The following is a 57,671-nucleotide window of genomic DNA, read 5'->3' on the forward strand; positions in this document are numbered from 1 at the left end:
GATCATGACCGCCGCCGCGGACGACCCGGGTGCGATGGCCGCCGTCCGCGCCCCCGCCGACACGGTCGCCCTGCTGCTCGACGAGTGGGACCTCGCCGACGACGTGGTCCTGGCCAACCACAACGCGCCCGAGCAGATCGTCCTGTCCGGACCGACCGCGCCGTTGACCGACGCCGTCGAGCGGTTGCGCGCGGAAGGCTTGTCCGCCAAGCAGATCCCGGTCGCGTGCGCGTTCCACAGCTCCGTGGTCGCCCCCGCCGCCGAGCTGTTCGCCACCGCGTTGGCCGCCGAGGACGTCCGCCCGCCCGCGCTCCCGGTGTACGCCAACCGGACCGCAGCCGCCTACGAGTCCACTTCGGACGTTCGGGCGGAGCTGGCCGAGCAGGTGGCCAACCCGGTTCGGTTCGTCGAGCAGGTGCGCGCCATGTACGACGCGGGCGCCCGCACCTTCGTCGAGGTCGGCCCCGGCTCGGTGCTCACCGGGCTGGTCGGCGCGATCCTCGGCGACACCCCGCACACCGCGATCGCCTGCGACCCCGGGGCCGCCGGGCTGCGCGGCTTCCTCACCGCCCTGGCCCGGCTCGCCGCCGCCGGGGTCGCCATCGACACCGACTGGCTGGTGCGCGGCCGCGCCAGGCAGTCGGCTCCCCCCGCGCCGTGGACGGTCGACGGCCAACTGGTCCGCCGCGCCGACGGCGGCATCCCGCGCGGGGCGCTGGTCCCCGCCCGACGAATCACGAGGTCCCCGATGTCATCGGACAGCCCGTCCACCGAGAACGGCTTCCACAGCGAGCGAGACGAACGCGACAGCGTTGTCGCCGCTTTCCTGCGCACCAACCGGGAAATGGTCACCGCCCAGCGCGATGTGCTATTGGGCTACCTCGGGCATTCCGCCGGAGCCGTGTTCGCCGCGCCCGCCGCCCCGGTGCTGGTGGCCGCCCCGGTCGCGCAGGCGCCGGTGGTGCAGGCGGTGCCGACCGAGTCCGTCGCCGCGCCGGTCGCCACGGCCGTCCCGACGCTCGTCGAGGAACCGGTGACCGCGCCTGAGCCCGCCGAGGAACCCGGTGGCCTGCGGCCGGAGGACGTGCTGGCCGCCGTGGTCGAGGTGATCAGCGCCCGCACCGGCTACCCACCGGAGATGATCGACGGCGACCTCGACCTTGAGGCCGACCTGTCCATCGACTCGATCAAGCGGACCGAGATCGCGGGCACGCTGATCGCCAAGCTCGGGGTCAGCGCCGAGGGCACCGTGCACGACGAGCTGCACCGCAGGCGCAGCGCGCAGGCCATGGCGTTCTGGCTGGAGGAGCGCCTCGGCATCGCCGAGGAGGCGGCGCCGGACACCGCCCGCGCCATCGTCGGCGTCCGGCCGCGCCGCTTCCTGCCCTGCTCGGTCCCCGCCGCCGCCGTGGGCGCCACCCCGGACCTCGCGGGCCGCAAGGTCCACTTGCGACACGACCAGGCCCGCGCCGAGCACGCCGCCGCCGTCGCGGCCATGGTCACCGGGCACGGCGCGACGACCGTCGAGAGCGGCAACGACACGCTCATCGTGCTCACCCCGCTCACCCCCGCCGACGAACCCGTTGCCCCGCAGGTGTTCTCCGCGCTGCGCGACGCCGTCGGCGCCGGGGTGAGCACCCTGCTGGTGGTGTCCCCGCACGACAACGGCCAGGCACCCCTGCACGCCGTGGGTCTGCGCGGCATGGTCCGCTCGGTGCACGTGGAGCACCCGACCCTGTCGGTCCGGCTCGTCGAGGTCGACTCCGGCACCGACCCGGCCACGCTGGCGGACGTGCTGGCGGTCGAGCTGGCCGACCGGAGCGACCTGTCGGTGGTCCGGCACACCGGCGCCGACCGGGTGTCCTTCGAGGTCGTCGACGCCGAACTGGCCGCGGCCGACCTCGGCTCGCTCGGCCTGGACCGCGACTCGGTCGTCCTGGTCCTCGGCGGCGCCCGCGGCATCACCGCCCGGTGCAGCGCCGCGCTGGCCGCCGCGGCCGGGTGCCACCTGGAACTGGCAGGCCGGACGCCATGGCCGCCGGAGTCGGCGCTGCCGCCGGAGCTGACCAACGCCGACGAGAACGCGCTGCGCGCCGCGCTGGCCGCCGAGGGCCGCCCGCTGCCCGAGGTGGAGCGCGCGGTCCGGCAGATCATCACCCAGCGCGAGGTGTCCTCGACCATCGCCCAGGTCCGCGCCGCGGGTGGGCAGGTCGACTACCGGCAGATCGACGTGCGCGACGCCACCGCCGTCCGCCAGCTCGTGAAGGACGTGCACGCCCGGCACGGCAGGCTCGACGGCGTCATCTACGCCTCCGGTGTCCTCGACGACCGGCTGATGCTGGAGAAGGGCGACGACTCCTTCCACCGGGTGTTCTCCACCAAGGTCGACGGCGCCCGCGCCCTGCTCGACGGGCTCGCCGAGGCCGGTGTGCGGCCCGGCTTCACCACCCTGTTCGGCAGCGTCTCGGCCGTGTTCGGCAACCGCGGCCAGGTCGACTACGCGGCGGGCAACGACGCCCTGGAGACCCTGGGCAACGCCTTCGGCGACCGCACCGGCTGCCGGGTGGTCACCATCCACTGGGGACCGTGGGCGCCGACCGGTGAGCACGGCGGCATGGTGTCCGAGGAGCTGGCCCGCGACCTGGACCGGCGCGGCATCGGCCTCATCGACCCGGACGCGGGCACCGAGTGCCTGCTGCGCGAGCTGGCGCACGGCGAGGCGGACACCCGCGCGGTCGTCTACACGGCGTGGGTGTGAGCCAGGTGTCCAGACCACCGCAGGCGCGGGAACCGGTGGCGATCGTCGGGATGGCGGTGATGCTGCCCGGCGCGCCGGACCTGGAGACCTACTGGCACAACCTGCGCGCCGGGGTGGACGCCATCACCGACGTCCCCGCCGACCGCAGGGACCCGCACTTCCACGCGGGAGTCGCGGACCCCACCAAGCCGGTCCCGCCGGACCGCACCTACTGCCACCGCGGCGGGTTCCTGGCGCCGTTCGACATCGACGCCGCCGGGCTGGGCATCATGCCCAACTCGGTGGACACCATCGAACCGGACCAACTGCTCTCGCTGCGGGTCGCGTCGATGGCGGTCGCCGACGCGGGCGGGCTGTCCACGCTCGGCGACCCGACGAGGATCGGCGTGATCCTCGGCCGCGGCGGCTACATCGGTCCGCGCATGGTCGGCCTGGAGCAGCGGGTCCGCACCGTCCGCACGGTGATGCGGGTGCTGGCCGAGCTGAACCCCGGCATGAGCCCCGAGGAGTCGGAGCGGGTGCGGTCGGCGCTGCTCGACCCGTTCGGTCCGGCGCAGCCCGAGGCGGCGATCAACCTGGTGCCGAACCTGGCCGCGTCCCGGGTCGCCAACCGGCTGGACCTGCGCGGTCCCGCCTACACGGTGGACGCGGCGTGCGCGTCGTCGCTGCTCGCGGTGGACCAGGCGGTCGGCGAGCTCGACTCCGGCCGCTGCGACGCCGTCCTCGCCGGCGGGGTCTACCACGGCCACGACGACACCTTCTGGGCCGTGTTCAGCCAGTTGCGGGCGCTGTCGCCGACGCAGGGCAGCAGGCCGCTGTCCCGCGACGCCGACGGGCTGCTCATCGGTGAGGGCGCCGGTTTCGTGGTGCTGCGCAGGCTCTCCGACGCGCACCGCGACGGCGACCGGGTCTACGCGGTGATCCGCGGGGTCGGGTCGGCCAGCGACGGCCGCACGCAGAGCCTGTTCAACCCGGACACCGCGGGCCAGCAGGCCGCGCTGCGCCGGGCCTGGTCGGCGGCCGGGCTGGACCCGGCCGCGCCGGACTCGGTCGGCATGGTGGAGGCGCACAGCACGGCGACGCCGGTGGGTGACGCGTCCGAGTTGACCGCGCTGGCCGAGGTGTTCGGTGCCCCGCCCGGCTCGTCGGCGGTGATCGGGTCGGTCAAGTCGATGATCGGGCACACGATGCCTGCCGCCGGGGTCGCCGGTCTGGTCAAGGCCGCTTTGGCGGTGTACCACGGGGTTCTGCTGCCGACGCTGCACTGCTCGGAGCCCAACCCGCTGCTGGCCAAGACCCGGTTCCGGGTGCTCGACGAGCCCCGCCCGTGGGAGGGCGCGGGTCCGCGTCGGGCCGCGGTCAACGCGTTCGGGTTCGGCGGGATCAACGCGCACGTCGTGATCGAGCAGGACGTCACACCGGCGTCGTCGGGCGCGGTGAGTGTCGACGAGCCGGAACGGGTGCTGCGCCTGGCGGCGGACGATCCGACCGAGTTGTCCCGACTGCTCGACGCGCACGCCGACAACCCCACCGGGGAACCGGTCGGCACGGGTCGGTACCGGCTGGGCATCGTCGGTCCCAACGCGAAGCGGCTCTCGGTGGCCCGCCGCGTGCTGGCCAGAGCGGGGCAGCCCGGGTGGAAGTGGTCCTCCGGTGACGTGTGGTTCACCGGCGAGCCGCTGCTGCACGAGTCGGGCGCCAAGACCGCGTTCGTGTTCCCCGGCTTGGAGGCCGAGTTCGCGCCGCGGGTCGAGGACGTGGCCGCGCTGCTCGGCGAGACACCGCCCACCATCGGCACCGAGACCGTGCCGGAGCACGTCGCGGCGGTCGCCGATGTCGGCATGCTGCTGCACCGCGCCCTGGGCCGGATGGGAGTGCGTCCGGACGGCTTCGCCGGGCACAGCATCGGCGAGTGGACCGCGGCCGTGCTCGCGGGCATGTTCACCGGCGACCGCCCGGGGATCGGGCTCGACGGGTTCCCGATGCCCGAGGTCGACTACCTCGCCCTGGGCTGCTCGGTCGAAGAGGCCGCAGCGGGCATCGTCGGCGAGTCGGATGTTGTTGTCTCCCATGACAACGCGCCGAGGCAGACCGTCGTGTGTGGACCTCCGGCGGCGGTCGAGCGGCTGGGGGTCAAGTTCCGGGCCGCCGGGGTGTTCGCCCGGTCGCTGCCGTTCCAGACCGGGTTCCACACCCCGATGATGCGGCCGTTCGTCGAGACCTACCTGAGCGCGATGGACGCGACCGGGGTGCGGCCGGGCACCGTCCCGATGTGGTCGGCCACCACCGCCGACCGGTACCCCGCCGACGTCGCCGCGCTGCGCAGGCTCTCCGCCGACCACCTGCTGCTCCCGGTCCGCTTCCGCGAGCTGGTCGACCGGATGTACGCCGAGGGCTACCGGGTGTTCCTGCACATGGGCCCCGGTCAGCTCGGCTCGTTCGTGGCCGACACCCTGGCCGACCGGCCGCACCTGGTGATCAACGCCGCCTCCGGGCTGCGCACCGGCCTTGCCCAGTTGCGCCGGTTGGGTACGGCGCTGTGGGTCGATGGCGGGGAGCCCGACCTCGGGGCACTGGACCGCCGGACCCGGGAACCAGGTAAGTCCGAAGTGGACAAACCGGTGCGGCCGGGCATCACGGTTCGGGTCACCACGCCGACGCTCGCGGTCCAGGCGGTGCGCGGGCTGCTCGACCGGCGGGTCCCGCTCGGCGCGCGGCCGGACCTGCCCGCCGACCTGCCGGAGACCGTCGCCGCTGAACTGGCCGCCCTGCTCGCCGAGACCGACGACACGGTCCGCTCGGTGGTGGCCGCCGTCGCCGAGAGGCCGAAGCGGTCCAACGGACACCGGGCGCACACCCCGGCCCCGCGGGTCGTGCCGTCCCCGCCGTCTGGCGCGGTGATCACCAAGGCGCCGACCGCCCCGGCCACGGTGCGGACCAGCGTGTTGCGGATCTCCGTCGAGACCATGCCGTACCTGCGTGGGCACCGGTTCTTCCGGCAGCGCGCGGACTGGCCGGACGAGACCGACTACCGCCCGGTGGTGCCCGCGACGACGTTGGTGGAGTGGGCGCAGCGGGCGGCGGAGCAGGCGTGGCCCGGCGAGGTCGCGGTGGCCGTGCGGGACATCCGGTTCACCCGGTGGGTGATCGCCGCCCCCGCGCAGGACATGGAGATCCGGGTCGACCGGCCGGTGCCCGGCGGGCCAGTAATTGTCCACATGGGACAGTCAGCGGTGATGGCGGTCGACCTGGCGGCGGACTACCCGCCCGCCCCGGCGCCCCGCCCGCACCCCGGCCCGCTCGACGGCCCGGTGCTGACGCACAAGGAGATCTACGGCGAGCGGCAGATGTTCCACGGCCCGCAGTACCAGGGGCTGACCGAGGTCACCGCGCACGTCGGCGACCAGCTCTGCTGCCAGGTCGCCGTGCTGCCCGCGCCGGGTTCGGTGCTCGACAACGTCGGCCAGGCGCTGGGCTGCTGGCTGCAGGTGAAGGCGGAGCGCCGGATACTCGCCTTCCCGGTGCGGGTCGACTCGATCACCTTCCACGGCCCGCCGCCGCCGATGGGGGTGCGGGTCGACTGCGTCGCCGACGCGCGGCTGCCCGACGACTCGGCGGTGGAGATGGACGCCGAGGTGACCTACCACGGCAAGGTCTGGGCCAGGATCACCGGCTGGCACGACATCCGGCTGGACTGCGACCAGGCCGACCACGGCGTGTACGCCTTCCCCCGGGACAACTCGCTGTCCACGCCGCTGGCCGACGGCTGGTGGCGGGCGGTGGACCGGTGGACGACGCTGGCCTCGCGCGACGTGTTCGTCGGGGTCTACCTGAACGCGCCCGAACGGGCGGAGTACGCGGCGGTCCCGCCGCGCGAGCAGCGCGGATGGCTGCTCGGGCGGGTGGCCGCCAAGGACGCCGTGCGCGGCTGGCTGGCCGAGCACGGCGGGGAGCGGGCCTTCCCCGCGGAAATCCTGGTGACCGGGGACGGCGACCGTCTCCGGGTGCGCGGACACCACGGCCGGTCGCTGCCCGGGTTGCGGGTCATCCTCGCGCCCGGCGGCCCGACCGCCGTGTCCGCCCGAGTGGAGAGGACCACCGGAGATGGCTGAAACGACCACCGTGTTCGACGCGGTCGTCGAGTTGATCGGCGGACTGGTCGGCGACGATCTGGACATCCTCGGGGTCGAGGTGCGCCACGACACGGCCTTCCACGAGGACCTCGGCCTGGAGAGCATCGACCTGGTCACCCTGGCGGGCCTGCTCACCGAGCGCTTCGGCCCCCGGGTCAACCTCGCCGAACACCTGGCCGAGTTCGACCTGGACGACGTGATCGGCCTGACCGTCGGCCAGATCGCCGACTACGTCGCGGCCTGCCTGCGCGACTCGGACGGCCTGCCCGAGGGGGGATGAGGTGCCGGAACCGAAGGTCAACGGTCCGCGTACCGACTACCGGTGGCGGTCCGGCACCCGAAACCCGTCCGGGGCGGTACCGGGTGCCGACGGCCGAGCGAGGTCCGCGGCCGCGCACCGGTGGCCCGGCTTCGTTGTCCGCGCCTGCCACCACTCGGCGAACCACGGGCGTTGCCCGCTTGGCCGCCCCGCGCCCGGAGGAGACATGCCTGGAATCGAAGGTGGCAGCCGCATACCGGTGGCTGGGTGCCGTCCTGTTGCCTGGAACCGTGCGCGCTGTTCGCTCGGTCGCGCCGGGTGTGGAGGAGGGGTGGCATGCCTGAGCTGAAGGTCAATGGGCTGCGCACGAACTACCAGGTGCTCCCCGGGACGGGCAGTCCGTCCGAGACGGTGGTGTTCATCCACGGTATGGGCACCGACAGCCTGGCCAGCTTCTACCTGACGCTGGCGCCGCCGGTGGCGGCGGCTGGGATCGACGTGATCAGTTATGACCTGCGTGGGCACGGCAAGTCCGAGCGCCCGGTGAGCGGGTACACGCTGGCCGATTTCGTCGCGGACCTGGACGAGTTGTTGCGGTCGCTGGTCGGTGACCGGCCCGCGCACCTGGTGGGCAACAGCTTCGGCGGCACGATCGCGTACGCCTTCGCCGCCACCCACCCGGACCGGGTCCGGTCGGTGGTGTCGATCGAGTCCGAGCCGCCGACGGAGTTCTGGGCGGCGAAGATGACCGGCATCCTGGCGGCCACCACCGAGATGCTCGGCGTGGAGGAGAACTACGAGTGGATCGAGGCGACCTTCGGCGCGCACCACCGGCGGCTGGCCCGGTTGGCGGCCAAGCGGTTCACCTCGACCACGATGGCCGAGGAGGTGCCGACCGGGACGATGATGACCATGGACGACGTGGCCGCCATCGAGGTGCCGGTGCTGTCCATCCTGGGCCGGTTCGGCTACCAGTCCGACGACCTGGACGCGTTGACCTCGCTGATGCCGCGCGGTGAGCTGTTCGTCTTCGACGACCAGGGCCACTCGGTGTTGGTCGAGCAGCACCGGGCGGTGCGCGGGCTGCTGGTCGACTGGGTTCGGAGGCACAGCGGATGAGCAGGCTGCTGTTCGTCGTCCCGCCGCTGGCGGGCCACGTCAACCCCCTGGTTGGCGTGGCCGCCGCGGCCGTCGCCCGCGGCCACGAGGTGGCCTGGGTCGGCCCGTGCCCGGTGGTGCGGGACCTGGTCGGGGAGCGGGTGTACCCGGCCGGGTCCTATGTGGAGCGTCGGCCCGCCGGGCTGCGCGCGTTCGCCGCGCTGCGGTTCCTGTGGGCGGAGTTCCTGGTGCCGCTGGCCGACGCCATGGTGCCCGGGGTGCTGGCCGCGGTGGCGGACTTTGACCCGGACCTGCTGGTGGTCGACCAGCAGGCGTTCGCCGGGGCGCTGGTCGCCGAGCGGCTGGGGCTGCCCTGGGTCACCTCGGCCAGCACCTCCACCGAGCTGGCCGACCCGCTGGGGTCGATGCCGCGCATCGCCGAGTGGGTGCGCGACCAGCAGCGCGGCCTGCGCGACCGGCACGGCGTGCCCGGCGACGACGACCTGCGGTTCTCGCCGCACTCGGTCGTCGTGTTCAGCACCGCCGAGCTCGCCGGTGACCCGATGGTGTCGGTGGCGGGCCCACACTACGTCGGCCCGTCGCTGGCCCGGCGCAGGCCGGTGGAGTTCCCGTGGGCCCGGCTGCGGCCGGGCGCCCGGCTGGTGCTGGTCACCCTGGGCACCACGAACTCCGAGGCGGGCGGCCGGTTCCTGGCCGAGTGCGCGCTGGCGCTCGCCGAGCTGCGGGACCGGGACCTGCAGGGCGTCGTGATCGACCCGGGCGGCTTCCTCGCCCCGGCCGGGGACGTGGTCGTGGTCCCGTCGGCGCCGCTGCTGGACCTGATCCCGCGCGCGGCCGCGGTGGTCTGCCACGGCGGGCACAACACCGTGTGCGAGACCCTGGCGCACGGTGTCCCGCTGGTCGTCGCGCCGATCCGGGACGACCAGCCGGTGGTGGCCGACCAGGTCGTCGCGTCCGGTTCCGGTGTGCGGCTGCGGTTCGACCACGCCCGCGCACCGGACATCGCCAAAGCGGTGCGCGCGGTCACCGCCGAACCGGGTTACGTCGAGGCGGCCTGCCGGGTGCGGGCGTCGTTCGACCGGGCGGGTGGCGCCCAGGCCGTGGTGTCCCGGGTGGAGGACCTAGTGCTCAGCTCGCGGATCGCGCGCAGGTAGAGCGGATCGATCCGGTAGCGGGTGTCGCCGTCCGCCCGGGTGCGGCCCTGCGGTGCCGGGTCGGCCAGCCGGATCCAGGTGAGCCGGTCGAGCAGGTCGGTCGCGTCGTCGGGGGAGAGGTCGACGCTGCGGGCCACCCAGTCCGCGGACACCGCGTCCGGCCGGTCGTCGCGGTGCGCCAACCGCACCAGCGCCGCCCAGTCGGTGGCGTCGAGCCCGTCGGCGCTGCGCGCCACGCTGGCCGCCAGGTCCAGCTTGCCCGCGGTCAGCGGCGGGTCGGCCAGCCGCTGCGCCAGCCTGCCCAGTGACCAATGTGGACGGTAGCGGGCGAGCTCGGCGAGCACGGCGGCGGCCATCGGCAGCCCGCGGCAGCGGGTGACCAGCGACCAGGCGGCCAGCGGTTCGCGTTCCACGCGGGCCTGCCCGACCCGGGAGGTGAACAGGGTCAACAGGTCCTCGGGCGCCATCCGCGGCAGTTCGACCGACACCACCGGGGCGGACAGCCGCGACGCGCACCCCAGCACCAGCGCGCTGTCCGGGGAACCCGGTGCCAGCGCGGAGAACTCGGTGCCGTCGGTCACGTTGTCCAGCACCACCAGCAGCCGGGAGTCCCTGGTGTGCTTGCGGAACGAGAGCACCCGGGCCGCGAGTCCTTCCGGGATCGCGGTGCCCGGCCGCAGCGCGCGCAGGAAGTTGCCGAGGATTTCGGTGGGGGAGTGCTCGGCGACGTCGGCCAGCAGCCTGCCGTCCGGGTAGGCCGCCCGCGCCTGCTCGGCCACGCGCGCGCAGAACGTGCTCGTCCCGACACCAGGCGCCCCGACGACGGCGAGCACCGCCGGACCCGATCGCGGTGTCCTGGTCAGCTCCGCCAACGCGAACTCCGCCTGCGGCCCGTGCCCGACGACCTCACCGGTCGGGAACACCTGTTCCGGGCGGCCGTAACGGGGAACCCGCAACGGGCGCACGGTCGACACCGGCGGCGCGGACTCCGGCGGCTCGTCGCGCAGGGCGCGTTCGAACGCCGACCGCAGTGCCTGACCGGGTTCCAGTCCGGACTCCCGCGCCAACCGGGCCCGCACGTCGTGGAACAGGTCCGTGGCGCGGGCGCGCTGACCGACGCAGGCGAACCCGAGCAGCAGCGACGCGTAGAGCTGTTCGTGCCGGGGGTCTTCGCGCACCACCCGGTCGACCTGCGCCAGCACCGCCTCCGGTCGACCGAGGTCGAGCTGCACCCGCAGGTACCGCTCCAGCACGCCGACCCGCACCAGGTCCAGCCGCGCCTTCTCCCGGCGCAGCACCGGGCCCAGCGACACGTCCGAGAGCACCTCGCCCCGGCACAGGTCCACCGCGGCGCCCAGCACGTCGGCTGCGGCGGCCGGGTCGCGGCCGCGCAGGTGCGACTCGGCGGTGTCGCGCAGCCGGAGCAGGTGCTCGGCGTCGAGGTAGTCGGCGGGCGCGAGCTCCAGCCGGTAGCCGACCTTGGGGGTGTGCAGGCACACCTCGGCGGTGCCGAACAGCTTGCGCAACTGCGAGACGTAGGTCTGCACGATCCGGGCCAGCTTCGCCGACGGCGGCCCGGACCACAGCTCGTCGGTGATCGTCTCGTGCCGCACCACCGTGCCCGGGTTGGCCGCCAGCAGCGCCAGCAGCCTGCGCAGCTTGGGCTGCGTCGGGGTGACCGGCGCGCCGTCCAGGCTGCCGCGCAGCGCCCCCACGATCTCGATCCGAATGGTCATGGCGATCCTCGTTCAGGCCGACCGGCGGAAGTTCCGGGCGGCGATGGCGCCCCCGCCGAGCGCGGCGACCGCGGCCAGGCCGACCGCCATCGGCAGCGACCAGCCGGGCACCCGGCCCAGCGCGAGCGCGCGGGCGGCGTCGATCGCGTAGGTCAGCGGGTTGACCGTGGCCACCGCCCGCACCCACGCGGGCATGCTCTGCAGCGGCATGTACGCGCTGCTGGAGAACATCAGCGGGTAGGTGGCGATGAAGGACACCGCCTGCATCAGCTCGATGCTGCGCTGCCAGGTCGCGATGGCGACGAACAGCCAGCTCAGCCCCCAGCCGACGAACAGCGTCAGCAGCACCGCCGCCGCGAGTCCCAGCGGACCCCCGTACGGGGCGAAGTCCAGGAACAGCACGGCAGCCACCACGATCGCCACCAACTGCACGGCCAGCCGCGCGGTGTCGGCGAACGTGCGGGCCAGCAGCACCGAGCCGGTGGCGATCGGCAGGCTGCGGAACCGGCCGATCACCCCGCTGTAGGTCTCGGCGACCAGCCCGGCGCCGGCGCCCATCGCGGTGATCATCGCGATGTTCACCAGCGTCGCGGGCATCAGGTAGTTGATGTACCCCTGGTACTGGGCCACCCCGGGCAGCGACCCGACCCCGGAGAACACCTGGCTGAACAGCAGCAGCAGCACGACCGGCTGCAGCAGCCCGAAGAACACCAGCCGCGGGTCGCCGAACGCGGCCCGCAGCGACCGGGTGGTCAGCACCCACACCTGGGTGCGCAGCGAGCTCCCGGTCCACTCGGTCCGGTCGCCGACCACGTCCTCGTCGCCGGGCTCGGCGTTGGTCGAACCCGCCTTGCTCGAACTGGTCTTGCTCGAACCCGTCTTGCTCGCACCCGAGCGCAGGTGCCGGGGCTTGCTCATGGCGCCTCCCAGGTCGCGGTGTCCCACGCGGCGCGGTGCAGGGCGAGGTACACCTCGTCCAGCGTCGGTTCGGTGACGGTCAGGTCGACCACGGTCACCCCGTACTGGTCCAGGGCGCGCACCAGCGGCACGATCTGGCCCGCGGCGGGGATGGCCGCGGTGACCACGTACGCGTCCGGGTCCAGCACCGGTTTGAGACCGAGCCGGGTGAACTCCTCCAGCGCCCAACGGGCCGACCAGGCGTCCGGGAAGGTCACCGCGGCGGTCCGGGCGCCGACCTTCGCCTTCAGCTCGGTGGGCGTGCCGCTGGCGACCACGGCGCCCGCGGCCAGCACGACCAGGTCGTCGGCGAGCCGGTCGGCCTCCTCCAGGTACTGGGTGGTCAGCACGACCGTGGTGCCCTCGCGGGCCAGCAGCCGCACGGTGGTCCACAACCCGGTGCGGCTCACCGGGTCCAGCCCGGTCGTCGGCTCGTCCAGGAACAGCACCTTGGGCGAGCCGACCAGGCAGGCGGCCAGGTCCAGCCTGCGCCGCATGCCGCCGGAGAAGGTCATCGAGACCCGGTCGGCGGCCTCCACCAGGCCGAACAGCTCGATCAGCTCGTCCGCCCGCGCCCGCGCCGCCTTGGCCGGGGCGCCCATCAGCCTGGCCACCAGCACCAGGTTCCCGCGCGCGGTCAGCGTTTCGTCGATCGAGGCGAACTGCCCGGTGAGCGCGATCCGCCTGCGCACCTGGTGCCCGTCGCGGGTCACGTCGAAGCCGCACACGGTGGCCGAGCCGGTGCTCGGCCTGGTTCGGGTGGCCAGGATGTCGACCAGGGTCGTCTTCCCGGCCCCGTTGTGCCCGAGCACGGCGAGCACGCTGCCCGCGGCGACCGACAGGGTGACCCCGGTCAGCGCGGTCACCGGACCGTAGCTCTTGCCGAGGTCGACCACCTCGATACGCGGCAGCCCGGTCGCCCCGGTCCGACTCGAAGAAAGGGGACCCAGTGCGTTCGTCCGATTTTCGGGCACCGGATCGTCCTTTCTGACAAATCGGGCCACTGTGGCCGCGAATCCCACCTGTGAATTGTTGATTGTGAATCACTGACCGGGGTAATCCCATCCACTTATAAGGTCGTCCGGTTGGTCGACCGCCGGAACGGGTCGAATTGCGGTGATCGCCGCGGGTGGCCGGTCGTGCGCTCGCGGGCGATCGGTGTTCCAGGTGCCGGTGTCCGATGTGTTCGCGTTCACTGTCGGCGTGGTACTCGGGGCGGGTTCGGTGGTGTCCTGGTCGGCTGTCTGCGCGGTACTTGTGCTGTCCGGTCTGGTGTTCCCGGTGTCGGACGGGTCCAGGTGGCGGGCGAGGGCCGCCGGGGTGGGGTGGTCGAACACCAGGGTCGGTGGCAGCGCCCGTCCGGTCGCCGCGCTGAGTCGGTTGCGGAGTTCCACCGCGGACAACGAGTCGAAACCCAGTTCCCGGAACGGTCTCGTGGGATCGACCGCGGCCGGGTCCCGGTGGCCCAGCACCACGGCCACTTCCCGCCGCACCACCGTGAGCATGTCGGAGACCGGTTGCGCCGCAACGGGTTCCGGTGCCGGTTCGGCTGGTGTCAGCTCGCTGCGGCGCAGCGGGACGAGCACCGGCGCCGAGGTGGCGACCGCTCGGTCGAACAGCGCCAGTGCGTCCTCAGTGGACAGTGGGGCGACCCCGGCCCTGGCGATCCTGGCCAGGTCGGCCGCGGTGAGGTCGGCCGTCATCGCGCCGCGGTGTGCCCACACCCCCCAGGCCAGCGCCATGGCGGGCAGCCCGATCGAGCGGCGGTGCCGGGCCAGCGCGTCCAGGTAGGCGTTGGCGGCGGCGTAGTTGCCCTGCCCCGCCGCGCCGATGGTGCCCGCCGCCGACGAGAACAGCAGGAAGAAGTCCAGGTCCGCGCCGGTCGTCAACGTGTGTAGATGCCGCGCGCCGGACACCTTGGGCAGCAGCACCCGCTCCACCTGGTCCGGGGTCAGCGCGTCCACGGTGCCATCGACCCGCTCGCCCGCCGCGTGCACCACCCCGACCAGCGGGCGGTCCACCTCGATCTTGGCCAGCACGGCGGCCAGCGCGACCCGGTCGGTGACGTCGCACGGGCGGATCACCACCGATTCCGCGCCCGCCGCGCACAACTGGCCGACCAGCGGGTCGTCCGGGGCGGCGGACCGGCTCAGCAGCACCAGGTGCCGCGCGCCGTGCGCGACCACCAGGTGCCGGGCGATGATCCGGCCCAGGGCGCCGGTGCCGCCGGTGACCAGCACGGTCCCGGTGGCCATCCGGTTGCTGGGCACGGTGAGCACCAGTTTGCCGGTGTGGGTTCCGGCCCGCATCCGGCGCAGGGGTTCGGCGATCTCCCGGATGTCCCAGGCCCGCGGCGGCGGCGGCGCCAGGTCGCCCGACGCGGCCAGCGCGACCACCCCGGCGAGGAGTTCGCCGATCCGCTCCGGTCCGGCGGAGTCGACCAGGTCGAACGCCCGGTAGTCGACGTGGTGTTCGCGCGCCACCCGCCCGGGGTCGCGCACGTCCAGCTTGCCCATGTCGACCAACCGGCCACCGGGGCGCAGCAACCGCAGCGAGGCGTCCAGCAGCGGGCCGGTGAGCGAGTTGAGCACCAGGTCCGCGCCGTGGAACCGGTCGGCGAACGCGGCGTCCCGCGAGGAGGCGACCTCTTCCACTCCCAGCGATCGCACCAGCGCCTGCTTGCCCGGTGACGCCGTGGCCAGAACCCGCGCGCCGTTGAGCCGCGCCAACGCCACCGCGGCCATCCCGACCCCGCCCGCCGCCGCGTGCACGACCACGGTCTCACCGGGTCGCAACCCGCCGAGGTCGAACAACCCGTGCCAGGCGGTCAGGTAGGCAACCGGGACGGACGCGGCCACCGCGAACGACCACCCGGTCGGCATCCGGGCCAGGAACCGCTGGTCGGTCGTCGCGCGCGCCGAGAACGCGCCGGGCACCAACCCGAACACCCGGTCGCCCGGCGCGAACGCGGACACGCCAACGCCGACGCGGCGGACGACGCCGGCGGCCTCGGCCCCCATCTGCCCCAGGCCGGGGTAGTTGCCCAGCGCCAGCAGGACATCGCGGAAGTTCAGCCCGGCGGCCCGGATGTCGATCTCCACCTCGCCCGGTCCCGGCGCGGCCTCGTCTACCGGTGTAGGCGATACCTCGTCCAGTGAGTGCCCAGCGCCCGGGGCGAGCCGCCAGCCGTCGGCGGGCAAGGTCAGCCCGTGCGGCCGGTGCGGGGCGAGCGTGGGTACGAGCACTTCTGTGTCGACCGAGAGGGCCGCGCCGACCGAGGCGGCGGCCAGCACGGGTACCACCAGGTCGCCGACCCGGTCCACCACCGCGAACCGGCCGGGGTGTTCCGCGCACGCGGACCGCATCAGGCCCCACACGGCCGCCCCGGGCAGGTCGGTGGGCGGCTCGTCCCCGGCCGATCCCCGGGTGACCACGGCGAGCGTCGACCGTTGCCACCGCTCGTCACCCAGCCAGGCGCGCAGGGTCTCCAGCGTCCACGAGACGGCCTCCAGCGGTGTGGTCCCGCCGCGCTCGACCAACACCAGGTCCGGTGTCTGCGCACCCGCGTCGACCGCGCCCGCCAGTTCCGTGAGATCCCGGTACCGCGCGCCCGCGTCGACCCAGGCCGAGTCGCCCAACACGGCGACCTCGTTGTGCCGCGCCGGTTCGGTGGGAACCCAGTCGACCGAGTACAGGCCGCCCCGCGCCGTTCGCAGGCCAAGGGACCCGATGACCAGCACCGGCTTGCCGTCGGTGCCCGCGGCGGCGACCTCCACGATCGAGCCGTCCCGCACACCGATCCGCACCCGCAGCGCGCGGGCGCCCGCCAGGCGGGACCGGACGTCGGTGAAGGTGTGCGGGAGCCCTTCAACTGTGTCGGTGTCGCCGAGGACGTGCAGGGCACCGTCCAGCAGCGCGGGGTGCACCTCGAACCCGCGGACCACGTCCGGGTCGACGACGGTGTCGGCGTAGAGGTGGCCGTCGTCGCCGTGCCAGGCACGGCGCAACACGCGGAACGCGGGACCGTAGTGGTACCCGCGCGCGTCGAGGTCGGTGTAGAGCCGGTCGATGTCCACCGGCCGACCCGGCGGTGGCCAGGTCGTCGCCCAGGGCTGTTCTCGCAGCGGTTCATCGTCTGCGCGCAGCACGCCGGTCGCCCGAAGTGTCCACTGTGTACTGGAAGTCCGTGCCTCGACGCGCAGCGCGCGGGTTCCGTCGACCGGGGCTTGCGCGGTCAACCGGACCTCACCGCCGTCGACCTGGATCGGCGCGTGCAGCACGAGTTCACCGACGACCGGGTGGCGGGTGCGTCTACCGACGTGCAACGCGCACTCCAGCAGCGCGGCGGCGGGCAGGATCGGCGTGCCCGCGACAACGTGGTCACCGAGCCAGGTCGCGGCGCCCAGCGCGCCGGTGAACACGATCTCGCCCTCGGCGCCCGCCGCGCCGTGGTCCAGGAACGGGTGCACGGCGACGGGTGTGCCGGACTCCAGTGGCAGGTAGTCGGGCAGCCAGTAGCGGACCCGGTTCCCGTCGCCGGGCTCCGGTTCGGTGGGCCAGGCCGCGTCGCCCTGCTCCAGCAGCACGTGGGCGTTGGTGCCGCTGATCCCGAAGCCGGACACACCGGCCCGGCGCGGTCGGCCGAGGTCGGGCCACGGCCGGTTGTCCCGCAACACCTCGATCCGCCCGGCGGCCCAGTCCACCTGGTCGGAGAGCTCGTCGACGTACAGGGTGCGCGGCAGCACCCCGTGCGCGAGCGCGGCGACCGCCTTGATCATCCCGGCCGCGCCCGCCGCCGCGGCCGAATGCCCGATGTTCGACTTCACCGAGCCCAGCCACAGCGGCGCTGTCCGCTCCCCGTACGCGGCCACCAGCGCGGTTCCCTCGATCTTGTCGCCGACCGGGGTGCCGGTGCCGTGCGCCTCGACCAGGTCGACCTGGTCCGCGGTCAGGCCAGCGTTGCGCAGCGCGCTCGTGATCACCCGTTCCTGGGCGGCGCCGCTCGGGGTGCGCAGGCCCTCGGTGGCGCCGTCGGAGTTCACCGCGCTGCCGCGCACCAGCGCCAGCACGCGGTGCCCGTTGCGGCGGGCGTCGGCGAGCCGTTCGAGGACAACGATCCCGGCGCCCTCCGCCCACACCGTGCCGTCCGCGCCCGCGCCGAACGCCTTGCAGCGCCCGTCCGGGGCCAGACCGCGCACCTGGGCGAAGTCGACGATGCCACCGGGCGTGCACATCGCGGTCACCCCGCCCGCCAGCGCGAAGTCGGTTTCCCCGGCGCGCAACGACTGGCACGCCAGGTGCACCGCCACCAAGGAGGACGAGCACGCCGTATCGATGGTCAGCGCGGGCCCGTGCAGACCGAGCGCGTAGGCCACCCGGCCGGAGACGACACTGCTGACGCTGCCGGTGAGCCGCTTGCCGGACACCAATGCGGGACTCAAGTGCAGCGGCATCCCGTAGTCGGAGTACGCGACCCCGGCGAACACGCCGGTCGCGCTCCCGTACATCGATTCGGGTGGCAACCCGGCGTGCGTCAATGCCGCCCAGCACACATCCAGCAGCAGGCGTTGCTGTGGATCCATCGCCAACGCCTCGCGCGGGCTGATCCCGAACCGCTCGGCGTCGAATAGCGGCAGGTCGTAAAGGAATCCGGCCTCCCGCGTGTAGGTGCGACCGGGGCGGCGCGGGCGGCGGTCGTAAAGCGCGTCCAGGTCCCAACCGCGGTCCCCGGGGAAGGGGCCGATGCCGTCGCCGCCGGTGACCACCAGGTGCCACAACCCGGTCGGCGAGGTGGCTCCACCGGGAAAGCGGCAGCCGAGTCCGATTACCGCGATTGGCTCGGTCGGGCGGGGTTCGGTGTCCACTGGCCGAACATAAGCCGGGGTCACCCGTAATCGCTACCCCCGGGCCTGTCGCGGGTTATAAGAAACAGCTATAACATCAGTTGGTAATAATTCCGGTAATGTCCCGACCTTGGCTGAGCAGCGGGCTTGTGCCATGCTGGCCGAACTTCCGGATCACGGCGGTTCGGATCCGGCATCCGCCCCTCGGCCATATGGAAGTCAGAATGCCTCAATCGACGAAATGTGCCCCCGGACATGCGCGTTCGATGTTTATCGGCAGCATTACGGCGGTTATTGCAGTCGTTTTCTCCGGTTTACCCGGATCGGCGTCCGCGGCCGGGCTGCCGCCGTCGCCGATCGGCCCGCTCGGCGTGTTCGCCGCCCCGAGCGCCGCGGCGGCGCCACCGGTCGTCAAGCCCTACCTGTCCCGCCAGGACCTGGTGCCGCCGGTGATCAAGGTGGACACGAACACCGCGCCCACCTCGCCGGGCCTGATCCTGCTGACCCCCAAGGCGACCACCAACGAGCAGATGGGCCCGATGTTGGTCGACGACTCGGGCAACCCGCTGTGGTTCGACCAGCGCGGCGACAAGATCCGCCTGGTGATGAACGCGCAGAAGCAGACCTACCGGGGCAAGCCGGTGCTGATGTGGTGGGAGGGCGCGTTCATCCCGCTCGGCTGGGGCATGGGCACCGTCACCATCGTCGACGACCACTACCGCACCGTCGCCCAGGTGGGCGTGGACAACAGCATCGACCTGCACGCCATCAAGATCACCCCGCAGAACACGCTGATCGCGGTGTCCTACCGGACGACGAACACGGTGCCTGGCGGCGTCTCGCTGCGGCCGATCGTGGAGAACGTCATCCGCGAGATCGACATCGCCACCGGCAAGGTGCTCTGGACCTGGTCGAGCCTGGACCACATCCCCACCAACGAGTCCTACCTGCGCTCCAACGAACTGGTGGCGTGGGACTACCTGCACTTCAACGCGGTCGACCTCAACGCCGACGGCAACATCGTCATCTCCGGCCGCAACACGCACACCGTGTACACCATCGAGCGCGGCACCGGGAAGATCCTCTCCCGGATGGGCGGCAAGTTCTCCGACTACACCGTCGCCCCGGACGCGCAGTTCGCCTGGCAGCACAACGTGCAGGTGACGGCCAACGGCGACATCAGCATGTTCGACAACGAGCAGGGCGCCACCTTCCCGCCGACCTCGCCGACGCTGCCGTACTCGCGGGCGATCGTCGTGCACGTGGACCCGGCCACCAAGACCGTGTCGCTGGTCCGGTCGGTGCACACGCCGGACAACCTGGGCACCGGCGCGCAGGGCAGCAACCAGCCGATGCCGGACGGGCACGACTTCGTCAGTTGGGGCGACACCGGCCGCTACAGCGAGTTCGACCAGAACAACCAGATGATCTACGACGCGCACTTCACCGGCGCCACGGTCAACACCTTCGTCGGCAACCGGGTCGACTGGCACGGCTACCCGACCGAGCCGCCCGCGATCGCGGCCACCAAGACCGCCACCGGCGGGGTCACCGCGTACGCGAGCTGGAACGGCTCCACCGAGCTGCGCCGCTGGCAGTTGCTCACCGGCAACGACCCCAAGCACCTCAAGGTCGTCAGCGAGGTGCCGCGCGGCGGGTTCGAGACGTCGCTGACCGACGCCGGTGCCGCCACCTACGCCGCGGTCCGCGCGCTGGACGCGAACGGCAAGGTGCTGGCGACCTCACCGGTTGCGCAGGTGCAGGCCGGATGAGCAGCCGGGGCGCCGTTGTCTGGCTCACCGGCTTGTCCGGGTCGGGCAAGTCGACCATCGCCAGGGCGCTGGCGGTCGAGCTGGCGGGCGCGGGCACTCCGACCGAGGTGCTCGACGGGGACGTGGTGCGCTCCGCGCTGTCCGCCGAACTGGGCTTCAGCAGACGCGATCGGGGCATCCAGGTGCAGCGGGTCGGCTACCTGGCCGACCTGCTGTCCCGGCACGGGGTGACCGTGGTGGTCGCGCTGATCTCGCCGTACCGGGAGAACCGGGACGCGGTGCGGGCCGCCCTCGAGGCGGCCGGGTCGTCCTTTGTGGAGGTTCATGTCCGCGCGCCGCTGCAGGAGCTGATCCGCCGCGACACCAAGGGCCTCTACCGCAAGGCGCTGGCCGGGGAGATCAACGCCTTCACCGGCATCAGCGATCCCTACGAGCCACCCGGCCAACCGGAACTGGTGGTGGACACCGACGAGTGCGACCCGGCCGACGCGGTCGCCGAGATCATGTCCGCGCTGCGCCGGGCGCAGGCGGCCGACTCCGGTGACCACGCGCTGGCCGGTGACCTCGCCGTCGCCGCCGGGCGGCGGCTGCTGGCGTTGCGCGCCGAACTGGGTTTCGCCGATCCCGGCGCGCTGCGCGACGCGGGCGACCAGGGCTCGCACGCGCTGCTGGCGGCCAAGATCGCCGAGCACCGGCCGCACGACCGGCTGCGCTCGGAGGAGGCGTCCGGCGACGGCAGCGGCGAGCGGCTGTGGATCGTCGACCCGCTCGACGGCACCCGCGAGTTCGGTGAGGCCGACCGCACCGACTGGGCCGTGCACGTGGCCCTGTGGTCCGGCGGCGCGCTCACCGCGGGCGCCGTCGCGCTGCCCGCCCGCGACCTGCTGCTGACCACCGCCGCCGCGGTCGCCCGGCCGCGCGCGCCGGGCCGGTTCCGGATCGCGGTCAGCCGCACCCGGCCGCCCGCGCTGGCCAAGGCGCTGGCCGAGGAGTTGGACGCCGACCTGGTCCCGATGGGCTCGGCCGGGGTGAAGATCGCCTCGGTGCTGCTCGGCGAGACCGACCTGTACGTGCACGGCGGCGGCCAGTACGAGTGGGACTCCGCCGCCCCGGTCGCGGTGGCGCTCGCCGCCGGGCTGCACGCGTCCCGGTTGGACGGTTCCCCGCTGGTCTACGGCCGCCCCGACGCGTGGCTGCCGGACCTGGTGGTGTGCCGGGCCGACGACGCCGACCGGGTGCTCGCCGCCGTGAAGACCGTTGAGCAGGCCGCTGAGCACGGTGTTGGGCACAGTGCCGCGCCGGGCGCCCCGGCCACCCGAGTTGAGGAGAAGGCATGAAGGTCATCGGCGTCGGTCTCGGCCGCACCGGCACGGCCTCGGTGAAGGCGGCGCTGGAGCAGTTGGGCTTCGGCCCCTGCTACCACATGTTCGAGGTCACCGCGCACCCCGAGCACGGCGAGCAGTGGCTCTCCGGGTACGCGGGCGGCCCGGTCGACTGGGCCGCGGTGTTCGCGGGCTACAAGTCCACAATGGACTGGCCGGGCTGTTCGTTCTGGACCGAGCTCGTCGACCGCTACCCGGACGCGAAGGTCCTGCTGACCGTCCGCGACCCGCTGAGCTGGTACGGCAGCATGGCCCGCACCCTGTTGCCGGTGTGGAAGATGTCCACCGACCCGGCGCGCGATGTCCCCGGTTTCGAGTGGTACGGCCAACTCGTCAAAGCGATCTCCGACCACACCTTCGGCGGCGACCTCGACGACCGGGACCACCTGATCGGCGCGTTCACCGCGCACAACGACGCCGTGCGGGCCGCTGTCCCGGCCGACCGGCTGCTCAGCTACGAGGTCGGCCAGGGCTGGGCGCCGCTGTGCGAGTTCCTTGGTGTCGCGGTCCCCGACGGCGACTTCCCCCACCTGAACGACACCGCGTCGTTCCAGTCCATGGTCGAGCGGCTGCTGACCGCCTGACCGCGTGACCATCTGACCGTCTGACCGCGGACGTCCCGCCGGAGGCACCACCGATGGAAGAGTTGCGCGCCGAACTGCGCCGGTTGCGCGCCCGGGTCGCCGGGCTGACCGAGCCGATCGCCGTGGTCGGCACCGGCTGCCGGTTCGCGGGCGGGGTCGCCTCGGCGGACGACCTGTGGGACGTGGTCGCGGCGGGCCGGGACGTCGTGTCCGGCCCGCCGACCGACCGCGGCTGGGACCAGCGCGGCCTGACCGGCGGCGGGTTCCTCGACCACGCCCTCGACTTCGACGCCGACCTGTTCGGCGTCAGCCCGCGCGCCGCGCTCGGCATGGACCCGCAGCAGCGGGTCCTGCTGGAGGTGTGCTGGTCGGCGTTCGAGGACGCCGGGTTCACCCCGGGCGCGGACGAGTTGACCGGCGTGTTCGTCGGCGTCGCCCACCACGACCACGCCGCCCGGCTGCGCTCGGTGCCTGCCGAGGTCGCCGGGCACCTGGGGTTGGGCAGCGCGACCAGCGTCGTGTCCGGGCGGATCGCGCACACCTTCGGGCTCACCGGGCCCGCGCTGACCATCGACACGGCGTGCTCGTCGTCGCTGGTGGCGTTGCACTTGGCCGTCCAGTCGCTGCGGCGGGGCGAGGCCGAGGTCGCGCTGGCGGGCGGTGTGACGGTCATGTCGACGGCCACCACCTTCACCGAGTTCGCCCGGATGGGCGCCATCTCCCCGGACGGCCGGTGCCGCGCGTTCGCCGAGGGGGCGGCCGGGTTCGGGCCGTCCGAGGGCGCCGGGGTACTCGTGCTGGAACGGCTGTCCCGCGCGCGGGAACTGGGCCACCGGGTGCTCGCCGTGGTGCGCGGGTCCGCGGTCAACTCCGACGGCGCCGCGGGCTGGCTGACCGCTCCCGACGCGGACGCCCAGGCCAGGGTGATCGCCGCCGCGCTCGCCGACGCCGGGCTCCGACCGTCCGATGTGGACGCGGTGGAGGCGCACGGGACCGGCACCCAGCTTGGTGATCCGGTGGAGGCGCGGGCGCTGGCGGCCACCTTCGGACCGGGCCGGGACCGGCCGCTGTACCTGGGGTCGGTCAAGTCGAACATCGGGCACACCCAGGCCGCCGCCGGGGTCGCCGGCGTGATCAAGACGATCGCCGGGCTGCGCCGCGGTGTGCTCGCCAAGTCCCTGCACATCGAACAGCCGTGCTCCGGCGTCGAGTGGGGGCCGATCTCGCTGCTGCGCGACCAAGTGGCCTGGCCCGACCACGGACAGCCGCGCCGCGCGGGCGTGTCCGCGTTCGGCATCAGCGGGACCAACGCGCACGTGGTCCTCGAACAGGCACCCGAGCAGGTCGCCCCGGAACGTCCTTCGCGCCCCGACCCCGGTCTCGGCCTGATCAGCCCGACCGTGCCGCTGCTGCTCTCCGCAGCTTCCGCCGCCGCGCTGCGGGCGCAGGCGAACCTGCTCAAGGAGTCCTTACCCGGCGGCAGCACCGGCGGAGTCGGCGTGTCGTTGACGCGCAGGCCGGTGCTGGGCCACCGCGCCGTCGTGCTCGCCCACTCGGACCAGACCGCGGTGGCCGGGCTCGGTGCGCTGGTCGACGGGGACCCGGGCGCGGGTGAGCTCGTCGTCGGTCCCGGCGACGTCGGCCGGGGCGGTTCCGGGGCGGTCCTGGTGTTCGGCGGCCAGGGCTCGGAGTGGGTCGGCATGGGGGAGGACCTGCTCGCCTCCTGCGGGGTGTTCGCCGATCGGATGGCCGAGTGCGCCAAAGAGCTTTCCCACCTGGTCGACTGGGACGTCCGCGCGGTGCTGTCGGACCCGGACGCCCTGCGCCGGGTGGACGTGCTGCAGCCCACCCTCTTCGCCGTGATGGTCTCGCTCGCCGCCATGTGGCAGGCCTGCGGTATCCGGGTCGACGCGGTCGCCGGGCAGTCCCAGGGTGAGGTCGCCGCCGCCTGCGTCGCGGGCGCGCTGTCGCTGGGTGACGCCATGCGGGTCGCGGTCACCCGGTCCCGGCTGGTCGCCGCGCTCGACGGCGGCGCGATGGCCTGGGTGCACGCGCCCTGGGGGTGGGTCCACCAGGCCGCGCACACCATCCGCAGGTCGAACGGCGTGGACGGCACCGGCTGCGGGGCGGATGGCTGTCCGAGCACCGGGGTGTGGCTGGCGTCGGTGAACGCGCCCACGTCGGTCGTCGTCTCCGGGACCCCCGAGATCTTCGACGCCCTGCTCGCGTACTGCGACGAGCACGGCGTGCGGGCGGGCCGGACTCCGATCGGCTACGCCTCGCACAGCCCGCACGTGGAGGTCGTCGAGACCGCGCTGCGGCACGAACTGCGCGACATCACCCCGCTGGCCGCGAAGATCCCGATGATCTCCTCGGTCACCGGCGCCGAGGTCGACATCGTCGACGCCGACTACTGGTACCGCAACCTGCGTGCCCCGGTCCGGCTGGACCGGGCCGTCGCCACGCTGCTGGCCCGCGGCCACACCGCGTTCGTCGACTGCAGCCCGCACCCGATCCTCAACCCGGCGCTGCACCGCAACCTGCACGGGCACACCACGCACACCAGCCACGCCGTCATCGCCACCATCCAGCGCGACGACGGCACGCCGAACCGGTTCCTGACCAACCTGGCCACCGCGCACGTGTCCGGGGTCGGCGTCGACTGGTCGTCGCTGCTGGGTGGCCTGCCGGACCGGCCGGTCGCGCTGCCCGGGTACCCGTTCCAGCGGTCCCGCTACTGGATCCCGGCCGAACGGCGGTCGCTCGGCGCGCTGATGAGTACACAGTGGACGAAGGTGGACCCGGTCCCGGCCGAGGTGGTCTGGGCCGAGGACGCCCCGGCTGAGCCGTCCGGCCTGCTCGTGCTGCCGATCACCGCCCGGGAAACCGTCGACGCGCTGCGCGAGGTGTCCGGGTTGCTGACCCGCTGGCGCACCGACCCGGCGTGGGCGGGCGCCCGGCCGGTGGTGGTGACGCGGGGCGAGTCGCCGGACGACCCGGCGGCCGCCGCGGTCTGGGGGTACGTGCGCTCGGCCCAACTCGTCCACCCCGGTCAGGTCAAGCTGGTCCACCTGCCGACCGCCGAGCCCGCGGCCACCGTGGCCGCGGTCGTCGGCGCGGGGGACCAGTTGGTGGTCCGCGCGGACGGGGTCCACGAGCCCCGGCTGGTCCCGGCGACCGGGCAGTGCCCGGCGCCGGACCTCGGCCACGGCACCGTGCTGATCGCAGGCGGCACCGATGCCGACCGCGCGATGTTCGCCCGCGCCATGACCGACCTCGGCGCCCGCGACCTCCTCGTGCTCGGCCACCCACTGCCGGACCTGACCGACACGGCGCCGATCCGGTTCACCGATGACGACATCCCGCGCGCACTGGCCCAAGTGGACTCACTGGCCGGTGTCGTCTACGCGGGCACCCGCTACGACGACGCCTTGGCCCTGCACGAGCTCACCGCAGAGGCAGGCCTCGCCCTGTTCGTACTCTCCAGCTCCGCCAACGGTCTGCTCGGCGGCAAGGGCGCCGTGCCCGCCGCCGCGTTCAACTCCCTCGCCCGCCGCCGCGCCACCCACGGCCTGCCCGCCAAGGCGATCGCCTGGGGTCCGGCGGAAGAAGGCCACCTCGGGGTGACCCCATTGTCCACAGAGGACAAGCGAGTGCTGGTCGGCGCCGCGCTGCGCACCCCGGAGCCCGTGCTGGCGGCGGTCGAACTGGACCCGGCCGCGCTGCGGGTCTGGCCGGTCGTGCCGCCGCCGCTGCGGCACATGGCCGCCCGCCAAGAGCCCACCCCGGCAGTGGGCACCGACCTGGACAGCCTGCTGGACCTGGTCCGCGCGCACGTCGCGGTCGTCCTCGGCCGACCGGGTGCCGCCGCAGTCCCCGCCGGGGCGGCGCTGCGCGACCTGGGTTTCGACTCGCTCACCGCGGTCGAGCTGCGCAACCGGCTCAGCCTCGCCACCGGCGTCGCGCTGCCGCCCACCCTGGTCTTCGACCACCCCACACCTGCTGCGGTGGCCGAGTGCCTCCGTGCGGAACTCGCATAGCCCAACCCGGTTCGGAGGAACCATGCTTACATCCAGGAGGCGCACGACGGCGCGCGCGGCCAGAGCGGCCATCGCCACCGTCGCGCTCGGCACCGTGCTGAGCGGCGTCCACCTCGCCCCGGCGGAAGCGGCAGGTGCCCCGGCCACGGCCTGGTCACACTCGGTCACCCTGCTGACCGGTGACCGGGTGGAGGTGGACGCGCTGGGCAACCGGTCGATCCACCCCGCCCCGAACCGGCAGAAGACCCTGTTCCAGTACTACGAGCGCGACGGCCACCACTTCGTCGTCCCGGTCGACGCGCTCGCCCCGCTCGCGAACGGCAAGCTCGACGAGCGCCTGTTCGACATCGACACCCTGCTGGCCGACAAGTACGACGACGCGCACACCCGGACCCTGCCGCTGATCGTCACCTACCAGCCCGGTCTGGCCCCCGCGCACCTCGCGGGCGTGGCATCGACGATGAACCTGGCGTCCATCAACGCCTCCGCCGTCGCCGCCAACCGGGACGGGTCGGCCTGGGCCGCGGTGAACACCCCGGGCGTGCGCAAGATCTGGCTCGACGGCACCCGCACACCGCTGCTGGACAAGAGCGCCCTGCAGATCGGCGCCCCGACCGCATGGCAGGCCGGGTACACCGGCAAGGGCGTCACCGTCGCCGTGCTCGACAGCGGCGTCGACACGACCCACCCGGACCTGACGACCCAGGTCGCGGCCGAGAAGAACTTCACCGACTCGCCGGACGGACTGGACTGGATCGGCCACGGCACCCACCTGGCGTCGATCATCGCCGGCACCGGGGCCAAGTACAAGGGCATCGCCAACGGCGCCACCCTGCTCGACGGCAAGATCTTCGACGACGACGGGATGAGCCGCGACTCCTGGATCATCGCGGGCATGCAGTGGGCAGCCGACCAGGGCGCCAAGATCGTCAACCTGAGCCTGGGCATGAACGACCTGCCGGACACCGACCCCCTTGAGGACGCGGTCAACACGATCTCCGCGCAGAAGGGCACCCTGTTCGTCGTGGCAGCGGGCAACGACGGCCTCAACGGCGGCGGCACCGTCGGCTCACCCGCCAGCGCCGACGCCGCGCTCGCCGTCGGCGCGGTCGACCGCGCCGACAAGGTCACCATCTGGTCCAGCCGCGGCCCGCGCATCGGCGACGGCGCGGTGAAGCCGGACATCACCGCGCCCGGCCTCGCCATTGTCGCCGCCCGCTCGGCGCAGTCGCAGGGCGACGGCCAGTACGTGGCCGAGACCGGTACGTCGATGGCCGCCGCGCACGTCGCCGGGGCCGCCGCCGTCCTCGCCCAGCAACACCCGGACTGGACCGGTGAGCAGCTCAAGGACGTGTTGATGGCGAGCGCCAAGCCCGGCGCGCAGCAGACCATCTTCCAGGAGGGCGCAGGCCGGGTCGACGTCGCCGCCGCCATCACCCAGGCCGTGTCGGCCAGCCCCGCCTCGGTGCAGATGGGCGTCGAACGGCTCCCGGACACCGGCGGCCAGACCTTCACCAAGACGGTCACCTACCGCAACACCGGCACCGCCGACACGACCCTGGACCTCAAGGTCGGCATGCTCGACCCGAACGGCAAGGCGTCCACCGTGCTGTCCGTGTCGCCCGCGCACCTGAGCGTCCCGGCGGGCGGCACCGCGACCGCGACCTACACCGCCAACCCGGCCGCCGCGAACGTGCAGGGCCTCTACCCGGGCATCGTCACCGCGACCGGCCCGAACGGCACCGTCCGCACCCCGTTCGTCTGGGGCCGCTCGGTGCAGACCTACGAGATCACCGTCCCGCAGACCGGCCTGGACGGTCAGCCCGCGGTGAACAGCACCGTCACGTTCGTGTCCAAGGCCGCGGGCGCCAAGCAGTACCCGGTGCCGCCGTCCGGCCGCCTGCGGTTGCCCGCCGGTGACTACTCGATCAACTCGGTGCTCATCGGCGACGAGGTGAACTGGCTGTTCCAACCGACGTTCACCGTCACCGGCGACGCGACGGTGGCCATCGACTTCCGGCAGACCAAGCGGCTGACCATCACCCCACCCACCCGGGACGCCACCGGCACCTTCGCCGACGTCGCCCTGTCCTACGGCGACTACGCGACCGGCATCGCCGGGACCGACCTCACCCGGACCTCGACCGGTACGGTCGGCGCCCCGATCGCGGGCACCGCGCTGACCACCAAGATCCAGACCCAGTGGGTGGCCGACAACGGCGACTTCTACGGCCTGGCGTACTTCGGCCACGGCAGCCTGCCGAACGGTCTGGACAAGCACCCGTCGAAGCGGGACCTGGCGCACGTCCGGGCCGACCTGCGCACCACCATCGCCGGTCACAACGGCCTGCGCGGCGCGTTCCCGTTCCCGACCGCGGGCAGCGTGCTGGACTCCAGCCCCGGGTACCAGACCTACGCGCTCCCGCACGTCCGCGACGAGTACTACACGACCGAGGCCGACGGGGCCGCCTGGACCACCGAGCTGATCCAGACCGCGCCCGGCAGCACGACCGCCGAGGACACGATCCTGAGCCCGCTGCGCCGCTACCAGGCGGGCCGCGGCTACACCGAGACGTTCAACCAGGGCGTGTTCGCGCCCGCGTTCCCGCTCGTCCCCAAGGGCCAGTCGTTCGTCGGCCGGAACAAGGACGCCATCCACGCCTCGATGTCGCTGTTCGGTGACGCCTCGGGCAACGCGGGCAACGGGTCCCTGTCCAGCACCGTCACCTCCCTCTACCGCAACGACACCAAGGTCGGCGACTGGACCAACCCCACCCCCGCCACCTTCAACGTCCCCGCGGACGAGGGCACCTACCGGCTGACCGCGGACGCCGTCCGCACCCCGGGCACCGGTGACGCCTCGACCCACGTGACGGCCGCGTGGACCTTCAAGTCCAGCCACACGGACGCGGACACCGCGCTGCCCATCTCCACGCTGCGTGTCCTCGCACCCGTCGACGCGAACAACTCGGCCGCCAAGGACAAGCTGTTCGTCATCCCGTTCGCCCTGCAACCCCAGGCGACCACCGACTACCAGTCACCGAAGACGCTGACGGTCGAGGTCTCCTACGACAGCGGCAAGACCTGGACCAAGGTCCCGGTCTTCTTCAACACCGCCCTCCTGCACCACCCCAACGCGACCGGCACGGTCTCCCTCCGCGCCGTCGCCACGGACAAGGCGGGCCAGACCGTCGAACTGACCGTGCTCGACGCGTACAAGCTCCGCTGACCGGCTGATCGACCGATTGAGATCACCCGGGTGGTCCCGTCTCCGGCGGGCCACCCGGGTGACGCCGGTAGCCACGCGCCGAGGTGCCGCACGACACTGGCCGGGTGCCCACCGACCCGGAACGAACCTGCGCGGTGTGCGGCGCACCGCTGGAACCCGCGGGCGGTCGCGGTGGTCGACCGGCCCGCTACTGCTCGAACGCCTGCAGGCAGCGGGCTTTCCGTCTCCGCCTGGAGGCGGGGAACACCGTGCCGCCCGCGTCCAGTCCCGATCTGTTCGTCGGCAGGCGACGTGAACTGGCGCTGCTGGCCAGGAGTTTCCGGACCGGTCGCCTGGTCACGCTGACCGGGCCGCCCGGTGTGGGCAAGTCCCGGGTCGCCAGGGAGTTCGCAGGCTCGTTGACCGGTACCGCTGTTCACCTGCTCGGTCGAGATGTGTGTCCCGATGCCGCGAGCGTGGTCGGTCGCGGACGAACCCTGGTGGTGCTGGACGATGGCGACGTCCCCGACCTCGTCGACGCCCTGCTTTCCCGGTTTCCCCGGTTGCGGGTGTTGGTCACCGGACGGGAACCCTTGTCCACCAAGGGAGAAGTGGTCATCCGGCTGGCCGGTCTCGCGCTTCCCAAGGGGCGCACCATGGCCGCGCTGCTCGCCTCCGGCGCGGGGAAGCTGTTCGCCGCGCGGGCGGTCTTCGCGATCACCGAGGACAACGCGGGGCAGATCGCCGACCTGTGCGGCCGACTGGACGGGTTGCCGCTGGCCATCGAGTCGGCGGCACGGCTGGCCGGGGACCGCGACCTGCGCGCCGCGATCGACCGGAGCTACCGGCTGCTGAGCACGGCCGAGCAGCGCGTGTTCCGCCAGCTCGGCGAACTGCCCGCCGAGTTCGACCGCACCATGGTCGGTGAGCCGTCCCTGTTGCCCGCGTTGGTGGCGAAGTCGTTGGTGGAGCACGCTTCTGGGCGGTACCGGCTGCTCAACACCATCCGCCGCCATGCCGCTGAGCGGTTGTCGGCCTGCGGGGAACAGGGAGCCGTGCGGGACTGGTTGGCGGACAAGCTCGTCGAGGTGGTCGCGGGCCGGGTGAGTTGCTTGACCTTCGACGGTTCCGGTCTCTCTGAGGCGGCACTCGCGGCCGCGGTCGAGCACACCACGACCGATGACCGCCATGTGGTGCTGGCGGTCGCGCTGGCTCGGTTGCGGTGGGTCCGGCACCAGGTCGCCGACATCGACCTCCTCCGTCGCGCGATCGCGCTGGGACCGGACGGTGACCACCACAGCGACGCGTTGACCACCCTCGCTTGGTTCACCACACTCGATCGCGACCACGACACCGCTGTGGGGCTGGCGCAAGCGGCCGCTCGTCGGGGCACAGGTGAACAGTTGACGCGCGCTCTCGACGTCCTCGGGCGGGTCCACCTGTTTCGCGGGGACTGCGCGCAGGCCGTCATGGCTTATCGCGGTTGTCTGCACCACGCGAGTCCAGGGGATCGGTTGTGGTGTTCGCGCGGGCTGGCGTGGGCTTTGTTGTTGGCAGGCGCGGAGGACGAGGCGGCGGCCATCATCGGCCAGGCGTTGGACATCCCGACCCCGATGCCCACGCGCACCTGGGGAGCGCTCACGCACACGGATGGGCTGCTGAGGTTGGCCGGTGGTGATCTCGAAGGGGCGGAGACCAGGTTCACCGCCGCGTTGCGGGCGACGGCCGCCTACCGGTGCGACACGGCGTACTGCGTCGAGTCGCTGGCCATGGTCGCCGCCGTACGCGACGACCACTACCGCGCGCTGATCCTGTTCACCGGTGCCGCCGGGTTGCGGGCTTCCCACGATCTGGACGTCGAACCGGACTGGCGGCGACGCGTCGAGTCCACAATGGAGTTGTCGCGACTGGCGCTGGGGTCGGCGCGGGCGTCGGCGTCGGCGGCTTTCGGTCGCGCGTTGACCCCGGAGCAGTTGGTCGCGCACGCCGCGCCGGACTGGTCCGGTGGGCCCGTGACCGCCGCAGGCCCGTCCGGCCACCCGTTGACCGGCCGCGAACTGGAGGTGACCGCGCTGGTGGCGGCCGGGTTGACCAACCGGCAGATCGCGGTGCGGCTGCGGATCTCGGTCAACACGGTGAAAACGCACCTCGCGGGCATCGGGAACAAGTTGGACCTGCGTTCCCGCACCAGGATCGCGGTCTGGTACGCCGCGGCCGAGCGGGTTTCGTAACGCCCGTCGGGCCGGTCGACGGCTGGGGGAGGTCCGCCGCCCGCCCGCCCGGCGAGGATGGGGGGAGTCCGGGCGGGGCCGGGCACCGTCCACACCGGACGAACCGGTCTCCTGCCGAACCCGGAGAAACCCATGACACCGCAGCAGATCAACGCCGCCCGACGAGCGGCGGCCTGCCCCCGCGAGCTGAGCGTCTTCTCGCTCACCGCCCGCGGCGGCGAGGAGCGGGCCAGGGCCCTGTTCCGCGCCCTGGCCGACCGCGGCCCGGTGCACTGGGACCCGTACGTGGCCGCCTGGCTGGTCTGCGGCCCAACCGAGGCCGCCGCCGTCCTCGCCGACCCCCGCTTCTCCGCCCACCGCGCCTCCTACACCGCCACTGAACCCGCCGCCAAGCCCGCCAAGCCCACCGCGTCCGCCGCCACTGCGTCCGCCGTCACTGAACCCGCCGTCACCGCATCGATCGAACCCGCCGTCACCGAGCCCACTGCCGATCCCGTCGATCCCGCCGCTGTCGAGCCCGTTGAGTCCACCGCCACCGTCGCGTCTGCGGCCACCGCGTCCACCGTCGCTGAACCCGCCGCCGAGCCTGTCGAGTCCGCCGTCACCAGGCCCACCGCCACCGTCGCGTCCGCGTCCACCGTCGCTGAACCCGCCGTCACCGAGCCCGTTGAGTCCGCTGTCACCAGGCCCACCGTCACCGCGTCGATCGCGTCCACGGCTGCCGCCACCGTGCCCACGGCCACCGCGTCGATCGAGCCCGCCGTCACCGCGTCCACTGCCACTGGACCCGCACCCACCGCACCCACCGAGCCCACCGAGCCCGGCGCCACCGACCTGGATGCCATGGCGGCGCGGATGATGCTGTCCACCGACGGCCCCGACCACCAGCGGTTGCGCAGGCTGGTGCAGGTCGTGCTGTCCCCCCGCCGCATCCGCGCCCTCGAACCGTGGATGCGTGAACTGGCCGCCGAACTGCTCCCCGCCGCGCCGGTCACCCTCGACTTCGCCGGGGTCGCCGCCGCGTTTCCCCTGCGCGTCCTCGGCCGCCTGCTCGGCCTCCCCGACGAAGACCTCCCGCTGCTGCGCGCCGGTTCCGACGCCATCACCGACATCGTCGGCGGCCTCAACCCCGCCACGGACGCCACGGTCCTCGCCCGAGCACGAGCCCTGCACGCCTACGCCATCGATCTCGTCCACTCCCGCCGCGCCACCCCCACCGAGGACGGCGCCACCGCCTTCATCACCGCCGCCGCCGACCTGCCCGACGAGGACATCGCCGCCAACCTGGTCATGCTCATCGCCTCCGGCCACCAAACCATGCCCGGTTTCCTCACGCTTTCCCTGCACCACGCCCTCGACAACCCCGGCACCCCGCCCCACACCGTCCCCGAAGCCCTCGCCCACACCACTCCCTCCCGCTTCGTCGGCCGGGTCGCCACCACCCGCGCCACCCTGGCGGGCCACCAGATCGAACCCGGCGACTCGGTGCTGGTCCTCCTCGCCTCCGCCAACTGGTCCGCCGACGCCCCACCCCCGGCCCGCCACCTCTCGTTCGGCATCGGCCCCCACCGCTGCGCGGGCGCCGCCATGGCGGAACTGGAGGCCACGGTCATGTTCGACCGCCTCGCCCAGGTCTGCCCGACGCGCGCCTCCGCCGAACCCGCCCCGCACAACGGAAATTCCAACCTGCCTGCCCTGACCAGCCTCCCCGTCACCCTGAACCCCACGGAGTCCCGATGACCGTCCTGAACCCCGTGCTGGACCCCTTGGCGGCCTCCGTGGTCGACCGCGTCCTGGACCACGTCCGCGCGAACCCAGACCAGACGTGCCTGCGCGGGCCGGACGGCGAGATCACCTATCGTCAACTCGACGCGGTGTCCCAATCCGTCGCGGACCTGTTGGCCGAGCACGGTGTGACACCAGGGGAGATCGTGGCCATCGACGCGCCGCGGTCGGCATTGGTGATCTGCCTGGCGTTGGGGGTGTGGCGGGCGGGGGCGGCGTTCCTGCTGTTCGACCCGGTGCAGCCGCCCGCTCGCCGTGCCGAGTTGCTGGCGGACGCGAGGGTGCGGTTGCGGCTGGGTGTCAACGGGACGCAACCCGAGGTTGACGTGGTCGGCACCGATCCGGTCCCGGTCCCGGCGGACCTCGCCTACGTGGTCTACACCTCCGGCTCGACCGGTGCCCCCAAGGGAGTCCTGGTCCCGCACCGGGGTGTGCCGCAGATCGTGACCATGGGGGAGCACGGGTTCGGCATCGCGGCCACCGACCGGTTCGCGATGCTGGCGCCGCTGCACGTCGAGGCGGCCGTGTTCGAGTTCGCGGTGCCGCTGGCGATCGGGGCGCGGGTGGAGGTGCCGGAACCGGGCGCCGTGCTGACGGACTTCCTGCGCGAGCGCGAGGTCACCGCCCTGGTCACCACCCCGACCCGGCTGGCCGACCTCGACCCGGCCGAACTCCCCGGACTGCGCCTTGTGATCAGCGCGGGGGAGGAGTTGACACCGGAACTGGCCCGGGTGTGGGCGAACGGCAGGCGGCTGGTCAACGGGTACGGCATCACCGAGGTCACCATCTGCAGCGCGTTCGCCGTCATCCCGCCCGACGTCCGCCGCGTCCCCATCGGCAAGCCCATCGCCCCCGACGCGGTCCGGGTGCTCGACGACGAACTACGACCGGTCGCCCCCGGTGGTCAGGGCGAGATGTACCTGGGCGGCCTCGGGGTCACCGCGGGCTACCTGGGTCAACCGGAGCTGACCGCGAAGTGGTTCGTCGAGGTCGACGGCGAGGTCCTCTACAAGTCCGGGGACTACGCGGAGATCGACGCCGACGGGGTCCTCTACTTCACCGGCCGCCGCGACGACCAGGTCCAGATCGGCGGCTACCGCGTCGAACCCGGCGAGGCGCGGGCCGTCCTGCACGGTCACCCCTCGGTGCACGACTGCGCCGTCATCGCCCGTGACCAGCGGCTGATCGCCTACGTCGTCCCGCACGGCACGCCCGCGCCCGCCGCCGCCCTGCGCGACTGGCTGTCCGAGCGGCTGCCCGCGTACCTCGTGCCCACCCGGTACGTCGACGTGCCCGAACTTCCCCGCACCGCCTGGGGGAAGGTCGACCAGCAGGCCCTGCCCGAGCCGGAGTCGCTGGCGGGCGCGGCCGCCGCGTCCCCGCTGGAAGCCGAGGTGGCCGCGGTTGTCGGTGACCTGCTGGACGGTCAACCCGTTGGCGCGGAACGGTTCGACGAGGACCTGTTCCTGCTCGGGATGACCTCGGTGCTGGTGGCCCGGCTGATCCGCCGGGTGGACACCGAGCTCGGGGTGCGGCTCAGCCCGGTCGACGTGTTCGAGCACCCCACGGTCCGCGAACTGGCCGAGATCGTGGCGGCGGCCCGATGACCGCGTGGTTCCCCCGCGTCGCCCCGCTCGACTCGGCCCGGGTCCGGCTGGTGTGCCTGGGCGGCGCGGGAACCGGCGCCTCGGAGTTCTCCTCCTGGCGGCTGCCCGACTGGGCGCAACTGTGGGCGGCGCTGCTCCCTGGCCGCGAACGCCGCATCCGCGAGACCCCCGCCGCCACGATGGCCGAACTCGCCGACCCCCTGGTCTTGCAGCTCCCCAGCGACAACACCCCGTGGGTGATCTACGGCCACAGCTTCGGCGCGCTCGTCGGCTACGAACTCGCCCACCGAGCCGAGTCCCGCGGCCTCCCCCTCGCGGGCCTGGTCGTCGCCGGTTCCGTCCCACCCCACCTGCAAGCCGCCCGCGCCCCGGTCACCACCGACGACGACGAAACCCTCCTGCGCTGGGTCCTCGACACCGGCGGCGCCGACCCCGACCTCCTGTCCGACCACCGTTTCGCCACCTGGCTGGCCGAAGACCTCCGCACAACCCTCCGCATCCGCCGCGCCTACCCCGCCGCCCTCCCCCCACCCCTGACCTGCCCCATCCTCACCCTCGGCGGTGCCAACGACCCCAACGCCACAGCGGCCGACCTGGAACACTGGCAGCACTACACCGTCGGCAAGTTCACCCGACGCGAGATCGGCGAGGGCCACTTCTTCCCGCGTACGTCGCGGGTTGCGGTAGTGGCGGAGGTGGTCGCGTTTGTGGATGAGGTGCTTGGCAGTGGGCCGGGTGCGTGTTCCAGCTTCCGGTAAGCAGGCCCTCCCACGTCGTCAGATCCTCGACAACGGTGGCCGAGCCGTCCTCACCTGGCTCGACGCGGGCCAACCCCACCGCCACCCGCATCCACCACACAATCCGAGCCGCCATCGAAGCAGCCCCTCTGTCCACAGTGGAGTATTTACTCCTCGCCGAAGCCCGCCCGGCCCCCACCCCACTCCTCCCTCGACAACCCGCGTTTCGCGCTATCGTCGGAATTTGACTGGCCCCGGCCCCCGGTCGGAGTCCGGTGGGGGTTGGCGTCAAGGGCTCGATCGGGTGGGGCGGCCACTTCTTCCCGCGTGTGTCGCGGGTAGTGGTGCTGGTCGGGGAGTTTGTGGATGAGGCGATTACCAGTGGACCGGGAGCGCGGTCAGGCCTCCGGTGAGCACGTTCTCCCGCATCGTCAGGTTCTCGATGGCGGTGGCCAGGCGGAGGGTGGGGAAGCGGGTGGCCAGTTGGGTGAAGACCGCGCGTAGTTCGAGGCGGGCCAGTGGGGCGCCGATGCAGTAGCGGGCGCCGTGGCCGAAGGTGAGGTGGTTGGCCGGGCGGGTGAACTGGACGGCGTCCGGGTCGGGGAACACGGTCGGGTCGTGGTTGGCGGCGGTGGTGCTGAGCAGGACCAGGTCGCCGGTGTGGATGGCGGTGCCGTCGATCTCGAAGTCCGTGCGGGCGTAGCGGGGGATGCCGCTGCCACCGCGGACGGGGGAGCGCAGGATCTCCTCGACGGCCTGGGGGACCAGGTCGGGGGTGTCGACGAGGGCCTGCCACTGGTCGAGGTTGGTCAGCAGCGTCACGGCGCCCAGGCCGATCTGGACGACGGTCGTCTCGTGGCCTGCGAACAGCAGCGTCATGGCCAGCATCGCCGCCTCGTGGTCGGGGATGTCGGTCAGCCGGGAGATCACGTCGTCACCGGGGTCGGCCCGTTTGCGGGCGACCAACTCCCTGCCGTATGCGAACAACGCTCCCAGGCCGCGCATCGAGCGGTCCCGGTCCCGGGTGTTGGCGGCGTCCTCGGTCCAGCCGCGGAACCGGTCGCGGTCGTCGTAGGGGACGCCGAGCAGTTCGCAGATCACCAGGACGGGCAGCGGTTCGGCGAGCCTGCGGTGTAGGTCGGCGGGTGGTCCGGCGGCTTCCAGGTCGTCCAGGAGTTCGGCGGTCAGCGCGTCGACCCGGGGCTGCAGCGCGCGGATGTGCCGGGGCGAGAAGTGCGGCTGGAGCAGTGCCCGCACCCGAGCCTGGTCGACCGGCTCGGTGTCGAAGTTGCCAAGCGGGCGGCCGAACAACGCCGAGTCCCCGGTCCGCGCCGCCCGCTCGGGGTCCGGGTGCGAACGCCCGAGACGGTCGTCGTCCAGCAGCCGCCGCACCCGGGCGTGCCCGGTGACCAGCCACGCCTCGTGCCCGACCGCCGTGCGCACCCGGTGCACGGCACCCGCCGACTGCAGCTCCCGCAACTCCGGCGGCATCGCCAACGGCCCCGGCTGTGCGAACGGTAACTGTGGGATCACGTGGTCTACCCCCTCTTGTACAAGATGACCTTAACAACATAGCCTCACCGGGTGAGCCCCGAGCGCCGCAGGCTGCCCCGCGCCGAACGCCGCGAGCAGATCCTGACCGCCGCCACCCGTGCGTTCGCCCGCACCGGTTTCGCCGCCACCGGCCTCGACCACGTCGCCGCCGAGGCCGGTGTCACCCACGTGATCCTCTACCGCCACTTCGCCTCCAAAACCGACCTCTACCGCGCCGTCCTCGACCGCGCCTGTGACCACCTCGCCACCACCGTCGGCCCCGGCGACACCCAGTACGACGCCACTGCCGTCCCCGCCCTCCTCCGCGCCGCCGCCACCGACCCCGACGGCTTCCGCCTCCTCTTCCGCCACGCCACCCGCGAACCCGACTTCCGCGACTACGTCGACCGCCTCACCACCACCTCCACCGACGTCGCCGCCCGCCACCTCGCCACCGCCATCCCCCCGGGCCCCTGGCTCGACTGGGCCACCCGCCTCGTCCCGGTAGTCGCCATCGAAGCCGTCCTCACCTGGCTCGACGCCGGCCAACCCAACCCCACCACCGCCGCCACCCGCATCCACCACACAATCCGAGCCGTCATCGAAGCAGCCCAACTGTCCACAATGGAGTAGCCCTGTCGCGGTCCCCGTCCGCCGGACGCCCATCCGTGCCCCCGTGACCTTTTCGTGGCCCCGGCGATGGGCCGTTGATCGCCGGGGCCGGCATGACTTACGCCCCCGGCCGAACCCATGATCCGGGGTCACCAGATTCGGTGACACCACCGGACCGTTGACATGGACCCCAGATCTCGGCCCCGTCCTGGAGTCATTGCCGCACCACGCCCCGCCCGGCCCGCCCGTCGACCCGAGGCAGTTGTCCACACTCCGCCCGGTTGTCCACACCCCACCCCACTCCCCCTTGACAACTCGCGTTTCGCGCTATCGTCAGGAATGGCACTGAACCGCCCCGGGTTCGATAGAGACTCGTTTAGTTGGCTGATCCAGCCGGGGTTGGCTGGTGTTGACGGTAGTAGACGGTCTCGACGTCGGTGGGTGCCAGGGGTCCGATGCTGCTGTGTAGCCGCCGGTTGTTGTACCAGTCGATGTATTCCAGGGTGGCGTATTCGACCTGGTCACGGGTGCGCCAGGGGCCTTGGCGGTTGATCAGTTCGGTCTTGTAGAGCCCGATGGTCGACTCGGCCAGGGCGTTGTCGTAGGCATCGCCCACCTAGCCGATCGAGGTGTCGATCCCGGCCGCGAGAAGGTGGTCGGTGAAAGTCAAAGACGTATATTGACTGCCCGCGTCGGAGTGGTGGATCAAGCCCGCCGTGATCGGGTGACCTGTGTGTCCACAATGCCATTTTTCAGCGCGTCGAGCACGAGCGTGGTGTGCATGGTGGTGTCGGCCTTCCAGCCCACGATCCGGCGGGAGAAGACGTCGATGACGAACGCGACGTAGACGGTGCCCGACCAGGTGGGCACGTAGGTGAAGTCCGCCACCCACAACGCGTTCGGGCGTCCGGCGGTGAAGTCCCGGTCGACCAGGTCGCCTGCGCGGCGCCCGTCCTTGGCCGGGATCGTGGTGCGGCGGGGACGGCCGCGGACCACGCCGCTGATGCCCGGTTCACGCATCAGGCGCTCGACGGTGCACCGGGCGACCGTGATCCCCTTGTGGCGCAACGCGGTCCAGATCTTGCGCGCTCCGTAGACCTGGTAGTTGTCCCGCCACACGGACAAGATCTCGTTCTTGAGGTTCTCGTCGCGCACCGCTCGCGTCGAGGCGGGGCGGGCCTTGGCGGCGTAGTAGGTGGACGGGGCGATCGTCACGCCTGTCCGGCGCAGGACGCGACAGATCGGCTCGACCCCGAACTCCTGTTTGTGCGGTCGATGTAGTCGATCACCGTTGCGTGGGGCGGTCGAGCTCCGCCGCGAAGATGGTCGCCGCCGACCGGAGAATCTCGTTGGCACGCTTCAGTTCCGCCACTTCACGCTTGAGGCGCTTGAGTTCCGCGGACTCTTCCGTCGTGGTCCCGGGACGGGCACCGTGGTCGACCTCGGCCTGCCTGATCCACTTACGCAACGTCTCCGGGGTCACCCCGAACCTCGGCGCGATCGAGCACACCGCCGCCTACCACGACGGGTACTCGCCCCGATGCTCCTGAACCAGCCGCACCGCCCGCTGACGCACCTCGGCCGAGTGCCGTGACGTACCTGCCATGACTCCATCCTCCACAAGCAATGAAGTCCCCACCAAACCCGGGGCGGTTCAGCCCCGACCCCGGGTGGGTGGGCCCCTGTCTGGACCACGACGGCCGGTACGTCAAGCAGATCCGTGGCGCGGTACCCGATCGAGTCGCACCGCGCTGGTCCAACGCCTCGTCGCAGCCGATCGCCACAGGGGCCGTGGTTGGTCGTGGCGTCTGTGGTTGGCGGCACTGCCTGTGGTTGGCGGCAGTGTCCGCCGCCGACGCGGGCCTTGTGCCGGGCCTGTGCGCGGCCATGGAGATCCCGCTCTGTGGTTGGTCGGAGTGTCCCTGTTGGCGGCAGTGTCGGTGCTTTGGCGGCAATGCCGTGGTCGCTCGCAGTGCCTTTGGTTCGGTGGTAACGCCGTGGTCGGTCGCAGTGTCTGTGATTGCCCACAGTGCCCGTGGATGGTCGCAGTGCCCGTGGATGGTCGCAGTGCCCGTGGTCGGTCGCAGGGTTCATGGACGGTCGCAGTGTCCGTGATGGCCGACAGTGTCTGTGGTCGGCTGCGGCGCTCGTGGTTGGTCGCGGCGTAGGTGGTTGTCCGCACCATCTGTGGTTGCGCGTTGCGTGGCTGGTCGTCCGCCGCATCTGTGGTCGGCTGAGGTACTGGAGGGTTGTCCACATCTCGGGTGGTTGTCCACAGCGAATCCGCGCGGCCCTTGACAGGTCGCCGATCTTGATAGCCTCAGGAATGGGCCCCCGGCCCCGGGTGGGAGGGGTCTGGCTGGAGTCCGGTGGGGGTTGGCGTCAAGGGCTCGATCGGGTGGATCGCCGGGTGGGTAAGGGGTTTTGGGCGGGTCACTCTGGTGTGTTGCCAGTTTTCCAAAAGGTTGACACCCCGGTCGGGGCTGCACTTCAATCCGACTATGGTCCAGACCAATTGTCCGGGTTCCCGCCCCGGCGGATCGGGCCAGGCGCGGCGCGGCCGCGTTGTTCGCAGTTCCGCCACGGTCCCGGGAGGTCCTGTGCGTACCCGACATCGCTTGTTGGCCGGTCTGAGCGCGGTCGCGTTCACCGTCTTGGGGTTGGTGGTCGCGCCGACCACCGCTGAGGCGGCGAACCTGTTGTCCAATCCCGGGTTGGAGTCCGGTTCCCTGTCACCGTGGACCTGTTCGGCGGGTGCCGGGTCGGTGGTCGGTTCGCCGGTGCACGGGGGGAGCAAGGCGCTCGCGGGCGCGGCGACCGGGGGTGACATCGCGCGGTGTGCGCAGACCGTGGCCGTCAAGCCGAGTACCACGTACTCGCTTTCCGTGTGGGTGCGCGGCAACTTCGTCAACCTCGGCGTGACCGGTGGCGCGTCGCGGTGGACGTATGCCGCCGATTACGCGCAGCTCGGGTTCACCTTCACCACGACCGCGAGCCAGACCACCGCCGAGATCTACATCCACGGGTGGTACGGCCAGGGCACCTACTACGCCGACGACTTCGTCCTCGACGGTCCCGGCGGTGGCGGCGGCGACACGCAGCCCCCCACCACGCCGGGCAACCCGCGGGTCACCGGTGTCACCTCGAACAGCGTCTCGCTCGCCTGGGACGCCTCGACCGACGACACCGGCGTAGTCGGTTACGACGTCGTCCGCGACGGCCAGGCCACCGCGGTCACCGGCACCAGCGCGACCGTGGGCGGTCTGTCGCCGAGCACCGCCTACAGCTTCACCGTCCGCGCCCGTGACGCCGCGGGCAACGTCTCGACCGCGTCGGCGCCGGTGAGCGCGACGACCAGCAAGGACGACGGGCCTGGCGACCCCGGTCCGCGGTTCATCCAGGCCGCGCCGTACGTCTACCTCGGTTGGGGGAACCCGCCGACCGCGCCCGAGGTCATGAAGCCGACCGGCGTCAAGTGGTTCACCATGGCGTTCATCCTCGCCCAGAACGGCTGCAGCCCGTCGTGGGACAGCCAACGCCCGTTGACCGGTGGCGCGGACGAGACCTTCATCAAGGCCGTGCGTGCCAACGGCGGTGACGTCGTCCCGTCGATCGGTGGCTGGAGCGGCAACAAGCTCGGCCCGAACTGCTCGACCCCCGAGGCGCTGGCCGGTGCCTACCAGAAGGTGATCGACGCCTACAAGCTCAAGGCCGTCGACGTCGACATCGAGAACACCGACGAGTTCGAGGCGCCCGCGGTGCAGGACCGCATCCTGTCCGCGCTGAAGATCGTGAAGGCCAAGAACCCCGGCTTCCACACGATCCTGACCATGCCGACCCTCACCACCGGCCCGAACTCGTGGGGCAACCGCCTGATCGAGCAGGCCAAGGCGCTCAACGCCGACATCGACAACTTCACCATCATGCCGTTCGACTTCGGTGGCGGCGCCGACATGTACGGCAACACCATCAACGCCACCGAGGGCCTCAAGACCAAGCTGAAGTCCACCTTCGGCTGGACCGACGCCCAGGCCTACGCGCACATCGGCATCTCCGGCATGAACAACCAGAGCGACCAGGGCGAGAACACCACCCCGGAGATCTGGACCAAGATCCGCGACTGGGGCAACTCGCACCACATCGGCCGCTTCACCTACTGGGCCGTCAACCGCGACCGCCCGAACTGGCAGTTCACCTCGATCACGGCGGGCTTCACCGGCTGAGGCGTCCAGAATGGACGAAGCCCCCTCCCGGAACTCCGGGAGGGGGCTTCGCTCTGGGGATCAGCCGTTGATGGACTTGAGGCCCGCGTAGTCACCGGCGCCGAGGAGGCGGCGGGAGATGTCGCAGGGGGAGCTGGCCGGGGTCATCACCTGGGCGGCGTCCTTGGTCTGGTCGACGTGGGCGAGACCGGCGGTGTGCAGGCGCTCGTGGGTGAGGGTGGTCTGCAGGTCGTACTGGGCGCCGGTGCAGTTGGCGGGCTTGCTGGTGAACCAGGTGTACGCGGTGTTGTCGATGAGGGTGTCGGAGGCGACGACGACGCCCTTGGCGTTGTAGTAGGTGCAGGTGTAGGCGAGGGTCTTGGCCGGGAGGGTGCCCCAGCCGGTGACCGACTTGCCGTCGTTGCCGGTGCAGGCGCCGTTCGCGTCGACCTGCGGCTTGAGGGTGGTGGTGCCGCCGTAGGCGTAGACGGTGGTGAAGTTGGCGGGCATCCCGCAGCGGTTGGCGCCGGTGGCGACGGTGTTGGACGCGGTCTTGATGGTGTCGAGCGCGGTGCCGGAGATGTTGGCCGGGACGCCGGTGCCGTTGTACAGCCAGGTCAGGGTGCCGCTGACCTTCCAGGACTTGGTGGCGTAGGTGGTGTCGGTGCAGGCGGTGTCGGCGGCGGCGGTGCTCGTGGTGGCGGCGGAGGCGTCGCCGTTGAAGGTGATGGCCTCGGCCTCGACGCGCACCTGGTTGTCGGTGGCGGCGATGGTGGCGGAGGTGGTGCCCTGCGCGGTGACGACCACCGCGGAAGCGGCCAGGATGGTGGCGGCGATGGTGGTGATCGAGCGGCGCATTGGACTGTCCCTTCGGTTCTGGCTTGGTGAAACCAGATTCGCGGGCCAGGGGAGCGGGTCGGGTGCCCGCTCGGGTGCGAGACGGGTGCACCGCTCAGTTGGCACGCAGCGCAGTCGACAACAGGGGGTTGCCCCTGATCGGTACCCACTCGTTCGGGAATCCAGGCCGCCGTGGCCCACCGGGAGGTCACGGTCGCCCCGTTCGGGACGGACCGTGTCACCCGGGCGTGGTCAACACCCCTATTTCGCGTTGAGGTAGGCCAGCACCGCGAGCACCCGTCGGTGCCCCGCCTCGTCGCTGGGCAGGTTCAACTTGCCGAAGATGCTGCGGATGTGCTTGTGCACGGCCCCGTCGCTGACGAACAGCAGCTCACCGATGGTGCCGTTGCCGTGCCCCTCCGCCATCAGCGCCAGCACCTCGCGCTCGCGCGGGGTCAGCGTGGCCAGCGGGTCGTCCGCCCGGTGCCGCACCAGCAGTTGCGCGATGACCTCGGGGTCCATCGCGGTGCCGCCCTTGGCGACCCGGCGCAGCGCGTCCAGGAACTGCTCGACCCGCCCGACCCGTTCCTTCAACAGGTAGCCGACGCCGCCCGCCCCGTCGGCGAGCAGTTCGGCCGCGTAGCTGTTCTCCACGAACGCGGACAGCACCAGCACCGGCAGCCCGGGGTGCCGCCGCCGCGCCTCGGCCGCGGCCCGCAACCCGTCGTCGGTGAACGTCGGCGGCAACCGCACGTCCACCACCACGATGTCCGGGCGGTCCGCGGTCACCGCGGCCAGGAAGTCGTCGGCGTTGTCCGCGGCCGCGACGACGTCGATGCCCGCGGTGCGCAGCAACAGGACCAGCCCCTCGCGCAGCAGGGCGTCGTCCTCGGCGATCATGACCCGCACGGCAGCTCCACCCGCAGCTCGGTCGGCCCACCGGCCGGACTGGTCAACCCGGTGCGCCCGTCCAGCGCCTCGACCCGGCGGCGGATGCCGACCAGGCCGCTGCCCAGGTCCTCGTCGGCACCGCCGTGCCCGTTGTCGCTCACCGTGATCCGCAGGGTGTCCTCCGTGGCGTGCAGGGCGATCGCGGCGCCGGTGGCGCCGGAGTGCTTGGTGATGTTGGTCAGCGCCTCGGCGACGATGAAGTACGCCGCCGCCTCGACCGCGGCCGGGCGGCGCCCGATGTCGGCGATGTCCAGTGCGCAGGGGATCGGGCAGCGGGCGGCCAGCGCGGTCACCGCGCCGTCGAGCCCCCGGTCGGAGAGCACCGGCGGGTAGATGCTGCGCACCACGTCCCGCAGTTCGGCCAGTGCGCTGGTCGCTGTGTCCTGCGCCGTGCGGATCAGGTCGAAGGCGGCGTCCGGGTCGCGCCCGCGCAACTGCTCGGCGATGCCCAGTTGCATGATCACCGCGGCGATCCTGGCCTGGGTGCCGTCGTGCAGGTCGCGTTCGATCCGACGCAGTTCCGCGCCGTGCGCGTCCAGGGCGGCGGCCCGCGACGCGGTCAGCTCGGCCACCCGGTCCGACAGCACCACGCCGTCCGCGGGCCGCAGCAGCCACCCCGCTAGACGGACCTGTCCGCGGAACGCGGCGGGAAGGACCAAGAGCGCCAGAGCGGCATAGATGATTCCGTACCCGACAGCGATCCCCGCGCGTGACCACGAGTTCACCTGGTAGTCGAACCCGCTGGGCACACCACCCGGCACCAGCCACCAGTACGCCGGGATCAACCACTGGTTGACCGCGCCCAACGGCAGCCCCACGGCCAGGACCGCGAACGGCAGGCCGGACAGGCCGTGCAACACCATCCAGGCCAGGTCCCGGCGGGTGGCCGGGTCGGTGACAATGATCCGGACCTGGGTCCGCAACGGCCCGGTCACCACTCGGTGCGGCTCCGGGATCGGCGTCCCGGTGGCCCGCGCGACCCGGCGCCGCTCGACGCCGGTCAGCCACCGGCCCAGCCGCGCCGCCTCGGGCAGCACCGGCAGGCCCAGCCCGAACACCGCGCACAGCGCCACCACCAGCAGCAACCCGAGGACGGCCGCCAACGACAGCGCCGCCGTGCCGCCGCCGACGAGCAGGTACCGCACCGCTCGCCAGTGCCTGCCGAGCAGTCGGGTCGGGGGAGGGCTCACCCGGTGATTGTGCGGCATCCGCCCGGTCCGGGTCGCCATCGGACCACAGTGGACGCCGACCCGGGTGACCCCGGTCTCACCGGCCAACCGATCGCCTGTGCCGTAACGGGTTGACCGGAACCGACCCGGGCGAGCACGGACAGGCACGGAGCGGGGTGCGAATGGGCAGCCGTGTTTGGCTGCCGGTCGAACTGCCGGTTGAATGGGCGGTGGTGGACGACATGCGCGAGAACGACACGAATGAGAAGGCCGCCGAACAGTCCTCGACCTTCGGCAGGCTCCTGCTGGAGCACCGGCGTGCGGCCGGGCTCACCCAGGAGCGGCTGGCGGCCGCCTCCGGGCTGAGCGTGCGCGCGCTGCGCGACCTCGAACGCGGGCGGGCCCAGGCGGCCCAGCGGCGGTCGTCGGAGTTGCTGGCCGACGCGCTGAGCCTGACCGGTGGCGACCGCGACGCGTTCCTGACGGCCGCCCGCGACGGCCGCAGGCGGGTCGCCTCCCCGGTCGGGCCGCCGTGCGCGGTGCCCCAGCCGGTGACCGACCTGCGCGGCCGGGACCGGGAACTGGCCGAGATCCGGGTTGCGGCGGACCACAGTCCGGTTGTCGCCGTGGTCGGGCAGCCCGGGGTCGGCAAGACGACGCTCGCCGTGTCCGCCGTGCACCAGTTGCGGCCGCACTTCCCGGACGGCTGCTACGCGGTCGACCTGCGCGGCGTGGACGAGACCCCGGTGTCCGCGCGGATGGCGCTCGACCGGCTGCTGCGCGCGCTCGGCGTGGCGGCCCAGCACGTCCCGGTGTCCCGGGAGGAGCAGTCGGCGATGCTGCGGATGGTGCTCGACGGTCGGCGCGTGTTGATCCTGCTGGACAACGCCGCCGACGAGGCCCAGGTGCGCCCGCTGCTGGTCACCAACCCCGGCTGCCTCACCCTGATCACCTGCCGCCGCGCGCTGGGCGGGCTGGAGACCGCGCGCTGGGTGTGGCTGGACCCGCTGCCCCAGGCGGCCTCGATCGAGCTGCTGGGGGTCATCGCGGGCCCCGATCGGGTGCGCGCGGAGCCCGCGGCGGCCGCGGAACTGGCCGCGCTGTGCGGGAACCTGCCGCTGGCGGTGCGGATCGTCGGCAACCGGCTGGCCACCCGGCCGCGGTGGCCGCTGGGCTACCTGGTGGAGCAGTTGCGCGACGACCGCACCCGGCTCGGGTCGCTCTCGGTCGGCGACCTGCAGGTCCGCTCCGCGTTCGACGTGTCCTACCGGCGGCTCTCCGCCGAGGCCAGACCGGTGTTCCGGCGGCTCGCGGCGATCCCCGGTCCGGATTTCGGCGTGGAACTGGCCGAGGTCGTGTCCGGCGCGGCCGGGGTGCCCGGACTGCTGGACGAGCTGGTCGACGCGAGCCTGCTGCACACCGCGTCCACCCCCGGCCGCTTCCAGTTCCACGACCTGATCCGGCTGTTCGCGGGGGAGCGGCTGGCCGCGGAGGAGACCGAGGCCGACCGGGGCGCCATCGTCGACGCGGTGCTCGACTACCTGCTCGGCACCGCGGTGTCGGCGGGGCGGGTGTTCTTCCCGGAGGTCCTGGAGACCGGCCAGTTCGCGTCCCGGCTGGAGGCGGCCCAGTGGTTGGAGGTCGAGGGCCCCAACTGGCTGGCCGCGCTGCGCACGGCGGCCCGGCTCGGTCGGCACCGGGCCGTGCTCGACCTGGCGAAGGCGATGCACTGGTACTCCGACGGCCGCAGCCAGGAACGCCCCTGGGAGGAGATCTTCTCGCACGGCGTCACCGCGGCGCGGGCGTTGGGCGACCGGTCGGCCGAGGCCAAGCTGCTCAACTTCGTCGGCTGGGCGCAACGCCGGTGCAACGGCGAGACCGAGGCTTCGCTGCTGACCCTGCGGCAGGCCCTGGCGGTCGCCACGGAAGCGGGCGACGAGCCGGAGCAGGGCTGGGCGCACATCTACATCGCGGGCTGCCTGCGGGTGCTGGGCAGGCTGGACGAGGCCTTGGAGCACGCCCGGCTGGCGACCTCGTTCGCGCACGTGTTCAGCTTCTGGATCGGCCAGTGCACCAGCCGCAACTTCCTCGGCCACGTGCTGCGCGACCTCGGCCAGTACGAGGAGGCGTTGGCGGTGCACCGGTCCGTGCTCGTCGACGCGGACGCGCACCGGGACAGCGCCAACCTGGAGATCCAGTTGTTCCTGCGCTCGGTCACCACCTCGTCCATCGCGCGGGTGCTGGTCGCCCTGGAACGCTGGGGCGAGGCGATCGACCTGTTCCAGTCCGCCCGCGAGTACGCCCAGGGCGGCCGGTTCATGGTCGAGGTCGCCGAATGCGCCTTGGGGGAGGGCACCGCCTGGCGCCAACTCGGCGCGTACGAGAACGCACGGACCTGCCTGCGGTTGGCGCTGGACACCTCGACCGAGGTCACCGCGCACGGCATCAGGCAGCGCGCACTGGCCGAGTTGGACCTGCTGCCCGGTTCGTAATCCCGTTGCGCTCCACCGGGTTCGCGGGCCAAGGTCACGGCATGGATCGCGAACTCGTCGACCGGTTCACCGCGGACGGCTTCCTCAAACTCGACCAAGCCGTCCCCGCGGACGTCGCCCAGGAATGCGCCCGGCTGCTCTGGGCGGAGATCCCGGCCGAGCCCGACGACCCCGCCACCTGGACCGAACCCGTGCACTGGGTCGCGGGCATGGGGCAGGAACCGTTCGCCCAGGCCATCAACACCCCCGTCCTGCACGACGCCTTCGACACCCTCATCGGCCCCGGCCGCTGGGCGCCACGCGACTCAATGGGCTCCTTCCCGCTCCGCTTTCCACACGAGAGCGAACCGAACGACGCGGGCTGGCACATCGAAGGCAGCTACCAACCACCCGGCGCGGAAACGTACTGGACCAACGTGCATTCCACCGGCCGCGTCCTGCTGATGCTGTTCCTGTTCACCGACATCGACGAACACAACGCCCCAACGAGGATCCGGATCGGCTCGCACATGGACGCCCCGGCCGTACTCCGCGAGCACGGCAGTCGAGGCGCGTCGATCTTCCACATCGGCCCGGACATCGAGGCCGCGTCCGCACACCGCCCCATCGCCCTCGCCACCGGCCGCGTCGGGGATGTCTACCTGTGCCACCCCTTCCTCGTCCACGCCGCCCAACCCAACCACGGCAACCAGCCACGTTTCCTCGGCCAACCCGCCCTCCTGCCATCGGAAACCTTCCACCGCGCGCCCTTCTCACTGACCGTCCTGGACCACACCCCACTCCCCATCGCCCGCACAATCCGCGACGCCCTCCACGGCGACCTTGCCGCGGAATAGCAACGGGAATCGACACGGGAAGACTTCTCTCCTGATGTGGTCAACGCGCTGATCAAAGTCCGCCTCGCACGTCGGTGGGGCCCGTTCGCCTTGCCTGCCCCCTCGGCCGTGCATCGGGTCCTGACCCGTTACCAGCCGGCCCGACTTGTTCACCACGTCGAGCCGCCGACCTGCCGTTCATCGCCCACTGCCGCTATCTTGATTCGAGCCTCGGTCGCCCGCTGAGCAATGGCCTGGCAGCCCATTCGGCAGGTCCAGCCGCCGCACGCCACTCTCGAAACCCGGCGTTGCTCCTCACGCCGACCACCGAAGGCTCATCACCACCCCTCACCGACACCAGTTCAGCCGTCATCGGCCTCTACTCCCATGTCGCTGAACGAGTCTCTGCGTACCCGGACCGGTGATCAACCGGTATCGGGCTGCGGTGTGCGACCCTTCGGGCTTGGTGGCCGACTACCTCCAGCCTCTCCGGCTGTCGCTGAATGAGTCTCTGGGCACTCGGTCCGGTGATCAACCGGTATCGGGCTGCCGTGCGCGACCCTTCGGGCTTGGTGGCCCGATACCTCCAGCCCTCCGACTTATCCACAACCTCGCTCGCCGTCCACAGCTTCGCCCTGCCACTACTACCGCTGCTCAGGGGCCGATAGAATGGCCTCGGGGACGCCCCCCGGGAGGGTGGGGGCACGCCGGAGGCGTCCTGCCCTGCCCTGGGTGGGCGGGGTGGCGGGTGGCGGCCACCCCGCAGCCCGGTTGTCTAGAGGAGGGTGGCGGCCTCGGTGAGGGTGTGGCGGAGGATCTGTTCGATCTCGTCGAACTCGGGTTGGCCGCAGATCAGTGGCGGGGCGACCTGGACCACCGGGTCGCCGCGGTCGTCTGGGCGGCAGTAGAGGCCGTTGTCGAACAGGGCTTTGGGGAGGAAGCCGCGGATCAGGCGTTCTCGTTCGTCGGCGTTCAGGGTTTCCTTGGTGTTCTTGTCCTTGACCAGTTCGACGGCCCAGAAGTAGCCGTCGCCGCGGGTGTCGCCGACGATGGGGAGGTCGCGGAGTTTGCGCATGGTGTCGCCGAAGGCGGTTTCGTTGTCGAGGACTCGTTGGTTGAGGCCTTCGGCTTCGAAGAGGTCGAGGTTGGCCAGGGACACGGCGGCGGCGACGGGGTGGCCGCCGAAGGTGTAGCCGTGCGGGAACATGTTCTTGCCCTGCTGGAACGGTTCCGCCACCCGGTCGGTGGTGATCATCGCGCCGATCGGGGCGTAGCCGGAGCTCATGCCCTTGGCGCAGGTGATGATGTCCGGTTGGTAGCCGAACTTCGCGCAGGCGAAGGTGGTGCCGTGTCTGCCGAACGCGCAGATCACCTCGTCGGAGACGAACAGCACGTCGTACTTGTCGCAGATCTCCCGCACCCGCTGGAAGTAGCCGGGTGGCGGGGTGAGGCAGCCGCCCGAGTTCTGCACCGGTTCGAGCACCACGGCGGCGACGGTGTCCGGGCCCTCGAACAGGATCGCCTCCTCGATGCGGTCGGCCGCCCATCGTCCAAACGCGACTGGATCGTCGCCATGCGTGGACGCTCGGTAGATGTTCGTGTTGGGGACCCGGAAACCGCCGGGGGTCAACGGCTCGAAGTTCTGCTTCATGGCGGGCAGGCCGGTGATCGCCAGCGCGCCCTGCGGCGTGCCGTGGTAGGCGATCGCGCGGCTGATCACCTTGTGCTTCAACGGTTTCCCGACCAGCTTGAAGTACTGCTTGGCGACCTTCCACGCGCTCTCCACCGCCTCGCCGCCGCCGGTCGTGAAGAACACCTTGTTGAGGTCACCTGGTGCTGCCGCGGCCAGTCGTTCGGCCAGCTCGATCGCGGGCGGGGTCGCGTAGCCCCACACCGGGAAGTACGCGAGCTCGCTCGCCTGCCGCGCCATGACCTCGGCCAGTTCCCGCCGCCCGTGTCCAACTTGGACGACAAAGAGACTTGACAGGGCGTCCAACACCTTGCGCCCCTGGGAGTCCCAGATGTACGCGCCCTCACCCCGGGTGATCACCGGGGTGTGCTGGGTGTTCAGCCGGGAGAAGTGCGGCCACAGGTTCCCCCAGCCCGCCTCGCCGGTGCCCGCGACCGCGGCGCTGTGCTCGGTGAGTGTCATTGTCGTGCTCCGTCCTGAGTGGTCAGTCGTTGCGGGGGAAGCCGAGGTTCAGACCACCCTGGTCGCTTTCCGGCCAGCGGGTGGTGACCACCTTGCCCCGGGTGAAGAAGTGCACGCCCTCGGTGCCGTGCGCGTGCGTGTCGCCGAACAGCGAGTCCTTCCAGCCGCCGAAGGAGTAGTAGGCGACCGGGACCGGGATCGGCACGTTGACCCCGATCATGCCGACCTCGACCTCGTGCTGGAACCGCCGGGCCGCGCCGCCGTCGCGGGTGAAGATCGCGGTGCCGTTGCCGTACCGGTTCGCGTTGACCAGGGCCAGCGCCTCGGCGTAGGTGTCCACCCGGACGACCGAGAGCACCGGGCCGAAGATCTCGTCGGTGTACACCGACATCTCGGGGGTCACGCCGTCGAGCAGCGTCGGACCGAGGAAGAACCCCGAGCCGTCCGCGTCCGGCACCACGTCCCGGCCGTCGACCACCACCCGCGCCCCCGCCTCCGCACCGGCGGCGACATAGCCCGCGACCCGGTCGCGGTGCGCGGCGGTGACCAGCGGACCCATGTCGCAGCCGCGGCGGCCGTCACCGGTGCGCAACCCGCGGGCGCGCTCGGCGATGGCCTCGACCAGCGGGTCCGCGATGTCGCCGACCGCGACGACCACGCTGATCGCCATGCACCGCTCGCCCGCCGACCCGAACCCGGCGTTGATCGCGGCGTCCGCGGTGATGTCCAGGTCGGCGTCCGGCAGCACGACCATGTGGTTCTTCGCCCCACCCAGGGCCTGCACCCGCTTGCCCGCCGCGCTCGCCCGCTGGTGCACGTACTGGGCGACGGGCGTGGACCCGACGAACGACACGGCCTTGATCGACGGGTGGTCCAGCAGCCCGTCGACCGCCTCCTTGTCGCCCTGCAGCACGGTGAACACCCCGTCCGGCAGCCCGGCCCGCCGCCACAGCCCGGCCATGAACAGCGCCGCCGACGGGTCCTTCTCGCTCGGCTTGAGCACCACCGTGTTGCCCGCCGCGATCGCGATCGGCACGAACCACAGCGGCACCATCATCGGGAAGTTGAACGGGCTGATGACCGCGACCGGCCCCAGCGGCTGGCGCAGCGAGTGCACGTCGACCCCGGTCGAGGCGTTCTCGGTGTGCCCGCCCTTGAGCAGGTGCCCGATCCCGCAGGCGAACTCGACGACCTCCTGGCCGCGCGCGATCTCGCCCTGCGCGTCCGAGACGACCTTGCCGTGCTCGGCGGTGATGATCTCGGCCAGCTCGTCCCGCGCCGCGTCCAGCAGCTCGCGGAAGGCGAACAGGATCCGGGTCCGCCGGGCCAGTGCCGTGTCCCGCCACCCCGGGAACGCCGCGGCGGCCGACGCCACCGCCCGCTCGACGTCGTCGACCCCGGCCAGCGCGACCCGGCGGGCGAGCGCGCCGGTGGCCGGATCGAACACGTCCCCGGTCCGCCCGGACGTGCCGGGTGACTCCGCGCCGTCGATCCAGTGCCCCACGATGTCCGTGCTCATCCGCGTCCCTTCACCCACAACCGACTACCCCAACGGTGCCCCGCCGACGCCGGCGCAGCCAGTTACACAGTGAAGCCGATCCGGCCCGAGAGCCGACGATGTGTAAAGCACCGTGTTACCGTCGGTCTCGTGTATTTGACCGTGGCGGACGTCCTCGCCACCCCTGGCATCCAGGCGGGCGACCCGAGGGTTCGGGCCGGCGAGGAGAACCTGGACCAGCCGGTCCGCTGGGTGCACGTCAGCGAGATCGCCGAGGTCGCGGGCACCCTGGAGGGCGGCGAGCTGCTCCTGTCCACCGGCATCGTCGCCGTCGACCGCGCGGCTGACCTGGCCGCTTACGTCGAGCGGCTGCGCGCGGCCGGGGCGAGCGGGCTGGTGATCGAGTTGGGCAGGCACCTGCCGTCGCTACCGGAGCCGATGGTCCGCACCGCGCGCAGGCTGGGGTTTCCCCTGGTCGAGCTGCGCCGCACGGTCCGGTTCGTGGAGATCACCGAGGCCGTTCACAGCCGGATCCTGAACGTCCAGCACGAGCGCCTGCGGTTCACCGAACAGGTCAACCGCGTGTTCACGACGCTGACCGTGGAGGGTGCCCGCGTCGACGAGGTCCTCGCCCAGGCAGGCGCGCTGAGCGGCCACCCAGTCGTCCTGGAAGACCTCGCCCACCACGCCCTCGCCCACAGCGGGACCACCCGCCCCACCGAACTCCTCCGCGACTGGGAGTCCCGTTCCCGCCTGGCCGCCGCGGGCGCCGAGACCACCGAGGCGGGTCCCGAGCGCTGGCTGTGCACCCCCGTCGGCCCCCGCCGCGGCCGCTGGGGACGCCTGGTCGTCCCGCGTACCGTGTCGAACCCGGAGCAGACCGTGCCGGTCCTCGAACGCGCCGCCGACACCCTCGCCATCACCCGCATGCTGCACGCCGAGACCCACGACCCCACCCTCGACGCCCACGGCGGCCTGCTCCGCGACCTCCTGGCGGGCCAGGTCACCGACGAGCAGGCCACCGGCGCCCGCCTCCGCGCCCTCGGCCTCCGCCCCGGCCGCACCTACGCCGTGCTCGTCCTCGCCACCCCGTCGACCACCACCGACCAAGCCCTGTTGGATGCCGCCGCCGCCACCGCGCGCAGCCAGGGCCTCGCCGCTCTTACCGGCATCACCGCCCCCGGCCGCGTCGCCACCGTCTTCTCTTGCACAGACGAGCCGTCAGCGCTCCGCTCGTTCCTGACCGACATCGACCTCCCCGTCGGCACCATCGCCACCGCCGCCACCCCCACCACCCGCCTCGCGGGCCTCTCCGCCGCCCTCACCGAGGCCGTCCACATCGCCGACGCCATCACCGCCGACCCCACCCGCGTGGGGGAGCGCGACCTCTACCGCAGCCGAGACCTCGGCGCCCGCGGCCTCCTCTGGTCCCTCCGCGCCGACCCCCGCCTCCACCAGTTCGTCGAACTCCAACTCCACCCCCTCCTCCAAGCCACCCCCGCCGCCCTGGACTTCCTCCGCGCCTACCTGTCCACCAACGGCAACATCGCCGACCTGGCCCGCACCCTCCACCTCAGCCGCCCCGCCGTCTACGCCCGCCTCACCCGCCTGGCCACCACCCTCACCCGCGACCTCACCGACCCCGAAACCCGCCTATCCCTCCACCTGGCCGTCCTCGCCTACGACCAAACCCCCCACGACACCCCTCCCGGCTGACGCTTTCCCGTCACCGGCAGGAATCCTGCACCTTGGCCAGGAACTTGGCCCACTGCCCGAGCACCCCTGAGAACCCCTCGCCGCGAAGAGTGAGTTCAAGAGTTTTCCGCAGCGGATGCGGCGATTCCAGAATCGCCTCGTTGCGTTCAGCCAGCCGCTGGAGCTCGACTTCGGTGGGCAGCCGGTCGCTTTTCGCGCTGTTGCACTCGCGGTGCGCGGGCGCCAGGTTCCACAGCAGGTCAAGATCGGGGCCCGCCCACCCGTTCACCAGGCCGAAGCGCCGCATCAGCGCATGGGGGAAGACGTGGTCCACCGCCACGGCAGCGCCATGGGCGATGATGTCGCCGCAGATCAGACACCGACCGCGCTGGAACCCGATCACGGAGTCCGCCAACCCCGCGATCGACCGCCGCCGGTACTTGTCCCGCAACGTGCCCGACTCCAGGTCGACGGCGACGCCCTGGGCGATCAGACCGCGTCCGATGCCCGAACTGAACGAGTTCTCCACGATGGCCCAACGCGCCGTGAGCTCGGCCCACAGTCCGGCGGTGCGCTCGGATGAGACGATCTCCAGCATCGCCGGGGTGAGCACCACGGTGGGATCGGCGCCACGGCTCACCTCGTAGAAATCATGGGGCAATCGCGTATTCCCGGGCAGGTTCGGGAACTTCTTCAGCACCATCTGGCCCATCGACCGCCACGCCGCGTCGACCAATCGTTCGGTCGGGTGCCCCAGCTCCCTGGTCTGTTCCGCTTCTTGTCCGGCCACGGTCAAGAAGTCCCGCTCTCCTAATCCGGATTTCTCCGGCGCCTGCGGAGCGTCGGCCATGTGTTCCACCAAGCGCTGGGCATAAGGAACGGCCAGTTCCGACAATCGAACGTCGGTACGGCCTTGTCCGGCTGTTTCCAGCAGCGCGTGGGCAAAGGCGAACTTGTAGGTCCGGGAATTCGCGCCCAACAGCACGGCCATCCGCCAGGACGACCAGACGGTGGGTTCGCTGCGGTAGAGGGCGAACGTCATTCGGCAGCACCGACCAGCACCAGGGAACTCCACCGGACGTCGGGTCGACCCAGGACGTCCGCTGTCTCGCTGTGGTGCACGGCCTTCAGCCCCAGCGCCCCGGCCAGGTCGACCGTCTCGACCACGGACACGTCGAACATCCGCCGCCCCGCCGGAACGGGGCCGTGGCGCAAGGTCAGGACCAGGCGACCGCCGGGTGCCAGGAGACCGGCTATCCGCGTCATGGCGGTGCGGCGTTCGACGTCGTCCAGGTGCATCCACACCGCGCTGAGCAGGACGAGGTCGAAGACACCCCGCACCAACCGGAGCTCCGGCAGGCTGTCGTCGAGCCAGTGCACAGCGCCGCCGTGCAGCGCCCGGCCGATCACCCGGAACTCAGCGGTCGGCTCCACAGCGGTGACCGTGTGCCCCCGCGCGGCCAGGGCAGCGGCGTCACGACCGGTCCCCGCGCCGATGTCGATCACCCGGCTCGGAGTGCCCGGCAGCCAGGCCACCACGGCGCCGTGGACTTGCTCGAAGCTCACGGCCTCGTACTCGTGGGCCAGCCGCTCAGCCGCCCCTGAGTAGCCCGTGGCGCCTGCCACGTGGCCACCCGACCCGGCGGATTCCCGGTTCACCCTCAGTGTGCCCCAGCTTCATGTCAATTCGGCATGTCACCGGTCAATCTAGTCGCTGGTCCCGGTCAGGTCGTAGGTCGCACTGTGGTGGCTGGGGTTGTCGGGAGGAGCGGGGGTCGTGTAAGGGCAGGCTGACAACACTCTGCGACCGACACACTGCTCGCGGCGCTACACCCGAACGGCCGGATTGCGGCAGGCGGCTAACAATCCACTTCGGCCAGGAATCCGCCGACCGCTGTTCGAAATCCTGCTGGGTCTTCTGTCCACGGTAGGTGACCGGCGTCGGTCAGGTGTACACGTGACACCTTTGGTAGTACCCGTTCCAAGGAATCCACGGCCATGGTGTCCCACAATCCGGGGCCACCATGGCAGAACACCACCGGCACACCATTGCCCACCCGCGCGGCCCACAGTCGAATACCGTCTTCAGTCCATACCGCCACGCCTCGGAGTATGGCCGGATGGAAGCCGATTGACCCAGGCGCCGGTGAGGGTGTCGAGGATGAGGAAGGCGAGCAAGCTCAAGCCCAGCAACGGAATCGCCCAGCCGACGGCGATGAGGGCCAGTGGGGCCGGGACGATCGCCCACAGGGGGAGTCGTTGCCAGGCGCCTCGTCGGGGGGCGGCGCCGACGGCGGTGCGGGTTGGGCGGCGTTGCCACCACATGCGGTAGCCGAGGACGATCAGGGTGAGGATCGAGGCGGCCAGCAGGAACAGCGCGATCTGGTTGGCCAGGCCGAACAACCTGCCCATGTGCGCCTGGATGCCGAGTGTGGTCAGCTTCGCGAGCAGCGGTCGGTCGGCGAAGTCGGTGCGGGCGGTGATCGTGGCGGATGTGGGGTTTACCGCGATCTTGTCCAGGCGGATCGGCCATGTGTTGTCGACCTGGGCAGCGGTCCAGGCGTTGCCGGGATTGCTCGCGACGTCGATCTCGACGGGGCCGTCGAGGCCAGCGGTGCGTGCGGCGGAGAGCACCCGGTCGAACGTCGTGGGGTCCAGCGGTGTCGTGCCGCCGTGGCTCATGCCCGCGTGTTCCCCGTGTCCGGTCGATCCGGTCGAGGCGGTTCCCGGGAGGCTGGTGTCGAGCACCGGTGTCTTGGCGTGCAGTGCTTCCAGGGCCGCCGCGAAGTTGTCACCGGCGTAGGTCGACCAGGTCAGCCCGGTGACGGACAGGAACAGCGCGCCGAGCAGTGTCCACATCCCGAGGCTGGCGTGCCACGACCGGGTCCGGCGCACGCCCGTCGCGCTGGGGTCCGGTAGCAGCAGCGCCCGGACACGACGCCGGGAGTTGCGCCGCCGCACCAGCCACAGCACCAGTCCGGCCAGCGAGATCACCCACAGCCAACTCGCCGCCAGCTCCGAGTACACCCGGCCCGGCTCGCCCAGCAGCAGGTTGCGGTGCAGCCCGTCCAGCCAGGTGGTGACCGGGGTGGCGCCGAACCAGGTGGTCAACTGGCCCTGCACCCGAGCGGTGTACGGGTCGACGTAAGCGGTGCGGGAGTTGTCGCCGATGCCGCTGAACACGACCTGCGTCACCACGTCGGGGTCCTCGGCCACCACGACCCCGGTGACCGACCCGTCGGGCACCGCCGCCCGAGCCGCCGTGACCTGCTCCGCGAGCGGCAGCGGCGAACCCCCGGTCGGGGACACGGTCAGCACATCGCCGTAGAACAGGTCGTCAAGCTGCGGCGCCATCGAGTACAACAGTCCGGACACGGCGGCCACGATCAAGAACGGGGCCACGAACACCCCGGCGTAGAAGTGCAACCGGCGCAACAGCGGCACCACGGACCACCGTTGCGGAGCGGCAACCACGTCATCAAGCGGCGGAGCGGACATCGAACACCTCGCGCGGGGAGTCGGGACTTCACGCACAAGTCGGACGTCCGCGCCTTGTGGTTCCCGGCTCCCAGCGGATGGCGGCAACTCACGCAGCGCATTGCTGTCCGGGGAAGACACGTCATGCTCGACGGGCGAGAGGTCGGGCGGGTGATCCGTTTGACCAGTGAGCGGCTGTCGTTGCCGGGGACTGCTGTGCGGCAATTGGGGACTCCCGCACAGGTGCGTTCGACATTGAGCTACAAGCGCCCGCTGCCTTCACCACCCGGACGAAGCCCGCGTGGTGCCCGGAGTGCATCGGCGAGGTTTTCCGCGGTGCGGGCGTCGAGGTAGTGGAGCCGATGGCCGAGCCGCAGGATTGGTGGCTGACGAGGTGTCTCGTGTCGTCTGGGATTCGACAGGAGCCGTGTGGTGGTACGCGGATTGGTGCGTCAGCAGTGGCAGGAACCGGTCCGCGATCGCGAGAAGTACCAAAGCCCGCGGTGTCCGAACTGCCGGACCACCTCGGGTCGCCGGCGTGGCGAGACCCCGGTTTGGCCGCTGAGTGGAGCCCGACCAATCCTGTCACGGCATGGCGGGTGCGCCCCCACACGAGCACCGCGTTCTCGCCGGAGTGGATCTGTGCCACCGGTCCCGCGCACGTCTGGCGGTCACCGCTCAGTTCACGGTCCGGTGGCGCGGAATGCCCACAGTGCCGTGAACACGGCAAATCCCGGGTTGAACTCGACCATTGGGAGGCGGCGAAGGAGGTGTTCGGCCACGCGACCTCTGGCCTGGTGGTTCGTGACCGCGGGAGATCGCAATATCCTGATCGAGTACGACGGCGCGTACTGGCACCGGTCGCCAAGTTGCTGATCGACGAACGCAAGAGCAACGACTTGCTCGCGGCCGGGTATGTCGTCCGTGCGGCTA

At 72.0% G+C, this 57,671-nt stretch carries 30 protein-coding genes, 5 pseudogenes and 1 other annotated feature (1 of these 36 running past the window's edge); of the genes and pseudogenes, 21 read left to right on the top strand and 14 right to left on the bottom strand.

The window, feature by feature from the left end; translation table 11 throughout:
* The 5 genes from H504_RS0128795 to H504_RS0128815 form a co-directional block, all read left to right on the top strand.
* Positions 1-2,758 carry the 3' end of a type I polyketide synthase gene (locus H504_RS0128795; protein WP_026425619.1) on the top strand. Its footprint begins 3,827 nt before the window's first position, so only the last 2,758 of its 6,585 coding nucleotides appear in the window; the start codon falls outside the window, past its left edge; its stop codon occupies positions 2,756-2,758.
* A 5-nt stretch (positions 2,759-2,763) separates the two neighbouring features.
* The gene (locus H504_RS37530; RefSeq protein WP_245614493.1) at positions 2,764-6,870 is read left to right on the top strand and encodes a beta-ketoacyl synthase N-terminal-like domain-containing protein; all 4,107 of its coding nucleotides are present in this window, start codon (positions 2,764-2,766) and stop codon (positions 6,868-6,870) included.
* Positions 6,863-7,171 carry a phosphopantetheine-binding protein gene (locus H504_RS0128805; protein ID WP_026425620.1) on the top strand — a complete coding sequence of 103 codons (309 nt, stop codon included), beginning with the start codon at positions 6,863-6,865 and terminating at the stop codon, positions 7,169-7,171. The genes H504_RS37530 and H504_RS0128805 overlap by 8 nt, the downstream gene beginning before the upstream one ends.
* Positions 7,172-7,486: 315 nt before the next feature.
* Positions 7,487-8,269, top strand: coding sequence for an alpha/beta fold hydrolase (locus H504_RS0128810; RefSeq protein ID WP_026425621.1), 783 nt, complete (start codon positions 7,487-7,489; stop codon positions 8,267-8,269).
* Positions 8,266-9,423, top strand: coding sequence for a glycosyltransferase (locus H504_RS0128815; protein ID WP_026425622.1), 1,158 nt, complete (start codon positions 8,266-8,268; stop codon positions 9,421-9,423). Before H504_RS0128810 ends, H504_RS0128815 begins: the two co-directional genes overlap by 4 nt.
* On the opposite strand, the gene H504_RS40600 is transcribed toward H504_RS0128815, so the two are convergent.
* The 4 genes and pseudogenes from H504_RS40600 to H504_RS37540 all read right to left on the bottom strand — a co-directional run.
* Positions 9,309-11,159, bottom strand: a complete 1,851-nt coding sequence (locus tag H504_RS40600; protein ID WP_084468338.1) for an AfsR/SARP family transcriptional regulator — start codon at positions 11,157-11,159, stop codon at positions 9,309-9,311. The two genes, H504_RS0128815 and H504_RS40600, sit on opposite strands and share 115 nt — an antisense overlap.
* A gap of 12 nt (positions 11,160-11,171) precedes the next feature.
* Positions 11,172-12,077, bottom strand: coding sequence for an ABC transporter permease (locus tag H504_RS0128825; RefSeq protein WP_084468369.1), 906 nt, complete (start codon positions 12,075-12,077; stop codon positions 11,172-11,174).
* Positions 12,074-13,027, bottom strand: a complete 954-nt coding sequence (locus tag H504_RS0128830) for an ATP-binding cassette domain-containing protein (protein WP_026425624.1) — start codon at positions 13,025-13,027, stop codon at positions 12,074-12,076. The genes H504_RS0128825 and H504_RS0128830 overlap by 4 nt, the downstream gene beginning before the upstream one ends.
* A 132-nt stretch (positions 13,028-13,159) precedes the next feature.
* A pseudogene (locus H504_RS37540) lies at positions 13,160-17,977 on the bottom strand (SDR family NAD(P)-dependent oxidoreductase); the annotation flags it as partial.
* 248 nt (positions 17,978-18,225) lie between these two features.
* Here H504_RS37540 and H504_RS37545 point away from each other — a divergent pair.
* The 9 genes and pseudogenes from H504_RS37545 to H504_RS0128880 all read left to right on the top strand — a co-directional run bounded on the left by H504_RS37545 (position 18,226) and on the right by H504_RS0128880 (position 35,326).
* Positions 18,226-19,731, top strand: a complete 1,506-nt coding sequence (locus H504_RS37545; RefSeq protein WP_169735476.1) for an arylsulfotransferase family protein — start codon at positions 18,226-18,228, stop codon at positions 19,729-19,731.
* Positions 19,728-21,068 (top strand): adenylyl-sulfate kinase, encoded by a 1,341-nt coding sequence (gene cysC / locus H504_RS43905; protein WP_084468343.1) that lies wholly within the window; start codon positions 19,728-19,730, stop codon positions 21,066-21,068. Before H504_RS37545 ends, cysC begins: the two co-directional genes overlap by 4 nt.
* On the top strand, positions 21,065-21,697 hold the full coding sequence (locus H504_RS0128850; RefSeq protein WP_026425625.1) for a sulfotransferase family protein: 633 nt from the start codon (positions 21,065-21,067) through the stop codon (positions 21,695-21,697). The genes cysC and H504_RS0128850 overlap by 4 nt, the downstream gene beginning before the upstream one ends.
* A gap of 161 nt (positions 21,698-21,858) precedes the next feature.
* Positions 21,859-25,737 (top strand): annotated as a pseudogene (locus H504_RS37555) (type I polyketide synthase); the annotation flags it as partial.
* A 22-nt stretch (positions 25,738-25,759) separates the two neighbouring features.
* Entirely contained in the window at positions 25,760-28,966 is a 3,207-nt protein-coding gene (locus H504_RS0128860) for a S8 family serine peptidase (protein WP_051386363.1), read from the top strand.
* 104 nt (positions 28,967-29,070) lie between these two features.
* Complete coding sequence (locus tag H504_RS37560; protein ID WP_157440695.1) at positions 29,071-31,176, top strand: LuxR C-terminal-related transcriptional regulator; 2,106 nt, start codon at positions 29,071-29,073, stop codon at positions 31,174-31,176.
* Positions 31,177-31,308: 132 nt separating this feature from the next.
* Positions 31,309-32,916, top strand: coding sequence for a cytochrome P450 family protein (locus tag H504_RS0128870; protein ID WP_026425627.1), 1,608 nt, complete (start codon positions 31,309-31,311; stop codon positions 32,914-32,916).
* The gene (locus H504_RS37565; protein WP_051386364.1) at positions 32,913-34,568 is read left to right on the top strand and encodes a non-ribosomal peptide synthetase; all 1,656 of its coding nucleotides are present in this window, start codon (positions 32,913-32,915) and stop codon (positions 34,566-34,568) included. The genes H504_RS0128870 and H504_RS37565 overlap by 4 nt, the downstream gene beginning before the upstream one ends.
* Complete coding sequence (locus H504_RS0128880; protein WP_026425628.1) at positions 34,565-35,326, top strand: thioesterase II family protein; 762 nt, start codon at positions 34,565-34,567, stop codon at positions 35,324-35,326. The genes H504_RS37565 and H504_RS0128880 overlap by 4 nt, the downstream gene beginning before the upstream one ends.
* 354 nt (positions 35,327-35,680) lie before the next feature.
* On the opposite strand, the gene H504_RS0128885 is transcribed toward H504_RS0128880, so the two are convergent.
* On the bottom strand, positions 35,681-36,838 hold the full coding sequence (locus H504_RS0128885; protein WP_026425629.1) for a cytochrome P450: 1,158 nt from the start codon (positions 36,836-36,838) through the stop codon (positions 35,681-35,683).
* Positions 36,839-36,889: 51 nt separating this feature from the next.
* Between H504_RS0128885 and H504_RS0128890 the strand changes: the two genes are divergently transcribed.
* Positions 36,890-37,471, top strand: coding sequence for a TetR/AcrR family transcriptional regulator (locus tag H504_RS0128890; protein WP_026425630.1), 582 nt, complete (start codon positions 36,890-36,892; stop codon positions 37,469-37,471).
* Positions 37,472-37,826: 355 nt separating this feature from the next.
* Here the strand turns inward: H504_RS0128890 and H504_RS37575 are convergent.
* Positions 37,827-39,056 (bottom strand): annotated as a pseudogene (locus H504_RS37575) (IS3 family transposase).
* Positions 38,651-38,778, bottom strand: a sequence feature (AL1L pseudoknot). (Overlaps the previous pseudogene by 128 nt.)
* Before the next feature lie 994 nt (positions 39,057-40,050).
* Here H504_RS37575 and H504_RS0128910 point away from each other — a divergent pair.
* On the top strand, positions 40,051-41,673 hold the full coding sequence (locus H504_RS0128910) for a carbohydrate binding domain-containing protein (protein ID WP_026425631.1): 1,623 nt from the start codon (positions 40,051-40,053) through the stop codon (positions 41,671-41,673).
* Between the two features lie 60 nt (positions 41,674-41,733).
* Here the strand turns inward: H504_RS0128910 and H504_RS0128915 are convergent, their stop codons facing one another.
* The 3 genes from H504_RS0128915 to H504_RS0128925 form a co-directional block, all read right to left on the bottom strand.
* Complete coding sequence (locus H504_RS0128915) at positions 41,734-42,510, bottom strand: hypothetical protein (RefSeq protein ID WP_026425632.1); 777 nt, start codon at positions 42,508-42,510, stop codon at positions 41,734-41,736.
* A gap of 240 nt (positions 42,511-42,750) precedes the next feature.
* Complete coding sequence (locus H504_RS0128920) at positions 42,751-43,398, bottom strand: response regulator (RefSeq protein WP_026425633.1); 648 nt, start codon at positions 43,396-43,398, stop codon at positions 42,751-42,753.
* Positions 43,386-44,648: a sensor histidine kinase gene (locus tag H504_RS0128925; protein ID WP_051386390.1), complete on the bottom strand. Its 1,263-nt coding sequence runs from the start codon at positions 44,646-44,648 to the stop codon at positions 43,386-43,388. Before H504_RS0128925 ends, H504_RS0128920 begins: the two co-directional genes overlap by 13 nt.
* 143 nt (positions 44,649-44,791) lie before the next feature.
* On the opposite strand from H504_RS0128925, the gene H504_RS0128930 reads away from it, so the two are divergent.
* From H504_RS0128930 to H504_RS44135, 3 genes and pseudogenes are all read left to right on the top strand, one after another.
* A complete protein-coding gene (locus H504_RS0128930) occupies positions 44,792-47,101 on the top strand; it encodes an ATP-binding protein (protein ID WP_245614495.1) in 2,310 nt (769 codons plus the stop codon).
* Positions 47,102-47,142: 41 nt separating this feature from the next.
* Complete coding sequence (locus H504_RS37585; RefSeq protein WP_035306615.1) at positions 47,143-47,937, top strand: phytanoyl-CoA dioxygenase family protein; 795 nt, start codon at positions 47,143-47,145, stop codon at positions 47,935-47,937.
* A gap of 48 nt (positions 47,938-47,985) precedes the next feature.
* A pseudogene (locus tag H504_RS44135) lies at positions 47,986-48,084 on the top strand (IS481 family transposase); the annotation flags it as partial.
* Between the two features lie 607 nt (positions 48,085-48,691).
* Here H504_RS44135 and H504_RS0128940 read toward each other — a convergent pair.
* Complete coding sequence (locus H504_RS0128940) at positions 48,692-50,068, bottom strand: aspartate aminotransferase family protein (RefSeq protein WP_026425636.1); 1,377 nt, start codon at positions 50,066-50,068, stop codon at positions 48,692-48,694.
* 22 nt (positions 50,069-50,090) lie between these two features.
* Positions 50,091-51,587, bottom strand: coding sequence for a CoA-acylating methylmalonate-semialdehyde dehydrogenase (locus tag H504_RS0128945; protein ID WP_026425637.1), 1,497 nt, complete (start codon positions 51,585-51,587; stop codon positions 50,091-50,093).
* Positions 51,588-51,716: 129 nt separating this feature from the next.
* On the opposite strand from H504_RS0128945, the gene H504_RS0128950 reads away from it, so the two are divergent.
* On the top strand, positions 51,717-53,282 hold the full coding sequence (locus H504_RS0128950; protein ID WP_026425638.1) for a PucR family transcriptional regulator: 1,566 nt from the start codon (positions 51,717-51,719) through the stop codon (positions 53,280-53,282).
* Between the two features lie 10 nt (positions 53,283-53,292).
* On the opposite strand, the gene H504_RS0128955 is transcribed toward H504_RS0128950, so the two are convergent.
* From H504_RS0128955 to H504_RS37590, 3 genes are all read right to left on the bottom strand, one after another.
* Positions 53,293-54,303 (bottom strand): HNH endonuclease, encoded by a 1,011-nt coding sequence (locus tag H504_RS0128955; protein ID WP_026425639.1) that lies wholly within the window; start codon positions 54,301-54,303, stop codon positions 53,293-53,295.
* Positions 54,300-54,887, bottom strand: coding sequence for a class I SAM-dependent methyltransferase (locus H504_RS0128960; protein ID WP_026425640.1), 588 nt, complete (start codon positions 54,885-54,887; stop codon positions 54,300-54,302). The genes H504_RS0128955 and H504_RS0128960 overlap by 4 nt, the downstream gene beginning before the upstream one ends.
* 459 nt (positions 54,888-55,346) lie before the next feature.
* Complete coding sequence (locus tag H504_RS37590) at positions 55,347-56,759, bottom strand: PepSY-associated TM helix domain-containing protein (protein ID WP_084468346.1); 1,413 nt, start codon at positions 56,757-56,759, stop codon at positions 55,347-55,349.
* A gap of 341 nt (positions 56,760-57,100) precedes the next feature.
* On the opposite strand from H504_RS37590, the pseudogene H504_RS44140 reads away from it, so the two are divergent.
* Positions 57,101-57,448 (top strand): annotated as a pseudogene (locus H504_RS44140) (zinc-ribbon domain-containing protein); the annotation flags it as partial.
* Positions 57,449-57,671: the final 223 nt, after the last annotated feature.

This window comes from Actinokineospora inagensis DSM 44258 (genome assembly GCF_000482865.1).
GTDB lineage: Bacteria > Actinomycetota > Actinomycetes > Mycobacteriales > Pseudonocardiaceae > Actinokineospora > Actinokineospora inagensis.

Bases quoted from the DNA above. Each gene is read 5' to 3' on its own strand.
- H504_RS37590 (WP_084468346.1), bottom strand. From the start codon at position 56,759: ATGTCCGCTCCGCCGCTTGATGACGTGGTTGCCGCTCCGCAACGGTGG.
- H504_RS37585 (WP_035306615.1), top strand. From the start codon at position 47,143: ATGGATCGCGAACTCGTCGACCGGTTCACCGCGGACGGCTTCCTCAAA.
- H504_RS0128925 (WP_051386390.1), bottom strand. From the start codon at position 44,648: ATGCCGCACAATCACCGGGTGAGCCCTCCCCCGACCCGACTGCTCGGC.
- H504_RS0128815 (WP_026425622.1), top strand. From the start codon at position 8,266: ATGAGCAGGCTGCTGTTCGTCGTCCCGCCGCTGGCGGGCCACGTCAAC.
- H504_RS37565 (WP_051386364.1), top strand. From the start codon at position 32,913: ATGACCGTCCTGAACCCCGTGCTGGACCCCTTGGCGGCCTCCGTGGTC.
- H504_RS0128880 (WP_026425628.1), top strand. From the start codon at position 34,565: ATGACCGCGTGGTTCCCCCGCGTCGCCCCGCTCGACTCGGCCCGGGTC.
- H504_RS0128915 (WP_026425632.1), bottom strand. From the start codon at position 42,510: ATGCGCCGCTCGATCACCACCATCGCCGCCACCATCCTGGCCGCTTCC.
- cysC (WP_084468343.1), top strand. From the start codon at position 19,728: ATGAGCAGCCGGGGCGCCGTTGTCTGGCTCACCGGCTTGTCCGGGTCG.
- H504_RS0128930 (WP_245614495.1), top strand. From the start codon at position 44,792: ATGGGCAGCCGTGTTTGGCTGCCGGTCGAACTGCCGGTTGAATGGGCG.
- H504_RS0128860 (WP_051386363.1), top strand. From the start codon at position 25,760: ATGCTTACATCCAGGAGGCGCACGACGGCGCGCGCGGCCAGAGCGGCC.
- H504_RS0128870 (WP_026425627.1), top strand. From the start codon at position 31,309: ATGACACCGCAGCAGATCAACGCCGCCCGACGAGCGGCGGCCTGCCCC.
- H504_RS40600 (WP_084468338.1), bottom strand. From the start codon at position 11,159: ATGACCATTCGGATCGAGATCGTGGGGGCGCTGCGCGGCAGCCTGGAC.
- H504_RS0128850 (WP_026425625.1), top strand. From the start codon at position 21,065: ATGAAGGTCATCGGCGTCGGTCTCGGCCGCACCGGCACGGCCTCGGTG.
- H504_RS0128825 (WP_084468369.1), bottom strand. From the start codon at position 12,077: ATGAGCAAGCCCCGGCACCTGCGCTCGGGTGCGAGCAAGACGGGTTCG.
- H504_RS0128945 (WP_026425637.1), bottom strand. From the start codon at position 51,587: ATGAGCACGGACATCGTGGGGCACTGGATCGACGGCGCGGAGTCACCC.
- H504_RS0128955 (WP_026425639.1), bottom strand. From the start codon at position 54,303: ATGACGTTCGCCCTCTACCGCAGCGAACCCACCGTCTGGTCGTCCTGG.
- H504_RS37545 (WP_169735476.1), top strand. From the start codon at position 18,226: ATGTTTATCGGCAGCATTACGGCGGTTATTGCAGTCGTTTTCTCCGGT.
- H504_RS0128940 (WP_026425636.1), bottom strand. From the start codon at position 50,068: ATGACACTCACCGAGCACAGCGCCGCGGTCGCGGGCACCGGCGAGGCG.
- H504_RS0128805 (WP_026425620.1), top strand. From the start codon at position 6,863: ATGGCTGAAACGACCACCGTGTTCGACGCGGTCGTCGAGTTGATCGGC.
- H504_RS0128810 (WP_026425621.1), top strand. From the start codon at position 7,487: ATGCCTGAGCTGAAGGTCAATGGGCTGCGCACGAACTACCAGGTGCTC.